This is a genomic window from Oceanobacillus indicireducens, assembly GCF_014647195.1.
GTDB lineage: Bacteria > Bacillota > Bacilli > Bacillales > Amphibacillaceae > Oceanobacillus > Oceanobacillus indicireducens.
This window is the reverse complement of the sequence record NZ_BMOS01000025.1, coordinates 1-49,259: the sequence shown is the minus strand read 5'-3', so window position 1 is coordinate 49,259 and position 49,259 is coordinate 1. Positions and strand designations below refer to the sequence as shown.

Genomic DNA, 49,259 nt, shown 5'->3' with positions numbered 1-49,259 from the left:
TATCTCAAGATATCAGCCTTTTTTCATTTATTGGCTAGTCTACAATCACTCTAAGGCGCAATCATCATATTCTATAGAGAGAAAATGATGTTTGGAGGTTAGTAGCAATAATGGAGCAACTCATTGCTGTAATTGGCGGTGATGCTCGCTACCTGGAATTAATCCGCCAGCTGCAAGCATTACCAAAAGTAACAATTGTTTTAATCGGGTTTGATAAATTGGAACAAAGCTTTACAGGATTAAAACAGAGCGATCTATCGGAGATTCACCCCGCTGATCTGGATGTAATTATTTTACCAATTACCGGAACTGATGAGTTAGGTAATGTAGAAACGGTCTTTTCCGATCAGCCGCTCCAATTGACAGAAGAATGGTTTAAAAATCTAAAGGAATCCGCAATTATGTTTACTGGAATAGCAAATGATTTTCTAAAGGAACAGGCTGAAAATAATAGAATTGAACTTGTACCGCTTCTTAACCGGGATGATGTCGCAATTTATAACTCGATACCTACTGCTGAAGGTACAATTATGATGGCAATTGAGCATACGGATTATACGATTCATTCATCCAATGTCATTGTAACTGGATTTGGCCGTGTTGGTCATACGATTGCTAATAAATTCTCAAGTCTTGGTGCAAAGGTAAGTGTAGCTTCAAGGGATTTAAGTGACCTTGCCCGCATAACAGAGATGAACCTTCAGGCGATTCCCCTTGAGCAACTGCCAGACCATCTTGACCAATGTGATCTTTTAATCAATACGATACCTGCACTTGTTATTAAGCGTGAAGCTATTGAAAAGTTACCTGCCCATACGGTTATTATCGACCTTGCTTCGAAACCGGGTGGAACGGACTTTGAATTTGCTGAGAAGCGCGGAATTAAAGCAATTCTAGCAAAAAGTCTCCCTGGTGTCGTTGCTCCGAAGACTTCTGGCAAAATTTTAGCGAATGTGATTATGCAAGTGATAGAAGGAAGGAGATAAACATGTCACTTTCTGGAAAGAAAATCGGTTTCGGTATTACTGGTTCGCATCATTCCCATGTTTTCGTATTTAAAGAGCTTACTCGGCTAGTTAAAGAAGGGGCAGATGTATATCCATTCATTACAGACGCTGTCAAGCATACCGATACTGTTCACGGTAAAGCAGTGGATAAGATTAAAAAAATCGAGGAAATCACTGGTAAGACAGTTGTTTCAACCATCGTGGAAGCCGAACCATTCGGTCCGAAAATCCCATTAGACTGTATGGTCATTGCACCACTAACAGGAAACTCTTTGAGTAAACTGGCGAATGCGGTTACGGACAACGCGGTCTTGATGGCTGCAAAAGCAACGCTACGTAATGATTCTCCCGTTGTTTTAGGAGTGTCGACAAATGATGCCCTCGGATTAAATGGAGTTAACTTAATGCGCTTAATGGCGACTAAAAATATATTCTTTATTCCCTTTGGCCAGGATGATCCATTTAATAAACCAAATTCCCTCGTTGCCGATTGGCCGTCCCTCCATGAAACGCTCCAATTCGCATTGACTAAAAATCAACTTCAACCAATTCTCATTTCGTATAACTAGAATTATATGATATAATATGACGCTAACAGTACAAATATTTAGAGTAATCGAAGGGAGTAACGAGAAATGGCAGAAAAAAATGCTTACAATATAGCCGTAGTCGGTGCAACAGGGGCTGTAGGGAAGAAAATATTACAAATATTAGAAGAAAAAAATTTTCCGATTAATGAATTAAAAGTATTAGCTTCAAAACGATCTGCGGGTAAAACAATCGAATTTAAAGGAGAAGAGAAGACGATTGAAGAAGCAACTCCGGAAAGTTTTAATGGAGTTGATATTGCCCTCTTCTCCGCAGGTGGATCCGTAACGAAAGCATTAGCAAATGAAGCGGTAGAGCGTGGTGCAGTTGTCATTGACAATACAAGTGCATTTCGGATGACTGAAGGTGTGCCCTTAGTTGTACCGGAAGTGAACAAAGAAGACATTAAGGATCATAAAGGGATTATTGCTAACCCGAATTGTTCGACGATTCAAATGGTTGCTGCATTAAGCCCGATTAAAGAAACGTTTGGTCTTTCAAGAATAATTGTTTCAACTTACCAAGCCGTTTCCGGTGCCGGTGATCATGCTATTAGCGAACTGGAAAAGCAAACAGAACAATATGTAAATGGTAAAGAGATGGAAGCGAACGTACTCCCGGTAGGATCCGAGGAAAAGCACTATCCAATTGCTTTTAACGCATTGCCACAGATTGATGTATTTTCCGATGGAGGATACACACAGGAAGAGTGGAAGATGATTAATGAGTCGAAGAAAATTCTTCATGATCAGGAATTATCAGTCGCGGCAACCTGTGTCCGTCTACCGGTATTCACATCCCATGCGGAAAGTGTATATATTGAAATTGATAAAGATGATGTGACGGTAGAGGATCTTTGGAAAGTACTCGAATCAGCTCCAGGAATTGTCCTGCAGGATGAGCCTTCTAAACAAGTCTATCCGACCCCGTTATCATCAGCTGATAAAGATGAAGTATTTGTAGGTCGTGTACGGAAAGATCCGGATAAGGCAAATGGTTTCCATTTATGGATTGTCTCCGATAATCTAGTAAAAGGCGCGGCTTTAAATACTGTTCAAATCGCTCAATCTGTCGTTGATAATAACTGGTTATAAAGTGAAACTTCATTCAGTGGGGAATTCGTTACCTCCCCACTGAATGTTAGTTGAACCGAATCAGGGATTTACGGACTGTTTATCCCCAACTTCACACTGTTGGGCTTCCCTCATGTTTCAAGGTGGGGATATTACAGACCGTTAATACGTGATAGAAAGAAGTTAAAAAAGAAAAATAAACAAAGCGGCTATTAATTACATCTTTAAACATCTACAGAAGAGTAATAGTAGCTGCTTTTATTTCATTGGAAAGAGAGGTGAAGAAATGCAACTTCTCGTGCAGAAATTTGGCGGCACTTCATTACAGACGGAAAACACCCGAAAACATGTGCTTTACCACGTTAAAAAAGCAATTGATGCGGATTATAAAGTTATCGTTGTCGTTTCCGCCCTCGGGAAAAATCCTGCACCATATGCAACTGATTCTTTGTTGCAATTGGTAAACTATCCCGAAACAAATGCTTCAGATAGGGAGCTTGACCTTTTGTTAGCCTGCGGGGAAATTATTTCAGCAGTCGTAGTCGCAAATGAACTGAAACAGGCTGGGATAAGTGCAACAGCTTTTACGGGAGCACAGGCCGGAATAATGACAACGGAAAACCATACGAATGCAAAAATTCAACATGTTAATCCAAAGCGGCTGTTTCGTGCTTTTGATACTTACGATTGTATTGTAGTGGCTGGCTTCCAAGGGGAGACAAAAAAGGGGGATGTTACAACGATTGGCAGGGGAGGAAGCGATACGACAGCAGCAGCTCTTGCTGTAGCGACGGATGCTGTCCGAGCGGAAATTTTCACAGACGTTGAGGGGATTATGACCGCTGATCCGAAGCTTGTCACATCTGCTCGTGTGCTAAAGAACTGTACGTACACCGAAACATGCAATCTCGCTTACCAAGGAGCTAAAGTCATCCATCCCCAGGCAGTTGAAATTGCAATGCGAGCGAAACTTCCACTCCATGTCCGTTCCACTTATAAACGTTACCATGGCACAATTATCTCAAGCTTAAGAGAAGATAAAAACGGATCAAAAGAAAAGAACAAACTAATAACCGGTATTGCTCATCAAGCTGATATTGCACAAGTGAAAATCAGCCGCAAAGAGAATCCGGATTATTCAATGACAGCTATTTTTAAGGCTATGGCTGCAGCTGGAATTTCTATTGATTTCATTAACATATCTCCAAACCAATTGGCATTTACCCTTCCAAATTCAACCCTTCAACAAGCAAAAGGCATTTTCAAAGAACTAAATCTTCAAGTAACACTGGCCGAACATTGCGCAAAAATCGCCGCTGTCGGCGCAGGAATGAGCGGAATACCTGGGGTAGCATCGCAAATTGTCTCTGCCTTAGTGAAGCATGATATTCAAATTTTACAAGCTGCCGACAGCCACACAACGATTTGGGTGTTGGTGCCCGAAGAGAAATTAAAACGTGCAGTAAATATCCTCCATGAAACCTTCAAATTAGATGAAGCAATCCCGAGTTATTTTTAAGGGCGGAAGACAATTATTGTCTCCGTCCTTTTTAAATGGAGTACTCAATACATGGAACGCTTCACCAATGAACATACTATATGTAATGATAAATTGGTGGAGGTTATCCGTTTATGAACAAAGATTTAAACCCTGATGAGAAACAAAAGAATCCGGCAGATAGTATCGTTGAGAAAATTCAAGCACTGGGCCAAACAAATATTGCTCAAACTGGGGAATCGAATATTCATGTCCTAACAATCATCGGTCAAGTGGAAGGCCATATGCAGCTGCCACCTCAGAATAAAACGACGAAATATGAACATCTACTCCCGCAACTTGTAGCAATTGAACAGAACCCAAAAATTGAGGGGCTCATCGTTTTGTTAAACACCGTCGGCGGCGATGTGGAGGCAGGCCTTGCCTTGGCTGAAATGATTTCATCGTTATCGAAGCCGACTGTTTCTGTTGTGCTCGGTGGTGGGCATTCTATTGGCGTGCCAATTGCCGTCGCAACCGATTATTCTTTTATCGTGCCAACTGCAACGATGACGATCCATCCAGTGCGGTTAACAGGACTTGTTATTGGTGTCCCCCAAACTTTTGAATACTTGGATAAGATGCAGGATCGAGTGATACAATTTGTAATGAATCATTCAAAAATCAAAGAAGATACTTTTAAAGAATTAATGTTTGCTAAAGGGAATTTAACGAGAGATATTGGTACGAATGTGGTTGGTAAAGAGGCAGTAGCCCATGGATTAATTGATGCAGTCGGTGGAATAAAAGAAGCAATGGAAAAAATGAACGAATTTATCGGGGAAAAAGGTGAGGAAGGTGAGATATTACAATGATTTTCTATACACCGTTACAATTAGAAGAGGTATTTGCAAATCCAGAGGAAGCCCAAATGGAACGCTCCTATATTACCCACGCAGGAAAAATGTTCTATGTCGACAAGCTTCCAAGCGGAGAGTATCAGTTATCCCAATTAGTTTCAACAGAGCCGAATGATTATTTGAATGCCAATTACTCACCAGGTGCCCCCTTGCATTAACCGTATGAAATTATAGATGGAAACCTTCCCTGAAATAGGAAATTACGAGATGAAGTATGCTATAATTAAATGAGTTAAACGGACAAACCCTTGCCAACAATCAGGTGAGGGTTTTATAAAACTCAACTAATATAATATGCAGTGGGTTATAAATGTTCGAGTGCGAGGTGAGAAAATGGCGAAAAAGAAACGAAAAAGAAAATCTAAGAAAAAATCAAATCTATTAAAATATGAATTATTAGGCCTATTATTTATCTTTTTAGCCATTTTTGGCAGTGGAGCAAGTGCCATTAGTGACGGAGCTATCCCTGGCTGGTTAGAATATTTCTTTCACTTTTTCCTAGGGATTTGGTATTTTGTTGCGTCCATCTTTTTATTAGTTACGGGAATTGTTTTATTAATTAAACGTAGATACCCTAATTATTTTACAAGAAAAATAGTCGGGTTTTATATTTTATTTGCTGGTGTTCTTTTATTGACACATGTCCAAACCTATGAACCAATTATACAGGGAGGCCAGAATGTTTCCGTGCTTGCTGCTACTTGGGATAATTATATTTCCTATATAAGCGGACAAGTGCCATCGAGCCGTACGGGCGGTGGGATGGTTGGTGCCATTTTATTTGCTTTTACTTATTATTTGTTTTCCTATGCCGGTGCAATTATTGTGTCCGTCTTTTCCATTATTATCGGAGTCTTGTTCATTACCGAAGTTTCACTCGGTGACATTGTAGCTAAGTTTTTCACCTCTCTGAAAAAGCTTGGTAAGAATATGGGCGATAAGCTACAGACGTATAAAGAGAATCGGAAGGAAAAGGATGAACCGGTTTATGCTTCCGAAGCGCAAATAGAGGATGCAACCCCTGCCCAGGAAGAACCTCTTATTAATGACTTTACGGAGATCAGCTACCGGGAAGAGAAGCCTAAAGCTGCATCAGTTACAGCTGTAGACAAGGAGGAAGAGGAGGACGAAGCAGAGGAAGATATTGACGAGCCAGAGCTATCTCAGGCAGAAAGCGAAAATCCTGAATATATTCTTCCGCCGATTGAGCTCTTAAGTGAACCAGTGAAAACGAGTCAACAATATGAAAAATCGCAAGTACAGGCAACGGTAAGGAAATTGGAAAAAACCTTCCAAAGCTTCGGAGTTAAAGCGAAAGTTACCAAAGTAAATGTAGGTCCCGCTGTAACGAAATACGAAATTTCGCCGGAAGCTGGCGTAAAAGTAAGCCGGATTGTTAGCTTACATGATGATATTGCTTTAGCCCTCGCGGCGAAAGATATTCGGATTGAAGCACCGATCCCCGGTAAATCTGCTGTGGGAATTGAGGTTCCTAATAAAGAAATAGCGATGGTTTCTTTACGTGAAGTGATGGACGACACACTTAGTGATAAGTCTTCTAAACTATTAGTTGGCCTTGGAAGAGATATTTCTGGTGAAGCGATTATGACAGAACTTAGTAAAATGCCGCATTTACTGATCGCTGGGGCAACGGGGAGCGGGAAGAGTGTTTGTGTGAATGGAATCATTACAACCCTTCTCATGCGTACGAAACCCCATGAAGTGAAAATGATGATGATTGATCCGAAGAAAGTAGAATTGAATGTTTATAACGGAATACCGCATTTACTTGCGCCGGTTGTAACAGATCCGAAGAAAGCCTCCCGCGCCTTAAAGAAAGTTGTTGCAGAAATGGAGCGGAGATATGATCTGTTTTCCGATTCTGGTACACGTAATATTCAAGGCTATAACGAATATATAAGAAAATATAATCAAACAGCAACGGAGGAAGAAACGGAAGCTGAACTGCCATATATTGTTGTTATTGTCGATGAATTGGCAGATCTGATGATGGTTGCTTCAAATGATGTGGAAGATGCAATTACACGACTTGCCCAAATGGCCCGTGCAGCTGGAATCCATCTCATCATTGCAACACAGCGACCTTCTGTAGACGTTATTACGGGAGTCATTAAAGCAAATATTCCATCCCGAATTGCTTTTAGTGTCTCTTCACAGACGGATTCCCGGACGATCCTCGATTCCGGCGGAGCGGAGAAATTATTAGGCCGCGGGGACATGCTGTTCATGCCAGTTGGCTCATCTAAGCCAGTCCGTGTTCAAGGGGCATTTCTCTCTGATGAAGAAGTAGAGCGTGTCGTTGATCATTGTATTGACCAGCAAAAAGCATCTTATCAAGAGGAAATGATTCCAGAAGAAACGAATGAAGTGGTGGAAGAGGTAGATGATGAGCTCTATGAAGAAGCAGTGGAACTTATCATTGAACTGCAAAGCGCAAGTGTTTCGATGCTCCAGCGCCGCTTCCGCATCGGCTATACACGTGCGGCGAGACTAATCGACGCAATGGAAGCAAGAGGCATCGTTGGACCATATGAAGGCAGCAAACCACGAACTGTCCTCGTTTCCAAAACAGAAACAGAAGAAGAAGCACCATCCGTCTAATCAAAAAACTGACTTGCCACCATACAAGTCAGTTTTTTCTTATGAAATGAAAATTGCTTCATTGGAGGTTCGCAGTCCCGCTACCTCTTGCTTTCCGCGGGCGGCTGGTGAGCCTCGACGCACAGGACGCGCTAATGCAGACGTTGCCACATACGAGAGCGTTCTTAGTCTACCTCGCGGGCAGCTCGCTGCGGAGTCGGAAAGAATTTACTTCTTGCAACATAGAATCAGATTATGTAAAAAGTTTAATATGTTTTAATGGATGAACGTTTGAAAGATGTGTAGAATATTTAATAAGAGTAAAAACACAGAACATAGGAGGCTGTTTCATGAATTTGCTTGTAGAACAGACCGTTAATAAAAATGGCTACAATATTCATTTTATACCTACGAAAAAATTTAAAACATTAACCTTTGTCGTCAAACTTAAAGCACCATTAAAAAGAGAGACGATATCGAAACGAGCATTATTGCAAAACGTGCTGCGGGAAGCGACTAAGAATTATCCGAGTCGGACCGAGCTCCAATTAAAACTTGATGACCTGTATGGCTCCGTTCTCTTTGTTGATGGGGCGAAGCGGGGCGAGGAGCATGTGATGAGTTTCCGCCTTGAAGTGGCAAATGAGCGCTATCTTCCGGACAAGGAAGCTGTAACAGAAGAAGCATTGCAACTGCTCGCCGAAATGATTTATGAACCGTATCTTGAGAACAACAAATTTTCTGAGGCAATCGTTAAACGGGAAAAAGCTACATTAAAACAGAGGATCCAAGCGATTCGCGATGATAAGATCCGTTATGCCAATGGCCGCCTAATTGATGAAATGTGTAAAAATGAAGCTTTTTCTATTCACGTGAATGGGTATGAAGAAGACCTTGATGCAATTACTGCTGAAGGTTTATACAATTACTATCTTGAGATGCTGAAAGAGGATCGATTCGATATTTATGTCGTAGGTGATATGGACACCGAAGCGATGGAAAAAATAATCATTTCAACTTTTAAACAAGAAGAAGGATCAGCAGCCGAAGTAAGTAATCGCCCGGAACCGAAACAAGTAAAGGAACCGAAAGAAATTATAGAAGAAGAGCCGATTCAACAGGCAAAGCTCCATATCGGCTATCGTACGCATACGGTGTATTCTGATGAAGATTATCCTGCTCTACAAGTATTCAATGGCTTATTTGGCGGTTTCCCTAGTTCGAAACTTTTCATGAATGTGCGGGAGAAAAATAGTTTAGCTTATTATGCTTCTTCCCAGGTGGAGAGTCATAAGGGGCTTCTCTTCGTATTAAGCGGAATCGCACCGGAAGATTACGAAAAAGCACGGGATATCATCCGGGAGCAAATGACAGAAATGAAGGCAGGGAATTTTTCAGAACAGGAAATGAACGAAGCGAAGGATATGATTATCCATTCTTTACGGGAAACAATGGATAATCCTCATGGTCTTGTAGAATTATTTTATCAGCAACAACTTGCAGGAACAGACCGATCACTGGAGGAAATTATTGATAATATTTCCGCAGTAACAAAAGAAGATGTGATTCGTGTTGGTGAACGAATCGAGGAAGATACATTATATCTTCTCACTGCACAAGGAGGAGAAGTAAATGAATAAGAAGACATATACAGACATTGATGAAGTTATTTACTCCCAAAAGCTAGATAACGGCTTATCTGTTTTTCTCATGCCACGACCGGAAATGGAGAAAGCTTATGCAATCTTTACAACAAATTATGGCTCCATCGACCTGCGATTTGTTCCGATTGGTGAATCGGAAGCAGTAACTGTACCAGATGGGGTGGCCCATTTCCTTGAACATAAATTATTTGAGAAAGAAGATGGAGATGTATTTGCTGACTTTGGTAAGCTAGGTGCTTCTGCCAACGCATTCACTTCTTTTACGAAGACCGCTTATTTATTCGCTGCAACCAATCATATTGAGAAAAATGTGGAGATATTGCTGGACTTTGTGCAGGACCCTTATTTCACCGAACAAACAGTGGAAAAGGAAAAAGGAATCATCGCACAAGAAATCAATATGTATGATGACCAGCCGGATTGGCAGTCTTTCATGGGTACCATCCAAGCTTTGTTTAAAAATCATCCGGTAAATATTGATATTGCAGGAACGGTTGATTCCATCATGAAGATCACGAAAGATGATTTATATACGTGCTACAACACGTTTTATCATCCTGAAAACATGACCTTGTTCATCATTGGAAATATTAACGCGGAATCATTGTCCCAACTAATTGAAGAAAATCAAGCAGGAAAACGCTTTGCGGATATCGCGGAAATCAAGCGAGAATTTCCAGATGAGCCGGAAGAAGTTGCAGAGAAATACAAGGAAATCAAGATGCCAGTTTCAATTCCAAAGTGTACGGTTGGAATTAAAGAGTCGAGCAGCCATTTAGATAAAGAAGCATTTTTGAAAAAAGAACTGCTTACAACGATGGTCCTAGATCATTACTTTGCAAGAGGTGGCGAGTTTTATCAAGAATTGTATAAAGATGAATTGATTGATGGAAGCTTCTCTTTTGAAACGAATTTAGAAACGAGCTTCGGCTATTCATTAATTGGCGGTAACACGGCAAGACCAGAAGATTTTGCCGCTAAAGTGAAGGAATTACTACTCTCAACAACTCATGCAGAAATAACGGACGAAGCGTTTCGTCGAATGCAGAAAAAGAAAATCGGCCAGATACTTCGCGCCATGAATTCGCTAGAGTATATTGCCAACAATTTTATCGATTATCATCGTCACGGTATTAATTTCTTTGATGTCATCCCACAAATTGAAGCGTTGACTACAGCGGATGTCAATGAGTTTCTAAAGGAATGGATTAAAGAAGACCAGCTTGCAGTTTGTACGATCAAGCAGGCTTAAATCATGCAAAATGTTTTAATCATTGGTGCAAGTGGTGATATCGGAATAGCTATTGCCAAACAGCGCGTGAAAAAAGGGGATCAATTAATTCTTCATTACCATTCCAACATTTCCGTTATTACAAAGTTGGCGGAAGAATTTGCAAGTGATCAGGTTTTGCAGATTATCCAAGCTGATCTCTCAACAGGAGAGGGGATAAATAAGCTGCTTTCGAGTCTTGTTTTTCAGGTCGACAGTATTATTTTTGCAAGCGGGAAAACAGAATTCGGCTTATTCCAGGACGTGGATGAAGATAGCTTTACCGAGATGCTCACTCTCCATGTACATGCACCACTTAAAATAACGCATGAGTTACTACCAAGCATGATTAGGAATCAATTTGGCAGGCTGATCTTTATCACTTCCATCTGGGGAGAAGTAGGAGCGAGCAATGAAGTGCTCTATTCAACCGTAAAAGGGGCACAGAACAGTTTCGTGAAGGCACTTGCTAAAGAGGTAGCGGCAAGTAACGTGACAGTAAATGCAGTTAGTCCAGGATTCATCGATACGAAAATGAACGGATCTTTACTGGCGGAGGAAAGGGCTGAAATTTACGAAGCAATTCCGTTAAAGCGGGCAGGCTCTCCACATGAGGTCGCAGAAGCTGTAAGCTATGTTATGGATTGTCCGACACCATATTTAAACGGCCAGATTCTTCCGGTTACCGGGGGATGGATGATTTAGCCAACTCGTTTCCGGTGCATAAAGCAGAAGTAGATGTTGAATACTATAGGTGCATACGGTTGTAATAAAAAGGAGGCTAAATCAATGTCCATTCTCGATAATTTCGATTCATGGAAAGGATTTCTTGCTAATCGCTTGCAGCAAGCGAAATCTAGTGGGATGAATCATGAAACCATTACGAACTTCGCTCAAGAAGTGGGGGACTATCTTGCATCGAATGTAGATGCAAAGAATAAAGAAGAAGCAGTACTGAAAGAACTGTGGAATGCCGCTTCTGAGGAGGAGCAACAAGCAATTGCAAGCTCCATGGTGAGATTGGTTGAACAACAAGGAAATAATAATGGATAATTCGTTAAAGAAGCTGTATAGTTAATCTATATAGCTTCTTTTTCAATTTGTTCGCTATTTCGCTTTTCACTTTTTAAAAAATCATTTATAGTATAAATAGATTATTCATCATTTCATACAAACGCCATTCCCCGTTTGTAAAGGAGACCGGAAGATGGAAAGAACAGAATGGTATCTTGAATATGAGAATCAGATTAATCGTCCAGGTTTATTAGGGGACATTTCATCCCTGTTAGGTATGCTCTCAATTAACATTATTACGATTAATGGCCTTGAGAACTCCAGAAGATGCCTACTACTGCTTTCTGAACGGGATGAGAATATTAAAAGATTAGCTTCCATTCTGGAAACCGTTGATATTATAAAGGTTCTTAAAATCCGAAAACCAAAATTAAAAGACCGGATGGCTGTGCGTCACGGTAAATATATTCATACGGATAATGACCGAAAAACAGTGCGCTTTGTGAGAAATGAACTCGGTATTCTTGTTGATTTCATGGCAGAATTATTTAAGCAGGATGGCCATAAGCTGATCGGTGTCAGGGGGATGCCGCGGGTAGGTAAAACTGAATCGATTGTTGCAGCAAGTGTCTCTTCCAATAAACGCTGGTTGTTCGTCTCAAGTACCATGATAAAGCAAACGGTAAGAAATAAATTAATTGCCGGAGAGTATGATAAAGACAATATTTTTATTATAGATGGTGTTGTTTCAAAAAAACGGGCAAATGAAGAGCATTGGCGTCTCATTCGAGAAGTGATGCAGCTTCCTGCTGTAAAAGTTGTGGAACATCCTGACATATTTGTTCAGGCCACGGAATATACGTTAGATGATTTTGATTATATTATTGAATTAAGAAGCCACAAAGAAGAAGAAATTACATATGAATCAATTGAAAATCAAACATTTGGTTCAAGTGGTGGCTTTAACATGTTTGATATTTAAGATGGAAGGTGTTAATTATGGATGTGGGTGCTAGGCTGAAGGAAGCGAGAATCGCAAAAGGCCTTTCATTGGAAAGTTTACAGGAAACGACGAAGATACAGAAGAGATATTTAGTTGCAATTGAAGAAGGAAATTTCCATCTGCTCCCTGGAAAGTTTTATGCTCGAGCTTTTATTAAAGAATATGCAACAGCAGTTGGGCTCGATTCCGATGAATTGTTAAAAGAACATAAAGAAGAAATTCCAAAATCTGAAACAGAGAGCGAAATCCAATATACACGAGTTGAACGCTCAAAGGAAAATGCAGCTGAACGATCAGGAGCATTCTTTTCCGTGTTACCTAAAATTATTGTCGTCCTCCTAATTATCGGTATTATTGGGGCGGGGATTTGGTTTTATTACCAATCCTATTCACCTAACGACCCGCAGGAGATTGAAGAATCGGATGAAGTAATTATTAAGGACCCTAGTGAGAATAACCAAGACGCCTCAGGTGCAGAAGGAAACAGCGCAAAAGAAGATGATGCAACGGATGATGCCGAGGAAGAGGAGAAGGAAGAAGATTCTACTGAAGAAGAAACAGAAGAAATAACTTTTGAAGTGGAAGAAGTCGGTACCGGATCTCCGCCTGAATCGACTGTTGCCATTACAAATCCCGGAGATAAGTTAATCTTCCAATTTGAATCCGAGTCAAGTGTTTGGCTTGATGTGAAGAACAGTGCCGGGGAAGTTTTTTACGGAGGCTTTGTTACTTCTGATAATTCACCGGTAGAAGTAGATGTTACTGGCCAAGAATCAATCTTTTTAAATATCGGCAGCACGCCCAACTTGGATATAACAATTAATGATGTACCATTTGAATATCCGGTTGACCCAACTGAAAAGGACCATCAACGCTTATGGTTCAACACTAAGTAATTATGCTTCAACCCTTCCAACCGAATGCGGAAGGGTTTTATCATTTTAATATCAAGAAAACTAAAAAAAGAAAAGCATTAGCATCAAGGAGGAAGGCTCATGAATTTACCTAATAAACTCACCCTATCTCGTATTATTCTCATCCCGATTTTTATTTTATTATTATCGCTCCCTCTCGACTTTGGAGAATGGGATATAGGTAACACTACATTGCCGGTTCACCATTTCATTGCAGCACTTATATTTATTATTGGTTCTGCAACGGACTGGGTCGATGGATATTATGCCCGTAAACATAATCTGATTACAAACCTTGGTAAGTTTCTTGATCCATTAGCTGATAAACTGCTCGTTTCTGCCGCGCTCATTATGCTGGTGGAGATGGATCTTGCAGCTGCATGGATTGTAATTGTCATTATTAGCAGGGAGTTTGCTGTAACCGGGCTGCGTTTAGTAGCTGCAGGAGAAGGTATTGTCCTTGCTGCCGGCAGTATGGGTAAATTGAAGACAGCAACGCAAATGATTGCTATTATTATCCTGCTCCTTCATAATTTTCCTTTTTCTTATTTAAATTTCCCATTGGGAACAATCATGCTTTACTTAGCCTTAATCTTTACTGTGATTTCAGGTGTTGATTACTTTTACAAAAACTGGCATGTAATGAGGGATTCGAAATGAAAAAACAATACAAAGCAGAAATTCTCGCAGTAGGAACAGAGTTGTTATTAGGGCAAATCGCGAACACAAACGCACAATGGATATCCAAGCAGTTAGCTTTATACGGTATAAATGTTTACAACCATGTCGTCGTTGGTGACAATTTGAACCGGGTTGCAAGCACGTTTAAACAGGCTCATGAACGTTCAGATATTATTATTGTCACAGGTGGATTAGGCCCAACGGAAGATGATCTGACCCGTGAAGCTTTCCAAGCTATTTGTAATATTCCAATCGTCGAACATGAGCCTTCAATGAAAAAGATAGAAGATTGGTTTAAGCGAACAGGTTGGCAAATGACGCCGAATAACCGCAGGCAGGCGCGCGTGTTTGAAACAGCTACCGTTTTATTTAATAAGAAAGGGATGGCGCCTGGGATGATTGTCCAGTACGAAGAACGAACATGGATATTTCTGCCAGGGGTTCCGCGTGAAATGAAAGCAATGTTTAAAGAAGATATTTTACCATATCTTTATAAATTGACAGGTAAAGAGCAAATGATTCGTTCGACCATTCTAAAGTTCCTTGGGATTGGTGAATCAGCACTTGAACATGAATTACAGGATCTCATCCGTGAACAAACGAATCCGACCATCGCTCCCCTTGCAACAGATGATGGGATTATCATTCGTTTAACAGCAAAAGCTGACTCGGAAGAAGGGCTAGACGCCTTACTCACTGAAGCGAAATCCGCTGTACTCCTGAAAGTGGGAGATTATTTTGTAGCTGAGAATGATGAAACAATTGAACAAATTATTATTGAACACTTTAAAAAGAAACAACTCTCTATCGCAGCTGCGGAAAGTCTTACCGGCGGGAAATTTACCGATCGGCTCATCTCCGTATCTGGAGCAAGTGAAGTCGTACAAGGCGGTGTAGTTTGCTATAGTGAAGCGGTGAAAACGGGCGTCCTGGAAGTACCAGAGCAAGTAATAGCGGAAAAGGGTACGGTAAGTGAAGCATGCGCTCTATCTTTAGCAAGAAATGTGAGAGAGAAATTACAATCTTCAGTCGGTATCAGCTTTACAGGCGTTGCCGGTCCGAATGAAGTGGAAGGAAAGCAAGTTGGAACCGTTTATATTGGGTTATCCGTTATTGGGGAAGAGGATAAAGCATTCGGATTCCAATTCCAGGGAGACCGGAATACCATCCGAAACCGCACAGTTATGAAAGGTCTTGAATTAATTTTTAACTATGTAAAAGTGTAATTTACGTTCTATTCATGCTTTATATTGAAGAAACGAACCTCCAGCTCTACTTAAAAATTTAAAAATGACGGTGAGGACAGGTGTGATATTTATCGAACGTCTATTCGTTTTTTGCTTGTCAAACGGTGAAAAAAAGCGTATGATAGAGATAGATAATTTGAGGAGGTATTTTCATTGAGTGAGAGAAAACAAGCTTTAGATATGGCTTTAAGACAGATAGAGAAACAATTCGGTAAGGGTTCGATTATGAAACTTGGAGAAGAGCAGAACCAACAGATTGCCACAATCCCAAGTGGTTCCTTAGCCTTGGACGTGGCACTTGGAATTGGTGGGTATCCTAGAGGACGAGTAATTGAAATTTACGGACCTGAATCCTCGGGTAAAACAACATTTGCCCTCCACGCAATTGCTGAAGCTCAGAGGCAAGGTGGACAAGCAGCATTTATCGACGCGGAGCATGCACTTGATCCAACTTACGCACGGGTACTTGGAGTAAATACAGATGAACTGTTGCTCTCGCAGCCTGATACCGGAGAACAAGCACTTGAAATTACAGAAGCACTTGTGCGTAGCGGTGCAGTTGATATTATTGTTGTTGACTCCGTTGCTGCTCTTGTACCAAAAGCGGAAATTGAAGGTGAAATGGGCGACTCTCATATGGGACTTCAGGCAAGATTAATGTCTCAAGCCTTGCGTAAGCTATCAGGTGCAATCAATAAATCAAATGCTACCGCCATCTTCATTAACCAAGTCCGTGAGAAGATTGGAGTTATGTTCGGTAACCCAGAAACAACACCGGGAGGCCGCGCACTTAAATTCTATTCTTCTGTCCGCTTAGAAGTTCGCCGAGCAGAAACGTTGAAACAGGGAAATGAAATGATCGGTAACCGAACGAGGGTAAAAGTTGTGAAAAACAAAGTAGCACCGCCGTTCAAACAAGCTGAAGTAGATATCATGTATGGTGAAGGAATCTCTAAAGAAGGTGAAATCATCGATGTTGGTGCAGATCTTGATATCGTTCAAAAAAGTGGTGCCTGGTATTCTTATAAAGGAGAGCGCTTAGGACAAGGTCGAGAGAACGCAAAAACATTCATGAAAGAAAACCCTGAAATTTTTGAAGAAGTAAATCGTGAAATCCGTAGTCATTATGAACTCGAAGCAAGTGAAAGCACAGACGCGGATACAGAGAATACATCAGCGTCATCTGATGAACAGGAAAGTCTTGACATATAATATGCAGCTGTCTATTCGGTTTTTATCGGAGGACAGCTTTTTTATTGAATTTCTGGTAAGGGGTATGAGAAGATAGAAATTGGAACTTGTACTTGCTTTCTTACAATATGACTTTTACTTGAAATACTTCTGAAATACTTCTGAAGTTTCCTTGACAATAAGTAAATTGACAATTAAAATTAACATTGTATAATTTTATTCAATTATACGGTAATTATTAATCCTTGTATTGATAATGGGTACATGACGAAGATAATGAATTGTACAACAACTTTATAGCAATAGGAGGTGAAAAATATGGACCACCCTTTGATCATCTCCCTTTTGCTAGTATTCATCCTTATCATAGGTCTGTTTGTTGGTTATCTGATTCGAAAATCGATTGCAGAAGCAAAGATTTCAAGTGCAGAAGACTTGGCGAAACAAATCGTCGAAGAAGCACATCGGAATGCGGATGCAGCTAAAAAGGAAGCACTCCTGGAAGCAAAAGATGAGAACCATAAATTACGACAGCAAGCAGAGGATGAGCTGCGTGAACGCCGTGCTGAACTCCAGAAACAAGAAAATCGCTTAACGCAAAAAGAAGATATTCTTGACCAAAAAAGTGTCTCTCTAGATAACCGTGAATTATCACTGGAGAAACGGGAAGAAGCTTTAACGGAGAGACAACAGCAAACTGAAGAAATGGAAAGCAAAGTGCAGGCTATGAAAGAGGAGCAGCAAGCTGAGCTTGAGCGCATTTCAGGTTATACAACGGACCAGGCAAAACAAATTATTTTAGAACGAATTGAAAAAGAAGTGAAGCATGAAGCGGCTATTATGATTAAAGAAACAGAGAATCAGGCGAAAGAAGAAGCTGATAAAAAAGCGAAAAGCATTCTCTCGTTAGCGCTGCAACGCTGTGCTGCAGACCATGTTGCTGAGACAACTGTATCTGTCGTCACCCTGCCAAATGATGAGATGAAAGGTCGAATCATTGGTCGAGAAGGACGTAATATACGAACATTAGAAACGTTGACTGGTATTGATTTAATTATCGATGACACGCCAGAAGCTGTTATATTATCTGGATTTGATCCAATTCGCCGGGAAATTGCTCGTATTGCCTTGGAAAAACTTGTCCAAGATGGAAGAATCCATCCGGCACGAATTGAAGAAATGGTAGATAAAGCAAGACGTGAAGTTGATGAATATATTCGTGAAGTCGGTGAAGAAACGACATTTGAGGTTGGTGTGCATGGACTGCACCCGGATCTTGTGAAAATACTTGGTCGTCTAAAATATCGTACAAGCTATGGTCAAAACGTATTAAAACATTCGGCAGAAGTTGCTTACTTATCTGGTTTGCTTGCTGCAGAACTAGGTGAAGATGTAATATTAGCAAGAAGAGCTGGTTTACTTCATGATATTGGAAAAGCGATTGACCATGAAGTAGAAGGTAGTCACGTAGAAATTGGAAAAGAACTTGCGATGAAATATAAAGAGCATGAGGTTGTTATTAATGCGATTGCTTCCCACCATGGTGATGAAGAACCTACTTCCATCATTTCAGTATTAGTCGCAGCAGCTGATGCCCTATCCGCTGCACGGCCAGGTGCAAGAAGCGAAACGCTCGAGAACTACATTAGACGTCTGGAGAAACTAGAGGAAATCTCCGAATCATTCGAAGGTGTAGAGAAATCCTATGCAATTCAGGCGGGTAGAGAGATTCGTATTATGGTAAAACCTGATGAAATTGATGATCTTGATTCATTGAGAGTTGCAAGGGAGATTCGTAATCGTATCGAAAGCGAGCTCGATTACCCTGGCCATATTAAAGTAACGGTAATCAGGGAAACAAGAGCAGTTGAATATGCCAAATAAAAGCAGTCATCGGACTGCTTTTATTTTTTGCCACCGTTAAAAAAATCTTTACTGGGTAAAATAATAATTCAACCTTCGCCACCCCTAAAATAAGAAAACGATGACACCAAGAAATCGAAATCGTAATTACTTTCATTCAGCGTAAGTGCAACTTTCTTCTGGAGGTTCGCAGTCCAGACACCTCTCGCTTTCCGCAGGCGGCTGGTGAGCCTCCTCGGGCTGCCGCCCTGCGGGGTCTCACCTATGCCTATCCTCCTGCTGGAGTCTCAAGGTGTCTGGACTGCTCCCAGGGAAGACCGAATTTGGAATCCTATTTATTATTTTAGGAATAGAATTCTCATCATGATATGATTGTTTCCAATAATAATAACGCTCTCTTCCAGTTCAGTTGCCCGGTGGACGGTGACTCCTGCGGGAATAGCACGAGTCCGGAGGACCCCGCAGGGCGATAGCCCGAGGAGGCTTCGGCTGTGCCCGCGGAAAGCATCCGTCCACCGGGCAACTGAACGGCGATTAGAGTTCTAAACTATAGGAACGAGCAAAGACACTTACGCTGAATGAAAGGATTCAGTAGTTTCTTTCGGTTACTTCCTAAGAGGGAGTAATTGGGAAAACAGAACAGACTTTTAAAAACTAGGAATTAGGTTAGGATGATGTAAAGATGAAAATTTTATTTATTGGTGATGTTGTTGGTTCACCAGGACGGGAAATGGTTAAGGAATATCTGCCAAGATTAAAAGAAAAATACCGCCCAACCGTCACGATTCTTAACGGCGAAAATGCAGCAGCGGGCAAAGGAATTACAGAAACGATTTACCGCAACTTCCTCGAATGGGGTGCCCAAGCAATTACAATGGGAAACCACACATGGGATAAAAAAGAAATCTTTGACTTCATTGATGAAGCCAAATACCTTATCCGCCCTGCAAACTTTCCGGACAACAACCCAGGAAAAGGAATCATCTATTTAAACGTAAATGATCTTAAAGTAGCTGTCATTAACATGCAAGGGAGAACCTTCCTGCCAGCAATTGAAGACCCATTTACCACGATAGATAACCTGATTCAAGAAGCAAAAAAGCACACGAACATTATTTTCGTCGATTTCCACGGTGAAGCAACAAGTGAAAAGCAAGCATTTGGCTGGTATATTGACGGAAAAGTCAGCGCTGTCGTCGGCACACACACTCACACACAAACTGCAGACGAGCGAATTCTTCCCGACGGTACCGCCTATATCACTGATGTAGGCATGACTGGTCCTTACGATGGAATACTTGGAGTAGAAAGAGAAGCTGTTCTAAAACGCTTTCTAACATCACTGCCTGTACGTTTTGAAATTACAAAAAAGGGTAGAAAACAATTAAATGCAGTGTTAGTTTCCATTGATTCAAAAACAGGGAAAGCAGTAGACATCGAAAGAATATTAATCAATGATGACCACCCCTTCTTTGCCTGACTGTTATTCAGAACATCCCTTTTGCTGAGGCAATACGAGTTGGTTGTTCCTGATGTCTTCTAACAGGTTTAGGGAATAAGCTTACAACTCAAAGAATATAGTAGAAATAGAACTATAAAACTGAGGTAAGGGAGGTACTACTAATGGAAGTATTGAAGGTTTCATCAAAATCTAATCCAAATTCAGTAGCAGGGGCTCTCGCAAATGTGCTTCGCGAAAGAGGAACTGCAGAAATTCAGGCGATTGGTGCAGGAGCATTGAATCAATCAATAAAGGCTGTAGCCATTGCAAGAGGATTCGTTGCTCCAAGTGGAGTAGATCTCATTTGTATACCGGCATTCACCGATATCAAGATTGATGAAGAAGAAAGAACTGCAATCAAATTAATCGTGGAACCAAGATAATTAAAAAGCAATCATACGCCTTCCTTCTAATCAAGGAAGGTTTTTATTTGCAGTTTCGCGGTATATATTGTTAAATTTATTCATAAGCCTTATACTTATTATGTTGTAAACTTATACATAGAAGTACTCATTGAAAGGAGAGCCGAGATGAACGAACAAGAGCGAAAGCAGCAGGCACAAATTAATACAGAAGAGAATTTCGAACGGATTAAACAAACGTCCAGTGAAGATATGATCGCAAAGTATTTCCATACCAATTACACCCCCAAAACCCCTGACATAAAAAAAGCAAGAAAGAGAAGGAAAGAAGAAGTCCAATTTAAATATGATTTTTCTATTCCCGAAGATATGCAAACGGTGGGTGAGGGCCGTAAGTTCTTAATTCGCACCTATGGTTGTCAAATGAATGAACATGATACAGAAGTAATGGCTGGAATATTTATGGAAATGGGTTATACTGCAACAGAAGATGTAAAAGAAGCAGATATCATCTTATTAAATACTTGTGCCATCCGGGAAAATGCGGAAAATAAAGTGTTCGGTGAGATTGGACACTTGAAACCATTAAAGCTTGAAAATCCGGATCTCATTATTGGTGTTTGCGGATGTATGTCCCAAGAAGAATCAGTTGTTGATCGGATATTAAAGAAACATCAACATATTGATCTTATTTTTGGAACACATAATATCCATCGGTTACCCCACCTGATTAAAGAAGCGATGTTTGGAAAAGAAATGGTCGTCGAAGTATGGTCAAAAGAAGGCGATATCATTGAAAACCTTCCGAAAGCTCGTAAAGGAAAAATCAAAGCTTGGGTCAACATCATGTATGGCTGTGATAAGTTCTGTACGTATTGTATCGTCCCAATGACAAGAGGAAAAGAGCGCAGCAGAAGACCGGAGGATATTATTCAAGAAGTAAGACATCTGGTCGCCCAGGGCTATAAAGAAGTCACCTTACTCGGTCAAAATGTGAATGCATATGGTAAAGATTTTGAAGATCTGGATTATACCTTTGGAGATTTAATGAATGACATTCATAAAATCGACATTCCAAGGGTCCGTTTCACGACATCTCATCCAAGAGATTTCGATGATCATTTGATTGACGTATTGGCCCAGGGTGGAAACTTGCTCGATCACATTCATTTACCGGTCCAATCCGGAAGCTCAGAAGTACTGAAGAAAATGAACCGTAAATATACACGGGAAGAATACTTGGAACTTGTCCGTAAAATTAAAAAAGCAATTCCCAATGTCACATTGACGACTGACATCATTGTCGGATTCCCGAACGAAACGGATGAACAGTTTGAAGAGACGATGACACTGATGGAAGAAGTCGGCTTTGAAGCAGCGTACACGTTCATCTACTCTCCGCGTGAAGGAACGCCGGCTGCAAGAAAAAAAGATGATGTACCGGAAGAAGTGAAGAAACAGCGTCTTTATCGTTTAAATGAACTTGTAAACAAACAATCTGCGGAATCAATGAGGAAATATGAAGGAAAAACAGTAAAAGTACTCGTTGAGGGTGAAAGTAAGAAAAATCCTGATATTCTCGCAGGGTATACAGAGAAGAATAAGCTTGTGAACTTCAAAGGACCGAAATCAGCAATTGGTCAGATTGTGGAAGTGGAAATTACCGAAGCAAAAACTTGGTCCTTAGATGGTATCATGGCAGAAAGTAAAATTGAGGTGAAGTAACATGGCACAATATTCAAGGAAAGAAGTACTTGACGCGGCAAAAAATTTGGCAGACATGCTAGCAAATACGGAAGAAATTGACCGCTTTAAAGAACTCGAAGCTAAAATAAATGCGAGTACAAAAATTCAAACACTGATTACAAAGATTAAAGCTTTACAAAAACAAGCAGTAAATTTGCAGGCTTATGATAAGAAAGAAGCATTAGCCCGTGTAGAAGAGCAACTGGATCGTTTACAAAGTGAGTTGGACGGTATCCCTATCGTTTCGGAATTCAAAGAACTTCAAGTGACAGTAAATGATGTCTTACAGCTTGTATCTACTACAATTTCTAGAGAAGTAACAAACCGTATTATTGAAGGGACAGGCGGTAATGTACTAGAAGGCAAAACAGGTACAAAAGTAACGAAATAGCTAAAAAAACCAAGCAATCTATTATGCTTGGTTTTTTTAGCACGTATTAACGGTCTGTAATACCCCCACCCCTAAACATTAGGGAAGCCCAATATGTGAGGGTGGGGGATATACAGTCCGTAAATACCTGATTCTGTTCAACTAACATTCAGTGGGGGAGATAAGGATATCCCCCCCACTGAATGAAGTTTCACTTTAGCTCTCCGCTTGGGAAACTGCTTAATCTTTAGTATGGATGAAATCTGTTTGGACATCTTCTAATTCATCATCCGTCACGGCATGATCCCACACTTCATCATCGTCTTCATCTTCCACCTTATTTGCATCCCAAGTCGGATCCACTTTTACGAGTAATTTTGTTTCGCCAATTACTTGCACGATAAATTCTCTTTCCACCTCAACTTTAATTTTATTTCCTTTTTTCTCAATTTTGCATTCTAGGCAATTTGGCTGCTGTAACACTTTTGCAATCACATCGAAATCATCATTCAGGCAATTTTCATCTTTGATGGATAGGGGCACAATATCACGATATGTTACTTTTTCCGTAACGACCTGCGTCTTTGTATTATCATTAAAGGAATACCAAATATTTACTTCATAGCTACCATTTATTTCTACACTATCCGTAGATTTCATTTTTGCGTGGTATAAATGATTAATCACCCAGCACCCGAGAATGCTCGAGGGACGGTTTGGGGGAGTAACCGTATGAAATTCCTTTGTAAACTTACGTCCCTTCCCAATAACTGCCTTAGTGATGATTTCTCGATAATCTTTTTTTAGAAAAGACATAGCTGTATTTACCTCCTCTTTTTTCATAGTCATTTTATGCATGGCAAACACCTAAAGTGCATACTTCCGAAATCAATAAATAATAACCTAGCTTTCGTGAAAAATAATAGTCAGCGGGTTAGAGTGAAGTTATTAATCTATGCTATAATGGCGGGAGAAGATTTCGGATATGTTGGAGGCTTAATGATGGCAAAGAACACACCAATGATGGAACAATACTTAAGAATAAAAGCCGCTCACCAAGATTCATTTTTATTTTACCGCCTAGGTGATTTCTATGAATTATTTTATGATGATGCAATTAAAGCGGCACAAGAACTTGAAATAACATTAACAAAAAGAGGCGCGCAGCGTGAAAGTGAAGCAATTCCAATGTGCGGAGTTCCTTATCATTCTGCGGAGAACTATATAAAAACACTAATAGATAAAGGCTATAAAGTAGCAATCTGTGAACAAGTAGAAGACCCAAAAACAGCAAAAGGAGTTGTGAAAAGAGAGGTCGTTCAGATTATTACTCCTGGTACGGTTATGTCGCAATCGATGCTTGATGAAGGGGAGAATAATTATCTCTGCAGTCTTTCGCATTTCAATGACGGCTCTTATGTCGTTGTTTATAATGATTTATCGACCGGAGAGAACCGTGTAACTCTCATTGAAGCAGGCTGGGAAGCAGTTCTTCATGAATTATACAATCAGCCGATCAAAGAAATTGTCATATCTTCCACTTTAGAAGAGGATTTGCAAGCGCAATTAAAAGAAAGGTTACAGATTACGTTATCTTATCAAGATGAGATTACATTTAATGGGGAGTACCGTGATTTAGCGGAGAATTTAAATGACGAACGTCTAATGACAGCCTTTAGCAGGTTGCTTAACTATATTCAACAGACCCAGAAACGTTCACTCGACCATTTACAACAGGCAACTGTTATCGAATTAAAGAATTATTTATCACTCGATATGTTTTCAAAACGTAATCTGGAATTAACAGAAACGATTATCAAAAAAGGGAAACATGGCAGTTTATTATGGGTGCTCGATGAAACGATTACAGCAATGGGCTCTCGTACATTGAAAAAGTGGCTCGAGCGACCGCTGTTAACGAAAACAGAAATTGAAAGACGATTGAATATCGTTGAAGTATTTTACAACGGGTTTATGGAAAGGGACATGCTGAGAGAAGCGTTGAAGTCCGTATATGATATGGAAAGATTGGCTGCAAGGATCGCTTACGGGAATGTAAATGCGCGCGATCTCATCCAGTTGAAACAATCCTTACAAAACATCCCTGAAATCAAACAAGTTCTCTATCAATTCCCAAATGAAGAAATGAAAGTATTAGCAGATGAACTTACCTATCCTAAAGAAGTCGTTGCACTGCTTGAGCAAAGTATTACGAATGACCCGCCTGCATCGATCACAGAAGGAGATATCATCAAAGATGGATACAATGCACAACTAGATGAATACCGTGATGCATCGCGAAATGGGAAACAATGGATCGCAGAATTAGAACAAAAAGAAAAAGAACGAACCAACATCAGATCACTAAAAATCGGATATAACCGAGTATTTGGTTATTATATTGAAGTTACGAAAGCGAATTTACATCTTTTACCAGAAGGACGATATGAACGAAAGCAAACGTTAACGAATGCCGAACGGTTCATCACGCCAGAACTAAAAGAAAAAGAGACAATTATTCTTGAAGCAGAAGATAAAAGTATCGAACTGGAGCATGATTTATTCGTTGAAATTAGAGATAAAATGAAAAATCATATTCCACTCTTCCAAGAACTTGCTGAGCATATCAGTCAGATTGATGTGCTTCAGTCCTTTGCTACAGTCAGTGAGGCAAATAATTACACAAGACCGCGCTTTGTGAGAGAGAATTTATCGATTAAAAATGGCCGCCACCCAGTTGTTGAGCAAGTAATGACAGAGGGGACATTTGTGCCGAATGACGTTCAACTGGATAACGAAAATAGTATTCTATTAATTACCGGTCCGAACATGTCAGGTAAGAGCACGTATATGCGGCAACTCGCTCTAACGGTAATTATGGCTCAAATCGGATGTTTTGTACCGTGTGAGGAAGCTGATTTGCTCCTATTCGATCAGATTTTTACGCGGATTGGTGCTGCTGATGATCTTGTTTCTGGTCAAAGTACATTTATGGTGGAGATGCTTGAAGCAAATCATGCTTTGGCAAAAGCGACCGATCGCAGTTTAATCCTACTGGATGAAATAGGCAGAGGAACGAGTACATATGATGGCATGGCACTTGCCCAAGCGATTGTAGAGTACATTCATCATAATATAGAAGCAAAAACATTGTTTTCCACACATTATCATGAATTAACTGCGATGGAAGAGACCCTTCCACGGTTGAAGAATATTCATGTCCGCGCGGAAGAATATGAGGGCAATGTTGTATTTCTTCACCAGATTAAGGAAGGTTCGGCAGACCAAAGTTACGGAATTCAAGTTGCCAAGCTCGCTGGACTTCCAGATGCATTAATTGAACGGGCGACGGCGATTCTTACAGAATTGGAAGAGGGTGCTGAACATGAACCGGTCACAGAAAGAATGGAAGCTGGTCAACTCTCCTTCTTTATTGAAGAAAATTCACCTGAGAAAGAAAATAAGCTCACAAAAAAAGAGCAGCAAGTAATCGATGACTTAGGACAGTTAAACTTATTTGAAATGACGCCAATGGAAGCAATGAATGCATTATATCAACTCCAAAAAAAGCTAAAATAACGGACGGCTTGAAGTTAGAAAGGATGTTTCTATGAAAATAAAACAGATGCCTACCGAACTGGCGAATAAAATTGCAGCAGGAGAAGTTGTCGAACGTCCTGCATCTGTTGTGAAGGAGTTGGTGGAAAATAGTATTGATGCGGGTAGTACCTCGATAAAAATAGAACTTGATGAAGCAGGAATTACCCGAATTAAAGTGACGGACAATGGGGATGGAATGACCGCGGCTGATAGCGAGCGGGCATTTCTCGCCCACGCGACAAGCAAGATCAGTAATGAGACAGACTTATTCCATGTCCGTACCCTCGGATTCCGTGGCGAGGCGCTTGCAAGTATTGCTGCTGTCAGCAAACTAACTCTCAAAACATCTACAGGAGAAGAAGCTGGTACTATTTTATCCATTGAAGGCGGTGAGATTGTAGAAAGAAATAAAAGTGATGCGAGAAAGGGTACAGAGATAACTGTCGAGCAACTATTTTACAATACTCCAGCCCGATTGAAATATATGAAAAGCCTTCATACGGAATTAGGCCATATTACTGATTTATTAAACCGACTCGCTCTATCTTATCCGGAAATTCGCTTTGAGGCGATTCATAATGGAAGAACGTTATTTAAAACTTCTGGAAGCGGTGATTTGTTGCAAGTCATTGCTCAAGTGTATGGCATGTCGGTAGCGCGCAAGATGCTTCCAGTTCACCATGAATCGCTTGATTATGAAATTACAGGGTATATCGCCCGGCCGGAAGTGACTCGTGCTTCACGTAATTTCATATCGACGATTATCAATGGCCGTTATATTAAGAATTATCCATTGGCTAAAGCAGTTATGGATGGGTATCATACAATGCTTACCATTGGAAAGTATCCACTCGTCGTTCTGAAAATAAACATGGATCCAATTTTAGTGGACGTGAACGTTCATCCAACGAAACTGGAGGTACGGTTTAGTAAGGATAAAGAACTTTATGAATCTGTGAAAGAAACAATCCGAACAGCACTTAGACAAGAGACTTTAATACCGGAAATCGAATATAAACAACCGAAAGAAAAACAGCAATCAATCCAAGAACAATTCACCTTTTCGGCACCTATGGAAGAGGAAGTGAACAAGCAATCGGTTAGAGAAGAAACCATTATTAAAGAACCGACAAGAGAAATACAGCCACCGGTCATGAAAGAGTCGATTCAGCAACAGGATGAAACGATCCCGGTGCCAGATCCTGAACCAGAATATTTAGAACCGGTACAGGAAGAGGCAGTAGAGGCACCTAAAGAAGACCGGATTCCATTGATTTATCCGATTGGTCAGCTGCATGGCACGTACATTCTCGCACAGAATGAAGAAGGCTTTTATATGATTGACCAGCATGCTGCCCAGGAGCGAATCAAATATGAGTTTTTTAGGGATAAACTTGGGAAACCGAGTACGGACTCCCAACAACTGCTCCTCCCTTTAACTTTTGAATTTTCGAACCAAGAGGCATTGTTTATCGAAGCATATAAAGAGGACTTGGAAAAGGTCGGGCTCTTTTTTGAACCGTTTGGGGAGAAAACGTATATCATTCGTTCCTGTCCGAGTTGGTTTCCAAAGGGATTTGAGGAAGAAGTCGTTCGTGATATTATCGAGCAGATTATGAAAGATGATAAAATTAATATCGCGCATATCCGTGAGGAAGCGGCAATTATGATGGCCTGTAAACGATCGATTAAAGCAAATCACCATCTGACGATAGATGATATGTTCCAACTAATTGAAGACTTGAGATCGACAACAGATCCGTTCACTTGCCCTCATGGACGACCGATCATTATCCATTTTTCCAGCTATGAGCTTGAGAAGATGTTTAAGCGGAGCATGTAAAGGTATAACCTCAAGCCTTCGCAGCCTAAAAACAGTTTGCTATCCCTTGTTATAATTAGTACTTAGGCCTATGGATACGACTCTAAAAGTTTGTTCCATTTCCCAATAATGCCTTTTTAAAAGTAAACGAAAGACATGACGGATTACCTTAATCAGCGCAAGTGTCTTGAGCATTCTCATTTTTAGCGTCCTAGTTCTACCCGCCGTTCAGCTTCCCGGCGGACCTCCAGATGAAAATTTACACTGAATAAAAGGGATCACCCAAAAAAATTCTTCAAACACAGCGAGTGCTTGATGAGGCTGCTGATTTACTTTCCTGTTTGAGGTGTGAAAGTTTTAGGGTATAACAAATACCTGAATGGAGTAAACTAGTAAGAAAAAATTCATGAGGTGAATAGCTTTGGATAACCAGTCGTTAATAAACTTTTTGAACCAATTACTATCCAATCACTTTATTCTGTATGTGAAGCTCCATCGCTACCATTGGTACGTTAAAGGAAAGAATTTTTTCCAGCTCCATGAACATTTTGAAGGGCTCTATAATCGTTCAGCAGGCCAGCTTGATGAAGTTGCTGAACGAATTATTATGATTGGTGGCCAGCCGCTCGCGACCATGAGTATGTATTTGAAGCAAGGCACGCTTGAAGAAGCGAACGCGGATGATACAGAGGCGGAAATGATTACCCAATTAATTCATGATTTTGAGAAAATCGCTAATGAAATAAGAGAGACCGGTCTTGTATTAACAGCAGAATTCGCGGATGAACCGACGAATGATTTGCTTATTGAACAATTGGCATCATTCGAGAAAGAACTATGGATGCTCAGGAGCTATCAGGAAGAGAAATAACAATCTATAATAATCTAGGGGTAATACGATGAAAAAAACAGTCATAGCCGTTGTAGGTCCAACAGCTGTTGGGAAAACAGCTCTCAGTATTTATCTTGCCAAACAACTGCAAGGTGAAATCATCAGCGGTGACTCGATGCAAGTGTACAAAGGGATGGATATCGGTACGGCTAAAATCCGTAAAGAAGAAATGGCAGGAATCCCCCATCATCTGCTTGATATGTTAGAGCCGACGGAAGAATATTCGGCAGCAGCATACAAAGCTGATGTGGAAAACAGAATCGAAGAAATTACCGCAAGAGGCCGCCTGCCTATAATTGTGGGCGGTAGCGGCCTATACATACAGGCTGCTTTATTTGATTATAATTTCCCTGACATCCCTCGGGATGAATTCAGGACTAAAAAGTTAGAAAATGAAGCAAGAGAAGAAGGGATTAACCAGATTTACCGCCGTCTTGAGGAGGTCGATCCCGATCAGGCAAGAAAAATTCACCCAAACAACCATCGTCGCGTTATTCGTGCGCTGGAAATATATGAAACTACCGGGAAAACCAAAACGGAATGGGAAAGTGAGCAAAAAAAAGAACCGAAGTACAATACATTGTTTATCGGGCTTGAAATGGAAAGAGCAACACTTTATGAACAAATTAATGCCCGCGTGGATATGATGATGGAAGAAGGCCTGCTTGAAGAAGTTACGGCCCTCTATCATGCGGGTTACGCAAATACCCAGGCAATGAAAGCGATTGGCTATAAAGAATTTATTCCGTATTTAGAAGGCAAAGAAGGTCTGGATGAAGCAGTCGAGAAATTGAAACAAAATTCAAGACGCTATGCAAAAAGGCAATTTACCTGGTTTAAAAACCAATTGCCAGTAGAGTGGTTTTCGATCCATCCGGAAGAAAAAGAGGAAAAGTTTACAATGATTTTGCAAAAGATAGCAGGAATATTGAAAATGAAGTAGAATTAAGATTATATAGATAGAAAAAGGGAGGAAGTACCATGGCACAAAATGTCAACATTCAAGAACATTATTTAAATCAATTAAGAAAGAATCACACTTCGGTTACTGTCTTTCTGACAAATGGATTTCAATTACGAGGGATTATCAAAGCGTTTGATAATTTTACGATTTTACTGGAAACCGACGGAAAGCAGCAACTAATTTTCAAACACGCAATTTCAACTTTTGCGCCAGTGAAAAATGTTAACTTAGAAAATGAGTAATAACGACGGATGCTATTATTGGCATCCGTTTTCTAATGAAACTTCTATCCTCCCACTTGCTGAATGAGTTTTACTTTATAGCATTCCTGTAAAAAGGAAGTTCGATTAAGTACTCTCATGTATGGGGCGACATCGAACCCGCGCACTTAGCCTGGATGGACACTACTGTCTTTGAATTTGGGCGTTTGTCACCCTTTTATGATTATCTACGTATACTGGGATGACGAAGGAGTGAGTGTATGGAAACGGAAATGAGAGCGAGCCGGAATGGCCGGATCAATATTGTTTTGCAAGATACTCTATCCCAGACTGAAAGAAAGCGTTCAGCCGGTTTTAATAATCAGTTCAAACAAATAGAGGAAGCTTTTAACTCGTTTGTTGGCGTTAAACAAATTAAAACAACGATAAAACAAATTTATGCGACCGTACTTATTAACGAAAAAAGAAAGGAAGCAGGGCTTTCTTCTAACCAGCAAGTATTGCATATGTTATTTAAGGGCAATCCCGGTACAGGAAAAACAACACTTGCACGCAGACTTGCTAAATTATATGTTGACCTTGGAATCCTTTCGAAGGGACATTTTATTGAAGCGGAACGGGCCGATCTTGTTGGGGAATATATTGGACAGACGGCGCAAAAAACAAGAGCGCTAATTGAAAAAGCAATGGGGGGCATTCTCTTTATCGATGAAGCCTATTCACTTGCCCGCGGTGGAGAAAAGGACTTTGGTAAAGAGGCGATTGATACACTTGTAAAACATATGGAAGACGGTCACAAGGATTTCATTCTTATACTCGCAGGTTATCCCTCTGAAATGGGCCGATTTCTTTCGACCAATCCAGGACTGGAATCGCGGTTTCCGTTTATTCTTGATTTTCCCGATTATAAATTGGAAGAATTAATGGAAATAGCACATCAAATGGTTCGATTAAGGGAATATCAATTAACAATGGAAGCGGACAGAAAGCTAAGGGATTATTTATATCATCAATTAGCAACGAAAGGAAGACATTTCGCCAATGCCCGTTCGGTACGGAACTTGATGGAAAAGGCGATTCGGTTACAGGCATACCGACTCGTCCAGACGGAAAATTACCAACCGGAAAGGCTAATGGAAATTACCGCAGCAGATATTAAATTTGAAAATGAGTAAAAGAGAGGTAACTTATGGCAGAAAAGATTTTAGTTATCGCAGTAAGAAAGCCAGAACAATTACAGGAACGGTTTCAATCGTCACTCGATGAAATAATCTCATTGAGTAATACAGCCGGCGGGAAAGTGGAGGGGGTTTTCACGCAAAATCGCAACCACATCCATCCGGCAACCTACCTCGGTGAAGGGAAATTGAGGGAGATTAAAGATGAGGTTGAAGCAAAGGAAATCGACCTTGTTATTTCCAACGATGAATTGTCTAGCGGCCAATTAAGGAATTTAAATAATTATCTAGGAGTCCGGATTATTGATCGGAGCCAGCTGATCTTAGATATCTTTGCGCAGCGGGCTCAAACGAAAGAAGGTAAGCTGCAAGTGGAGCTTGCCCAATTGGAATATTTATTACCAAGATTACGAGGTCAGGGAATTGAATTATCCCGTCTCGGCGGTGGAATTGGGACAAGAGGTCCGGGAGAAACGCAATTAGAAACAGACCGCCGTCATATCCGGCGCAGAATCGGTGATATTAAAAATCGCCTAAAACTTGTTGTCAACCAGCGTGAGCAATACCGGAAACGCAGAAGGAATAATGCGATTTTCCAGATTGCCATTGTCGGGTATACAAATGCTGGAAAATCAACTTTATTTAATCAATTAACGGATAGTAATACACTTCAGGAAGATAAGCTTTTTGCGACACTGGATCCATTAACGAGGAGGGTCGTACTCCCCTCTGGATTTCAAGCGATAATGACCGATACGGTTGGTTTCCTTCAGGATCTTCCGACATCTCTTATTGCAGCATTCCGTTCAACATTAGAGGAAGTTGCAGAAGCTGATTTTCTTTTACATGTTATCGATGTATCCCATGTGGATTACGAACAACATATTGAAACAGTGGAAGAACTTTTACAGGAATTGGATGCAGATCAATTGCCGATGTTATATATTTATAATAAGAAAGACCTTCTAGAGGAAGATTTCATTGCTCACGAACGCCCGTATTCTCTTGTTTCTGCGTACGAAGAAGAAGATATGCAGCTCATCTTAAGGAAAATAGAAGAGATGTTAAAAGAGGTATGGGTGCCGTTCCATGTCGCGCTGGAAGCAAATGAAGGCAGACTGATGGTCCAATTGGAGCAAGAAGCAATCCTTACAGATAAGTCCTATAATGAAGCGGATAATCGCTATCATATTAAAGGATACATTCGAGAAAATCATGCATTATTAAACAGATTAAAGGAGTAATGAACAAATATGCTTTTGGACTTAATCAACCAGACAGAACAAGATATTAAAACATTGAAAGAACAAGTAAATACCGTAGTGGAGAAAAATCAGCAACGTGTGCTCGATGCTTTTATTGAAAATCGGGTAAGTGACAGCCATTTTAACTCTACAACTGGTTATGGGTATGATGATATGGGCAGGGACGCGCTTGAAGCGGTATATCGTGATGTATTCGGGACAGAAGATGCGCTCGTCCGTCCCCAACTCGTTTCCGGTACACATGCCATCTCGACCGCCTTATTTGGTGTGCTTCGACCAGGAGATGAACTCCTATATATAACAGGAAAGCCGTACGATACGCTCGAAGAAGTAGTTGGTAAAAGAGGAAATTCTCCAGGTTCATTAAAAGAGTATGCAATCGGTTATGGAGAAGTTGATTTGCAGGAGGACGGGGCTGTTGATTTTGCTGCCGTCAGTCAAAGAATCCGAGCAAATACGAAAGTAATCGGCATTCAGCGTTCAAAAGGTTATGATGACCGACCTTCTTTCACAGTGGCAGAAATTAAAGAAATGGTCGATTTTGTAAAAGAAATAAAAGATGACGTTATCGTATTTGTTGATAATTGTTACGGTGAATTTGTGGAAGAGCTGGAACCAACTCATGTAGGTGTTAATCTGATGGCAGGGTCCCTCATTAAAAATCCAGGCGGAGGAATTGTTCGCTCTGGTGGCTATATTGTGGGAGACGAACTTTTGGTCGAACAATGTGCCAACCGTTTAACTGCACCTGGACTAGGGAAAGAAAGCGGAGCGACATTAAACATGCTGCAAGAACTGTTTCAAGGATTTTTCCTCGCTCCTCATGTAGTTGGCGAAGCATTAAAGGGCGCAATATTTACGTCACGATTCCTTGAATTGGCCGGGTTTACAACGACACCAGCTTACCAGAGCAAACGGACCGATTTAATCCAATCTGTCACATTCGATACAGCGGAGCAAATGATTGCATTTTGCCAGGCAATCCAAGAGAATTCCCCTGTAAATGCTTATGTGACACCATTTCCAAGTGAAATGCCAGGCTATGAAGATGAAGTCATTATGGCAGGGGGAACATTCATTCAAGGATCAAGCATTGAATTATCCGCAGATGGACCAATCCGTGCTCCGTACACGGCTTACGTTCAAGGGGGGCTTACGTATTCCCACGTAAAACTTGCTTTAACCCGGGCAGTCACAGCACTTGAGAAAAAAGGTTTTCTCCTCGTTGAATAGGGTATAGTAATATTTGGGTGGAGATTAACATCCAAACTAATAGTTGGAGGAGATTTAGTTGGGAACCGAAATTACAAAGGAAACGATCAAAGAAAAGATTAAAGAGGAAAATGTCCGCTTTATTAGACTGCAATTTACCGATATTCTTGGAACAATTAAAAATGTGGAGATACCACTCAGTCAATTGGATAAAGCGTTAAACAATAAGATGATGTTTGATGGTTCTTCAATCGAAGGGTTCGTGCGTATTGAGGAATCAGACATGTATTTATATCCGGACTTAGATTCCTTTGTTGTATTTCCTTGGACATCTGATAAAGGAAAAGTAGCCCGTTTCATCTGTGATATTTACAATGCGGATGGAACACCGTTTTCGGGATGTCCCCGTTATATTTTAAAAAGAAATTTGAAACGGATGGAAGAGCTCGGATTTGATACATTTAATATCGGTACCGAACCGGAATTCTTTTTATTTAAGCTGAATGAAAAAGGTGAACCAATTCTTGAATTGAATGACCATGGTGGTTATTTCGATCTTGCCCCAACAGATCTTGGGGAAAACTGCAGGCGGGATATTGTTCTGGAACTGGAAGAAATGGGCTTTAAAATTGAAGCATCACACCATGAGGGTGCACCAGGACAACATGAAATTGACTTTGAATACTCGGATGCTGTTCGTCACGCGGACGATATCCAAACGTTTAAGCTTGTCGTTAAAACGGTCGCAAGAAGACATAATCTGCACGCGACATTTATGCCGAAACCACTATTTGGTGTAGACGGATCAGGGATGCATGTCAACATGTCCTTGTTTAAAGACGGTGAAAATATGTTTTTTGATGAAGCAAGTGAACGCCAATTGACGGATATAGCTAGCCAATTTATCGCTGGGCTTCTGGAACATGCAACTAACTTCACTGCAGTGACAAACCCAATTGTAAACTCATATAAACGGCTCGTACCAGGTTACCAAGCACCTTGTTATGTAGCTTGGTCCAGTTCGAACCGGAGTCCGTTATTACGGATACCAAGTTCAAGAGGTGTGAGTACACGTGTTGAAGTAAGAAGTGTGGATCCGGCATCAAATCCATATTTGGCACTTTCTGTCTTGCTTGCTTCAGGCCTAGACGGGATCGAACATAAATTACAACCACCACAAGCAGTTGACCAGAACATTTATGCAATGACGAAAAAAGAAAGAATAGAAAATGGAGTGAAAGATTTACCAGCCACATTGAAAGAAGCGCTTGATGAGATGGAAAAAGACCCTGTCATTATTCAGGCACTAGGAAAACATCTCTATCAAAATTATGTGGAAGCAAAAGAATATGAGTGGCAAATGTTTAATAATACAGTTCATCCTTGGGAGCGCGAACAATATTTAACATCCTATTAATCTTGTAAACAAAACATCTGATCTTTGCACCGAATGCGAAGATCAGATGTTTTTTAATGAATATCTCTGTATAATCCGATTACTTTACCTAAAATACTAACCTTTTCATAAAATAATGGTTCCATTGTAGCGTTTTCTGGTTGCAAGCGAATCATTTTTTCTTCTTTAAAGAAACGCTTCACCGTTGCCTCGTCATCATCTGTCATCGCTACAACGATATCTCCATTATTAGCCGTGTTCTGCTGTTTTACAATGACCATGTCACCTTCAAGAATACCAGCTTCAATCATACTTTCACCTTCAATGACAAGGATAAATAAATTATCATCCGGGCTCGCATGTGAACTCGGCACAGGGACATACTCCTCGATATTTTCAACAGCGGTAATGGGTATTCCAGCAGTAACCTTACCGATTACTGGAGCATAACGAGCTGTATTTTTCGGAATATTCCCTTCACCGTCTTGATCTAATATTTCAATGGCCCTTGGCTTAGTCGGGTCACGACGGATAAACCCTTTTGCTTCTAATCTTTCCAAGTGTCCATGAACGGTTGAACTCGATGCAAGTCCGACAGCCACAGCGATTTCTCGAACGGATGGTGGATAACCTTTTGCATGAACTTCTTTTTTTATAAAATCTAAAATCATCTGTTGTCTTTTAGAAACTTTTGTCATCTATTTATCACCTCTTACATAGGATTTATTATTACTAGTTTACCATCGTAAGAAAGATTATGCAAACGTTCGTTCGAAAAAACTGTTGACAGGACCACTTGTTCGTGCGATAATACGTTCTAGAACAAAAGTTCTAAAAAAGTGGAGGGATTTAACTATGTTCAATAGATTATTTGCGAAGTATTCAAAAGAAGATATATTCTTTACTGTCGGTTTCATCTTAACTTTGGTATTCTTATATTTCTCTCTCATTGCCAATGCTTAATCACCCAAGAAGGAGAAATCGAATCGTGAAAGCAGTCATCTATTGTAGAGTAAGCACAGATAAAAAAGAACAGGAATCATCACTCGCTAGGCAAAAAGAAGAATTGTATGAACTAGCGACCCGACAAGGATTGGATGTCGTTACATGTATTGAAGAGCAGGTGAGTGGTTATGAGATTAATAGGGACGGTATCTTTGAAATGCTTGAACATTTTTCAAATGAGGAAGCGGAATGCCTATTAATTCAAGATGAAACGAGACTAGGTAGAGGGAATACGAAAATAGCCCTGTTTCATCAATTACAAAAGTTAAATATTTCTATATACACAGCGATTCATGATGGAGAGCTGGAATTATCAGAATCAGATTCTATGGTTTTACAGATTGTCGGTATTGTCGAGGAATACCAAAGGAAAATTCATAATTTGAAAATTAAACGTGGAATGCAACGGGCAGTAAAAGATGGATATAATCCGAGAAATAATTTAAAAAATATCGGAAAAGCACCGGGGAGAGAAAGATTGGAAGTGCCGCTTGAGGAAATTGTACGTCTTCGCGATAAAAAACTTACTTTCGGGGAAATCACAAGCACATTAAATGGCTTGGGGTATAATATTTCAAAAGCAACCGTCCACCGTCGTTATCAAGAGTATGAACAAAATAGCGACCTGCAAAATGAAAACCTTAAATGAGACAAGTTGTATTGCTTGTCTTTTTTTGTTTTATGCTTTATAAATAAATGTGAAAAACAATAATAATACTACAAATAATTACGGTTATTATTGTACAAAGTAGGGTATTATTACATGTTAGATACAACCTGCATTAATCCTTCATGGAAACTGTAAGAGGAGGTACATATATGTTATCAAAAGAAAAACTTGCGCGGATTAACGAGCTAGCAAAAAAAGCAAAAAAATCCTCCCTAACCGATGAGGAAAAATCCGAGCAAAAACAACTCCGCGAAGAATATTTACAAAACATCCGCGGTTCATTTACAAACCAACTGAAAACCCTTAAAGTTATTGATCCAGCAGGTAATGACGTCACTCCACTAAAGGTGAAAGATATGCAAAAAAGAAATGAAAAGCACTAATTTGTTTGGGCATTCGACTTAATTCGCTTGTGAAGTTTGCACATTCATTATAGAATAGAAAATAGATACATATTATTGTGGAACTTTGAAAGGAGATAATTATGTCTAATATTGAACAACTATCGATCAATACGATCCGCACACTTTCAATTGATGCGATTGAGAAAGCCAATTCTGGCCACCCGGGTCTACCGATGGGTGCTGCACCTATGGCCTACACGCTATGGACTGATTTTATGAATCATAACCCAAAAAACTCAAAATGGTTTAATCGTGACCGTTTTGTTTTATCTGCAGGACACGGTTCTATGCTGTTATACAGCCTATTACATCTTTCAGGCTATGATGTTACAATTGATGATCTTAAAAACTTCCGTCAATGGAATTCCCGGACACCTGGACATCCGGAGGTTCTCGATACAGACGGTGTAGAAGCAACTACTGGACCACTTGGACAAGGTATTGCAATGTCTGTTGGAATGGCAATGGCAGAAGCACATCTTGCGGCAAGATTTAATAAAGAAGATGCATCCATCATCGATCATTACACATATGCACTGGTGAGTGACGGTGACTTGATGGAAGGTATTTCCCATGAAGCAGCTTCCTTAGCGGGCCACCTTGGCTTAGGTAAGCTAATTGCTCTATATGATTCGAATGATATTTCTCTAGATGGTGAACTTGATCGTTCCTTCTCAGAGGATACAGAAAGTCGTTTCAAAGCATACGGTTGGCAAGTAATTCGTGTGGAAGATGGTAATGATGTAGATGCTCTCCGTGCAGCCATTAAGGAAGCGCAAGCAAACACTGATCAACCAACATTAATCGAAGTAAAAACAATTATCGGATACGGCTCACCAAACAAATCAAACTCAGCAGCTTCCCACGGAGCGCCATTAGGTAAAGATGAAGTAACACTTACAAAAGAATATTACAAATGGGCTCACGAAGAATTCAACGTACCAGAAGAAGTGTACGCTGATTTCAAAGAGAAAATTCAAGATAATGGCAAGAAAGCAGAAGATGCTTGGAATGACCAATTCGCTACTTACAAAGAAAAATATCCGGAAGAAGCAGAACAATTGGAACAAGCTATCAAAGGTGAACTTCCAGTTAATTGGGAAGAAGCGATTCCTGTATTTGAAGAAGGAAGCTCTCTTGCAACTCGTGCATCCTCTGGTGAAGTGTTAAACGCAATCGCTAAAGCAGTACCTACTTTCTTCGGTGGTAGTGCAGACTTGGCAGGTTCGAACAAAACAATGATGAACGATGAAGGTGACTTCACAAAAGCAGATTATGCAGGGCGCAACATCTGGTTTGGTGTTCGTGAACACGCAATGGGTGCTGCCTTAAACGGTATGGCACTTCATGGCGGTTTGAAAGTTTATGGCGGAACGTTCTTTGTGTTCAGTGACTACTTACGCCCATCCATTCGTCTAGCTTCGATCATGAAGACACCGGTAACATATGTGTTTACGCATGACTCGATTGCGGTAGGGGAAGATGGTCCGACTCACGAACCGGTTGAACATCTTGCTGCATTACGTGCAATGCCTGGCCTTTCCTTAATCCGTCCAGCAGATGCGAATGAAACTGCTGCAGCATGGAGACTTGCGTTAGAATCTAAAGATGAGCCGACAGCACTTGTTCTTACTAGACAGAACCTACCGACCCTTCCTGGTACAGTCCAGAAAGCTTATGAAGGCGTGAAGAAGGGTGCATACATTGTAAGTCCAGCTGAGAAAGAAACAGCGGATGCTTTACTGCTAGCAACTGGTTCTGAAGTACAACTCGCTGTAGAAGCACAAAAAGCGCTGAAAGAAAAAGGAATTGACGTCTCCGTAGTAAGCATGCCATCATGGGATCGCTTTAACAAACAAGACGAAGCATATAAGAATAGTGTACTGCCTAAGAATGTTACGAAGCGTCTAGGTATCGAAATGGGTGCATCCTTCGGGTGGGACCGCTACATAGGTACAGAAGGTGACATTCTTGCGATCGATCGCTTTGGTGCATCAGCCCCAGGAGATAAAGTTGTAGCAGAGTTTGGATTCACTGTTGAAAATGTCGTACAACTAACTGAAAAACTTGTTAATAACTAAGATTAGCTAGATTTTCAAAAGAAGAGCAGGCCTCTAAAACGCGAATGTTTTAGAGGCCAATTTTTTAATCGACAAAACTAGTGGGAATTTATAACAGAATATGACAGTAATCGTATCGCGGAATACGTATAATGGAATGAAAAAGGAGTGCTTTCCATGTATACGTATTCTATTTTTTCTGTTAAATCCGAGATAGCCGTACATTATTTCTATAAGACAAGTGTTCTTTTCCGTTTTTTCAAAGAGTTTAAAGAATGCCCAAGGCTTACCTATTTGCAGTTACAATATAATTATGTCATTGAACCACTCCAATTATCACTTGTGGCAGCTTACCTGCGCAGCTTAACCGATGACGTAAACATAGAAAAGAAGGATAAATACATACAGATTTTTTGGGAAGGAAAAAGTTTGACGATCTATGAGGATGGTCATCATATTGAACTAACTTGTTCATCCATTCAAGAAGCAGAGGAATTCTTCTTTCCAATCCTTCGTAATTCACCAGGATTTTATTTTGTCATAAACAATCGTTTGAATGACTATGGCTGGTTATCAGTTAAAAATAACAAATTGATCAATAATCAAATATTTTTTTCCTACCCATAATTATATTTTTTATCTATTGCAAGGTTGAATAGATGTTTATAACCAGATGAACCTCTTTAGTATAAAAGCCGTCTGAAATCGATAAATTAAAATGGATTTCAGACGGTAAATTTTCACGTAAGATTAGAGTTTTCAATGGTTTTCAACGAACAACTGCACGTGTACTTACTCTTTCTCTCCAAACTTCTCGAGAACACGGTATAAATCAGGCGCAGATCGCTCGAGCCGCGTTGGCTTGAAGTCTTGATTAACCCACATATGTTTTGTGATACCTGAAGTAATGAGTTCACCTGTAGGTTCAATAACGATTTGATTATGTGTTGTGGTGAAATTCTCTTCTGATATTTTCCGGGCCTCATAAGCAAATGTGAGTTTGATAGGTGAATAGTCAGTGATTTTTGTGTAAATCGCAATACAGTCATCGAATGTCGCCGATTGTTTATAATCGCATTCGACCCCAAGAACCGGGAGTAAGAAGCCCCTTTCTTCCACATGACTGTAGGCCACACCGTAGTGGCGCATACATTCGGTCCGAGCCATTTCAAACCAGTTGATATAGTTGCCGTGATGGACAACGCCCATTCGGTCTGTGTCTTTATAGGGTACACGATAATTTGTTTGATGCCACTTTGCTGTCAATATAAAAATCTCCTTTCTTTTTTTGATTGATTTTCCACTTTATCTTTTGATTCGCTCTTCAGCGATGTCTTGCAAACGGAACTTTTGCACTTTACCGGTACTCGTCATTGGCCAGTCTGAGGATTCTATAAACCAAACATGACGTGGAACTTTAAATTTGGCTAAGCGCTCGGCACACCAATCGGTGACGTCTTTTCGTTTTAAGGTTTCACCTTCTTTTAATTCAATGAAGGCCGCTCCGATTTCAGTTGTGATTTTATCACTGACACCGACGACCTGTACTGCTTCGACGGCTGGATGATAAGAAATCGCAATCTCTACCTCTCTTGGTGAGACAAGTTCTCCGGACACTTTAAACATTTCCTTACTTCTGCCGAGCATTTGGATATAGCCATTTTCATCAATTCTGCCGACATCGCCTGTTCTGAGCCAACCATCCTTATCAATGACTTTAGCTGTTTCTTCAGGCTTTTTATAATAACCATGCGTAACGGTAGCACCTCTAACAGCAAGCTCACCGATTTCGCCGTCTGGTAAGTCCTCACCTGTGTCGCGGTCAATCGTTTTATATTGAACACTGCTCCCATTAAACTCAGGTAAACCGCTCGCGCCATTCAGTTTAGGACGACCGACTCGGGTAGAGATACGTTCTAAAGGATCGCCTATTTCTGTAGTTACGCCGGATGAAACCACTTCAGTTTGTCCATAACCTGTGATCATTTCAGTGACACCAAGAACGTCAAGCGCTTTTTGCCAAACTGATACGGGTGCCGCGGCCGCTCCACACCACATGGCGAACAAATTCGATAAATCGAATTCCCCGACCCTCGGATGATTTAAAACTGGCATCAACGTGGAAGGGACGCAGAGATAATCATTTGCTTGGTACTTCTCCATCAACTCTAGGGATTTAAGCGGGGAAGCCCCTAATGCGGAAACGACTGAACCTCCGACAAAAGACATGGCACCAATCGCTTCAATAATCGCAAAACAATGATAAAACGGGAGCGGTGCAAATGTCACTCTTCCTTCCTCTATCGCCCGACTTAAGACCGTACCATACGAGCATCTGAGCAGCATATCATCCGTTAACATAACCCCTTTAGGACTTCCGGTAGAACCTGATGTATACATAATAATTGCTACTTCATCTGGGTAGCGGGACAGCTCCCAGCGTGCGTCTAGCTCTGAATCGGAAATCTTCTTTGCTCCGTTTAAAAAGTCTTCCCGGGACAGGAACTGTTCATCAATAGGTTCTGCACCCACTTTTTCAAAACTAATGACTTTCTCAAGGACGCTGTTTTCTTGAAACGTTGGTGTTGACATGAGCTCTTTAACAGCTTTTCCATGCAGTTTATCTTTGACTTTTTCCTGTAAAACTAAGTATTTGGCGTCTGACTGGGTCAAAATATATTCAACTTCCCCTTTGGTCAGCATTGAATTTATTGGAATAAATACCGCTCCGACCATCGACGCAGCAATCATGAGGGAGGGGAAGGATGCATCATTATCCATTAAAATAGCGATATGATCGCGGCGTTTAACACCAAGCTGCATAAAGCCTTTCGCATACTTGATTGCTCGTTCCCAAATATCACCGTAACGATGCTCTTCACCGTTAATATATAGAAAAGGTTTCTCAGCATAAGCTTTTGTCGCTTTTTCAAAATGTCTGGCTAACGTATCACGGGGCCAGACGGGAAAACGATTTTCTAATTTGTTTCTTCTTTCTTCAACACTTGCTAATAAAGCCTTAGACAATGACAATCTCCTCTCAATCAATGATGTATTTATTTCATTTTTTTAAAAACAAGGACGGCATTATGTCCGCCAAAACCAAATCCATTCGATAAAGCAATTTCAATATGTCCCTTGACGGCTTTGTTCGGTACATAATCTAAGTCACAATCTGGATCAGGCTGATGTAAATTCATCGTTGGCGGAAAAATATTTTCGTTCATACTTTTTACTGTAACAATACTTTCTACGCCACCCGCCGCTCCGAACAAGTGGCCCGTCATTGACTTGGTAGAACTAACTTTCAACCTATAAGCATGTTCTCCAAAAACTTCTTTAATAGCAGTTGTTTCGGATACATCACCAGCTGGCGTGCTCGTTCCGTGAGCACTGATGTAATCAACGTCTTCCGGTAAAATACCTGCCCGCTCAATGGCTAGCTGCATTGCCTTCTGTGCCCCGTGGGGTGCGGGATCGGTAATATGATAGGCATCGGTCGTGCTCCCATAACCGATAATTTCACCGAGAATATTAGCGCCACGCTGCTTTGCGTGTTCATATTCTTCAAGCAGCAGTACACCGGCGCCTTCAGACATGACAAAGCCGTCCCGATTGCTGTTAAATGGCTGGGAGGCTTGTTCCGGCGCATCATTTTTTGTGGACATCGCACGCATTTTTGAAAAACCTGCAAAGTAAAACGGATGGATGGTCGCCTCAGCACCGCCTGCAAGCATGACATCGGAATAGCCATGAGCAATGTTATGATAAGCTTCTCCAATCGCATGATTGCTCGTTGCACACGCAGAAGCGGAGGAGAAACTCGGTCCACGAAAACCTGTTTTTATAGCGGTTAAGCCGTTCGCCATATTAGAAATGGAGCCAGGCAGCATAAAGGGAGAGACCCGATTAGATCCTTTTTCAAGCATGGTTTTATAATTATCAAGCAAGGTTGTCAGCCCGCCGGCACCTGAACCAATATAAACGCCTGCCCGGTCTTTGTTTAACTTTTTCAAGTTTATTCCGGATTCTTCAAGCGCCTGGGTAGCGGCCGCATACGCATATTGAGTGAATAAATCATAACGTCGTGCTTCTTTTGGTTCAAGATATGTTTCACTTTGAAAATCCTCGATATAGCCGGCGATTTTTGTCTTGATATCTCGGAATTTTTCAGAATCCAATCGTTTAATCCCTGATTGACCTTGTTTTATATTTTTCCAAAGTGTGTCTGTGTCATTACCAAGTGGAGAAATCACACCTGTACCAGTAATGACTACCCGCCGTTTCATGATGATAACCTCCTTTAAAGCGCAAGTATACTTATTGTACAATGTATTTTACTTTCAGGCATGTTTTTTGAATTGGTATAGTCCAAATCCCCAGAGTATCCAAGCTGGTCATACAATTGAAAAAATTAAAAGAGGATGCGAATCAATGGTTTTAATTCCCACTTGAAATGGAATGAAAGTTCGCATACAATTAAATCGGAATGAGAACAATAGTTCTGATTGAAGGCTAGCAAAAAAGGGTTATTTTAGAGCTTAATCATCCAAATAAAAGATTATTATCTTTTTTATTTGGATGATTACAGTGGTAAAGCTACCGAGCAATATATACGTGTCTGTAGGAATGACAGTCACATCTTGGTTTACCGTTACAACTGCAAAAAGGACCGAACGTCGAAACTTGAATATCTTTTCGTTTGGCCTGGGAAGGAGATAGTGTAATGAAGGATAGAGGAAATATCAAATGGACATCAATCATGCTACCGGAGCACGCAAATTTATTAAAAGAAATGTGGGCTCGTGATGAATGGAATGAGAAACCGATCTTAGATGAACAGCTCGTAATGGAAATTAATTTAAAGCTACAACTAGCATTACATAATGAATTAACTGTTGAAGTGGAGTATTTCAAAAATCATGATTATCACAAAGTTAGAGATAAGTTATTGGCTGTTGATCCGCTCAATAATTATTTAAGATTAGAGGGTATGGAATTGCCGTTGGATGCAATTGTAGGCGTTTGGATTGATTGACAAGAGGCTGGGACATAACTATTCTAATATGAATTAAATCCGAACAAAACTGCTAACTAGCTCTGGGAATATACGGAGACTCCAGAAGGAGGAAAAGCATCGGTGAGACCCCGCAGGGCAGCAGCCCGAGGAGGCTCACCAGCCGCCTGCGGAAAGCGTAGTATATTCCCGGAGCGGTTGTTGATGCTCTTTCTTATCATTTGTTCGGATTTATAACCATACTAAGAAGTTATGTCTCAGCCTCATGTTTTTTATTTGTCCCATATTTTTAAAGTCTACCCACAAAATATCGGTCCCAATCTAGCCCCAAAAGTAGTCTCAAATTGGCTCATTAACTTGCATTATCTTGCTTTTCTATTTTTTATTTTTCTTGTTATTCTATTTAATGTTGTTGTGTTAGGGTTTCAATAGATTGATTCCATTGTTTACAAAATCGATTGTAAAAAAATCAATTACCATGGTCCATTTCATCAAAGGGAAGATAGAGGATTTAACTTTTAAAATAAGCAACAATCTATTCAGTAAAATAGTCTTGAAATAGTTTACAAAATATAAGATAATATGCCTATAACATTACTTTTTTAGGGGGAATAGTGATGAAGAAGGTCTTAATTTTATTTTTGTCATTGATTGTCGCTTTAACTTTAGCGGCGTGTGGTAGCGAGTCGGAGGAAAAGGAAATCGGGGAAGTTGATTCAGAAGGAGAAAAACAATCCGAGCAAGAAGAAGTTGAAGGAAGTTCTGATTCAGAAGAAAGTGAAGCAGCTGAAGAATCTGAAGAAGTTGAGTCAAGCACCTATGATGAGGTACTACTGGATAATGATGATGCAATGGTTTCCTTACAAGGCATCGAGACAATTAGAGATGAAACCTTTGGCGATGAGTATAAGGTTAAATTAACTATAGAAAATAAACTTGATGAAACTATAGAAGTTCAGGCACATGAAGTGTCACTTGATGGTCTTATGGTTGATGACATGGTATTCTTTAGCGAAACTGTAGCTGGAGGAAAAAAATCAAATGCGGAACTTTCAATTATGGCGCTTGATGAGGAACTGCCAGAACTGAACGAAAATCTTGAGTTTAAATTAATGATCTTGGATGAAAATTTTGAAGCACTAAATGATTCAGTAGTGAGTATTGACATAAAATAATTAATTTTACAGGCACTCTTCATTGGGTGTCTTTTTCTATGCTTAAAATTACGGAGGCAGGTGATGTGACATGAGTAAAAGCAAAGGTGTAGAAAAAGTAAGTACCATACACACGTAGAACCGAGACTAATTGAAATGGAAAGATGGGCAAGAGCAATATCTTGACTTAGTGAAAATGAAGCAGTTAAATTCGATCACTGGACAGGTTTCACCGACTTAACTATCTTGCGTTTTTATTTTTCTTGTATTATTCTATTTAATGTTGTTGTGGTAGGGTTTCAATAGATTGATTCCATTGTTTACAAAATCGATTGTATTCTTACCCATAATTATATATACTTGTTGAAGAGAGTAACGAAGGAGGAAGGCAGACATGAGCACAATTTGGGTAGTATTAATTGCTATTGCAGCTTTAATAGCAGGTGTTGCTCTTGGGTTTTTTATTGCAAGAAAATATATGATGAACTACTTGAAAAAGAATCCGCCAATTAATGAGCAAATGCTTCGTACATTAATGATGCAAATGGGTCAAAAGCCATCACAAAAGAAAATTAATCAAATGATGCGCGCAATGAATAACCAGGTAGATAAGTAATAAAACATCATCACACGAATTCAAAACCACTTTTTCTGTTAACTTTAAACAGAAAAGAGTGGTTTTTATGTTTTTATCTATACTATTAATATAGAATAGTTTACAGAAAGGAAATGCCAAATGATAAACGACGAAAATAGTTTTCAAATACTACCTGAAAGTTTCTACAGGCGGCCAACGCTCACGCTTGCAAAAGAACTACTCGGTAAAATCCTTGTCCATGAAACAGAGGAAGGAATAAGTTCCGGAGTGATTGTGGAAACAGAGGCTTATCTCGGTGCTGTAGACCGGGCTGCACATAGTTATGGATACAGGCGAACGAAGCGAACGGAGATTATGTATCATCAGGCGGGGCTAATTTATACCTACCGAATGCATACGCATTGTCTACTTAATATCGTGAGTGGAGAAGTCGGTGAGCCGGAAGCAGTCCTAATCCGCGCTGTAGAACCATACACTGGAATAGACTTGATGAAGCAAAAACGTCCGGTCAATAAAATGCAGAATTTGACAAGCGGGCCTGGAAAGCTGACGAAAGCGCTCGGAATAACGATGCAAGCGTATGGCGAGCGAATATACAAACAACCGTTATATATCGCTGAAGGTATCACGGTTGATGACATTCTGACAGGACCGCGTATAGGAATACCGAATACAGGAGAAGCTCGTGACTTTCCCTACCGTTTTTGGGTTGCTGGTAACTCATTTGTTTCAAGATAAGCGGATGTTTGAAGTGCGAATCAAACGACAAGGTCTCTCAATTCTTATATACTAGGAGTTGGAATACGATGTAAGTGTTGTCTTTTTGTCAAAAACAAGGCCGCTACTCCCAAGACGTTTCTGGTAAAATAGGGGAACATAACAAAAATATAGGGGAGATTATATGTCAGAAATCAATATATTTCTAGCCTTTGGTGCTGGGTTTCTTTCTTTTGTTTCACCCTGTGTCCTACCTGTATATCCTGTATTTTTATCCTATATTACAGGTATGAGCATTAATGAAATTAAAGATGATAATAAAAAAATGAACCGACAAGCATTACTCCATACGATTTTCTTCCTGATCGGTTTTTCGAGTATTTTTATTGCGATTGGTTTCTCTACCTCCGCAATTTCAGCATTTTTATTGACTTATCAAGATATCATTAGACAAGTCGGTGCAATCTTAATTATTTTCTTTGGGTTGGTTATTGTCGGTGTTTTAAACTTTAAATTTCTAATGAAAAACAGACAGATTCAATTTAAAAGCCGTCCAACCGGATACATCGGTACACTATTAATCGGGATTGCGTTTTCCCTCGGCTGGACACCTTGTACGGGACCGATCTTAATGGTTGTGTTCTCCCTTGCAGCATCCAATCCAGAGCTCGGAATGATTATGATGATCGCTTATATTTTAGGATTTGCGATTCCATTCCTCGTTATGGCATTCTTTATCGGAAGGATGAATTGGATCAGGAAACACAGCATGAAAATTGTTAAAATCGGTGGCTATGTGATGGTCTTCTTCGGAGTTGCCCTGTTCTTTGATTGGATGACCGATGTGACGGCACTGCTTGCCAACTGGTTTGGTTTTTACGGTTTTTAATGCAACTATTGATGATATAATGGGGAGTAAGAATTTTTGAGAGAGTGATAAAAACATGTTTTGGGGTATTGCAAGTACGATTGGAGCCACAATGATGGCTGTCATCATGATTTTTGTTCGTTTGAAAATGGGGAAGAAGCCTGCATCCGTGAAGAAGATTATCCTACCGCCGCTATTTATGAGTACTGGCGCTCTCATGTATATCTTTCCCATATTCCAGATTAGCTGGTTCCAAGTTATCGAATCCTTTGCACTTGGAATGGTGTTCTCTATTATTCTAATTAAGTATTCGAAGTTTAAGATTCACGATGGCGAAATTTACCTCAATCCGTCAAAAGCGTTTCCGTTTATATTATTTGGACTTCTCGTCGTCCGCTTAGCATTGAAGGTATTAATCAGTGGATACATTTCACTTGGAGAGACCGGCGGAATCTTCTTCATGCTCGCATTCGGCATGATCCTTACATGGCGGATTGCTATGTTATATCAGTACCTGCAACTTAGAAAGTCAATAGCAGAGCAAAAGCACCTTGCATAGAAGCGAGGTGCTTTTTGTCTTATTTCTTATAGCTCTCTTGCCAGTTTGTGCGATAGTCATTTTTGGAGAGTTGGAATAAATGTTCATACGGTTCCACTGGGATTCCTTTCTCCTTAAGTTTTTTACGCAAGAATTTATGGTCACGTTTTGGTGTAGCAATGATATAACCTTCAATTAATGTATCTTGCGTAATCACTTCTTCCTTTTTCTTTAAGGCGACTTCACCAATTTTACTTGCAATCGTTTGGCGGGCGACATCACGGAATAGCTCGGGAACAGGGGAGACGAGTTCGTCTAGTAAAGCTTTCTCCTCATCCCTCCACATCTCTTTAGTCAAATCGACATAATGCTCTTGCCAGTCCAGAACAGATTTCCCGTCTTCCTTAGGCAAGCTTTTCAGGAACTTACGGAACATGAAGAACCCGCCAATTCCCATAAGCGAAATTAGGAGAAAACCCCATAATACAAGAATAATACTCAATAATATTCACCTATTTCTTTACTTTATGACAAAATTATTAATAATGGGATTATAAACAATTGAATAATTTATTTTTAGAATATTTTATAGTAAGATAGAAATATACTTAACATCATTATAAGAAGAAACTGTTCAAGTAACAAGTATAACAGTCGATAGATTCATCACATTTCAATCTATCAGAATAAAAATGATAGCGAATCATATAGATAATATTACATATAAATATATTATGTTTTAATTTAGGGGGAAGGGTTTTATTGTTTCATTAAAAAGAAAGGGGACAATTGAATGAAGATAGGAGAGATTTATTCATTAGAATTCGAGCAGCAGCTATTATTTTCCAATTTTCCCAAATTGCCAATAAACATACTGGAGTGGATGGGGAATCACTTAAATGATGCATTTATTGTCTGGGATGATAAAGATCGAATCTGTTTTGTTAGTCAGTCCGTGAAAAACTTACTGGGTTATAGGCAGGAAGAGCTTATCGGAAACCCATGGTATGAGCGAATTCAACCACTCGAACCAAAGAGAGTCGAGCAGTACTTAGACATGGAAAAAGAAGAAGGCATGCATGTTGAACTTCTTCATAAAAATAAACAAGCTGTCTATGTGGAAGTGTGCTTAGCTCGGATTCATGTAAAGCTCCACATTGTTCCATCTAAAACACTTGCTAATTGT

The 49,259-nt window shown here is 40.2% G+C and carries 47 protein-coding genes; 41 read left to right on the top strand and 6 right to left on the bottom strand.

What is annotated here, in order from left to right; translation table 11 throughout:
* The first annotated feature begins 110 nt into the window (after positions 1–110).
* The 21 genes from dpaA (at position 111) to IEX94_RS14620 (ending at position 22,513) form a co-directional block, all read left to right on the top strand.
* A complete protein-coding gene (dpaA, locus tag IEX94_RS14720) occupies positions 111–986 on the top strand; it encodes a dipicolinic acid synthetase subunit A (RefSeq protein WP_156856434.1) in 876 nt (291 codons plus the stop codon).
* Between the two features lie 2 nt (positions 987–988).
* On the top strand, positions 989–1,576 hold the full coding sequence (locus IEX94_RS14715; protein WP_156856435.1) for a dipicolinate synthase subunit B: 588 nt from the start codon (positions 989–991) through the stop codon (positions 1,574–1,576).
* Positions 1,577–1,642: 66 nt separating this feature from the next.
* Positions 1,643–2,689 (top strand): aspartate-semialdehyde dehydrogenase, encoded by a 1,047-nt coding sequence (locus tag IEX94_RS14710; protein ID WP_188858519.1) that lies wholly within the window; start codon positions 1,643–1,645, stop codon positions 2,687–2,689.
* A gap of 265 nt (positions 2,690–2,954) precedes the next feature.
* Positions 2,955–4,187, top strand: coding sequence for an aspartate kinase (dapG, locus tag IEX94_RS14705; RefSeq protein WP_156856437.1), 1,233 nt, complete (start codon positions 2,955–2,957; stop codon positions 4,185–4,187).
* Positions 4,188–4,300: 113 nt separating this feature from the next.
* A complete protein-coding gene (locus IEX94_RS14700; protein ID WP_188858518.1) occupies positions 4,301–5,020 on the top strand; it encodes a ClpP family protease in 720 nt (239 codons plus the stop codon).
* Positions 5,017–5,223, top strand: a complete 207-nt coding sequence (locus IEX94_RS14695) for a YlzJ-like family protein (protein WP_156856439.1) — start codon at positions 5,017–5,019, stop codon at positions 5,221–5,223. Before IEX94_RS14700 ends, IEX94_RS14695 begins: the two co-directional genes overlap by 4 nt.
* Before the next feature lie 175 nt (positions 5,224–5,398).
* The gene (locus IEX94_RS14690; RefSeq protein ID WP_188858523.1) at positions 5,399–7,687 is read left to right on the top strand and encodes a DNA translocase FtsK; all 2,289 of its coding nucleotides are present in this window, start codon (positions 5,399–5,401) and stop codon (positions 7,685–7,687) included.
* 329 nt (positions 7,688–8,016) lie between these two features.
* Positions 8,017–9,306: an EF-P 5-aminopentanol modification-associated protein YfmF gene (yfmF, locus tag IEX94_RS14685; protein ID WP_188858517.1), complete on the top strand. Its 1,290-nt coding sequence runs from the start codon at positions 8,017–8,019 to the stop codon at positions 9,304–9,306.
* Positions 9,299–10,582 carry an EF-P 5-aminopentanol modification-associated protein YfmH gene (gene yfmH / locus IEX94_RS14680; RefSeq protein WP_188858516.1) on the top strand — a complete coding sequence of 428 codons (1,284 nt, stop codon included), beginning with the start codon at positions 9,299–9,301 and terminating at the stop codon, positions 10,580–10,582. Before yfmF ends, yfmH begins: the two co-directional genes overlap by 8 nt.
* A 3-nt stretch (positions 10,583–10,585) precedes the next feature.
* Positions 10,586–11,305: an elongation factor P 5-aminopentanone reductase gene (ymfI, locus tag IEX94_RS14675; RefSeq protein WP_308425610.1), complete on the top strand. Its 720-nt coding sequence runs from the start codon at positions 10,586–10,588 to the stop codon at positions 11,303–11,305.
* An 84-nt stretch (positions 11,306–11,389) separates the two neighbouring features.
* The gene (locus IEX94_RS14670; protein ID WP_188858515.1) at positions 11,390–11,653 is read left to right on the top strand and encodes a DUF3243 domain-containing protein; all 264 of its coding nucleotides are present in this window, start codon (positions 11,390–11,392) and stop codon (positions 11,651–11,653) included.
* Positions 11,654–11,807: 154 nt separating this feature from the next.
* Positions 11,808–12,596, top strand: a complete 789-nt coding sequence (locus IEX94_RS14665; RefSeq protein ID WP_188858514.1) for a DUF3388 domain-containing protein — start codon at positions 11,808–11,810, stop codon at positions 12,594–12,596.
* Between the two features lie 17 nt (positions 12,597–12,613).
* Positions 12,614–13,513, top strand: coding sequence for a helix-turn-helix domain-containing protein (locus IEX94_RS14660; RefSeq protein WP_188858513.1), 900 nt, complete (start codon positions 12,614–12,616; stop codon positions 13,511–13,513).
* Positions 13,514–13,612: 99 nt separating this feature from the next.
* The gene (gene pgsA / locus IEX94_RS14655) at positions 13,613–14,191 is read left to right on the top strand and encodes a CDP-diacylglycerol--glycerol-3-phosphate 3-phosphatidyltransferase (protein WP_156856447.1); all 579 of its coding nucleotides are present in this window, start codon (positions 13,613–13,615) and stop codon (positions 14,189–14,191) included.
* The gene (locus tag IEX94_RS14650) at positions 14,188–15,438 is read left to right on the top strand and encodes a competence/damage-inducible protein A (RefSeq protein ID WP_188858511.1); all 1,251 of its coding nucleotides are present in this window, start codon (positions 14,188–14,190) and stop codon (positions 15,436–15,438) included. Before pgsA ends, IEX94_RS14650 begins: the two co-directional genes overlap by 4 nt.
* A 174-nt stretch (positions 15,439–15,612) precedes the next feature.
* Entirely contained in the window at positions 15,613–16,671 is a 1,059-nt protein-coding gene (recA, locus tag IEX94_RS14645) for a recombinase RecA (protein WP_188858509.1), read from the top strand.
* A 297-nt stretch (positions 16,672–16,968) separates the two neighbouring features.
* The gene (rny, locus tag IEX94_RS14640; RefSeq protein ID WP_188858507.1) at positions 16,969–18,534 is read left to right on the top strand and encodes a ribonuclease Y; all 1,566 of its coding nucleotides are present in this window, start codon (positions 16,969–16,971) and stop codon (positions 18,532–18,534) included.
* A 661-nt stretch (positions 18,535–19,195) separates the two neighbouring features.
* Complete coding sequence (locus IEX94_RS14635) at positions 19,196–19,993, top strand: TIGR00282 family metallophosphoesterase (protein ID WP_188858505.1); 798 nt, start codon at positions 19,196–19,198, stop codon at positions 19,991–19,993.
* Positions 19,994–20,136: 143 nt separating this feature from the next.
* A complete protein-coding gene (locus tag IEX94_RS14630; protein WP_156856452.1) occupies positions 20,137–20,397 on the top strand; it encodes a stage V sporulation protein S in 261 nt (86 codons plus the stop codon).
* A gap of 147 nt (positions 20,398–20,544) precedes the next feature.
* Positions 20,545–22,101: a tRNA (N6-isopentenyl adenosine(37)-C2)-methylthiotransferase MiaB gene (gene miaB / locus IEX94_RS14625; protein WP_188858503.1), complete on the top strand. Its 1,557-nt coding sequence runs from the start codon at positions 20,545–20,547 to the stop codon at positions 22,099–22,101.
* A gap of 1 nt (position 22,102) precedes the next feature.
* A complete protein-coding gene (locus IEX94_RS14620; RefSeq protein WP_188858501.1) occupies positions 22,103–22,513 on the top strand; it encodes a YlbF/YmcA family competence regulator in 411 nt (136 codons plus the stop codon).
* A 219-nt stretch (positions 22,514–22,732) separates the two neighbouring features.
* Here IEX94_RS14620 and cotE read toward each other — a convergent pair whose 3' ends face one another.
* Positions 22,733–23,308, bottom strand: coding sequence for an outer spore coat protein CotE (gene cotE, locus IEX94_RS14615; protein ID WP_188858499.1), 576 nt, complete (start codon positions 23,306–23,308; stop codon positions 22,733–22,735).
* Positions 23,309–23,494: 186 nt separating this feature from the next.
* On the opposite strand from cotE, the gene mutS reads away from it, so the two are divergent.
* The 9 genes from mutS to glnA all read left to right on the top strand — a co-directional run bounded on the left by mutS (position 23,495) and on the right by glnA (position 35,063).
* Complete coding sequence (gene mutS, locus IEX94_RS14610; protein WP_188858497.1) at positions 23,495–26,071, top strand: DNA mismatch repair protein MutS; 2,577 nt, start codon at positions 23,495–23,497, stop codon at positions 26,069–26,071.
* 31 nt (positions 26,072–26,102) lie between these two features.
* Complete coding sequence (mutL, locus tag IEX94_RS14605; RefSeq protein WP_188858494.1) at positions 26,103–27,935, top strand: DNA mismatch repair endonuclease MutL; 1,833 nt, start codon at positions 26,103–26,105, stop codon at positions 27,933–27,935.
* A gap of 400 nt (positions 27,936–28,335) precedes the next feature.
* Positions 28,336–28,785 carry a Dps family protein gene (locus IEX94_RS14600; protein WP_188858492.1) on the top strand — a complete coding sequence of 150 codons (450 nt, stop codon included), beginning with the start codon at positions 28,336–28,338 and terminating at the stop codon, positions 28,783–28,785.
* 28 nt (positions 28,786–28,813) lie between these two features.
* Positions 28,814–29,749 (top strand): tRNA (adenosine(37)-N6)-dimethylallyltransferase MiaA, encoded by a 936-nt coding sequence (miaA, locus tag IEX94_RS14595; RefSeq protein WP_188858490.1) that lies wholly within the window; start codon positions 28,814–28,816, stop codon positions 29,747–29,749.
* Between the two features lie 38 nt (positions 29,750–29,787).
* Positions 29,788–30,012, top strand: a complete 225-nt coding sequence (hfq, locus tag IEX94_RS14590) for an RNA chaperone Hfq (RefSeq protein ID WP_156856460.1) — start codon at positions 29,788–29,790, stop codon at positions 30,010–30,012.
* 239 nt (positions 30,013–30,251) lie between these two features.
* Complete coding sequence (locus IEX94_RS14585) at positions 30,252–31,166, top strand: AAA family ATPase (RefSeq protein ID WP_156856461.1); 915 nt, start codon at positions 30,252–30,254, stop codon at positions 31,164–31,166.
* Between the two features lie 14 nt (positions 31,167–31,180).
* Complete coding sequence (gene hflX, locus IEX94_RS14580) at positions 31,181–32,413, top strand: GTPase HflX (protein WP_156856462.1); 1,233 nt, start codon at positions 31,181–31,183, stop codon at positions 32,411–32,413.
* 9 nt (positions 32,414–32,422) lie between these two features.
* Positions 32,423–33,667: a methionine gamma-lyase family protein gene (locus IEX94_RS14575; protein ID WP_156856463.1), complete on the top strand. Its 1,245-nt coding sequence runs from the start codon at positions 32,423–32,425 to the stop codon at positions 33,665–33,667.
* 58 nt (positions 33,668–33,725) lie between these two features.
* Positions 33,726–35,063: a type I glutamate--ammonia ligase gene (gene glnA / locus IEX94_RS14570; RefSeq protein ID WP_156856464.1), complete on the top strand. Its 1,338-nt coding sequence runs from the start codon at positions 33,726–33,728 to the stop codon at positions 35,061–35,063.
* A gap of 53 nt (positions 35,064–35,116) precedes the next feature.
* Here the strand turns inward: glnA and lexA are convergent, their stop codons facing one another.
* Positions 35,117–35,740, bottom strand: coding sequence for a transcriptional repressor LexA (gene lexA / locus IEX94_RS14565; protein WP_188858488.1), 624 nt, complete (start codon positions 35,738–35,740; stop codon positions 35,117–35,119).
* A 290-nt stretch (positions 35,741–36,030) separates the two neighbouring features.
* Between lexA and IEX94_RS14560 the strand changes: the two genes are divergently transcribed.
* From IEX94_RS14560 to sirA, 4 genes are all read left to right on the top strand, one after another.
* Entirely contained in the window at positions 36,031–36,696 is a 666-nt protein-coding gene (locus IEX94_RS14560; RefSeq protein WP_156856466.1) for a YneB family resolvase-like protein, read from the top strand.
* A gap of 170 nt (positions 36,697–36,866) precedes the next feature.
* Positions 36,867–37,100, top strand: coding sequence for a DUF896 domain-containing protein (locus tag IEX94_RS14555; protein WP_156856467.1), 234 nt, complete (start codon positions 36,867–36,869; stop codon positions 37,098–37,100).
* Positions 37,101–37,201: 101 nt separating this feature from the next.
* Positions 37,202–39,202, top strand: coding sequence for a transketolase (gene tkt / locus IEX94_RS14550; RefSeq protein WP_370459759.1), 2,001 nt, complete (start codon positions 37,202–37,204; stop codon positions 39,200–39,202).
* A gap of 156 nt (positions 39,203–39,358) precedes the next feature.
* Positions 39,359–39,808 (top strand): sporulation inhibitor of replication protein SirA, encoded by a 450-nt coding sequence (gene sirA / locus IEX94_RS14545; RefSeq protein ID WP_156856469.1) that lies wholly within the window; start codon positions 39,359–39,361, stop codon positions 39,806–39,808.
* A gap of 165 nt (positions 39,809–39,973) precedes the next feature.
* On the opposite strand, the gene IEX94_RS14540 is transcribed toward sirA, so the two are convergent.
* The 3 genes from IEX94_RS14540 to fabF are packed head-to-tail and all read right to left on the bottom strand — an operon-like array spanning position 39,974 to position 43,470.
* Complete coding sequence (locus IEX94_RS14540) at positions 39,974–40,447, bottom strand: acyl-CoA thioesterase (protein ID WP_156856470.1); 474 nt, start codon at positions 40,445–40,447, stop codon at positions 39,974–39,976.
* Between the two features lie 39 nt (positions 40,448–40,486).
* Positions 40,487–42,208, bottom strand: coding sequence for a class I adenylate-forming enzyme family protein (locus IEX94_RS14535; RefSeq protein WP_188858486.1), 1,722 nt, complete (start codon positions 42,206–42,208; stop codon positions 40,487–40,489).
* A gap of 29 nt (positions 42,209–42,237) precedes the next feature.
* Complete coding sequence (fabF, locus tag IEX94_RS14530; RefSeq protein WP_188858484.1) at positions 42,238–43,470, bottom strand: beta-ketoacyl-ACP synthase II; 1,233 nt, start codon at positions 43,468–43,470, stop codon at positions 42,238–42,240.
* Between the two features lie 437 nt (positions 43,471–43,907).
* Between fabF and IEX94_RS14525 the strand changes: the two genes are divergently transcribed.
* From IEX94_RS14525 to IEX94_RS14500, 6 genes are all read left to right on the top strand, one after another.
* On the top strand, positions 43,908–44,219 hold the full coding sequence (locus tag IEX94_RS14525) for a YolD-like family protein (protein WP_156856473.1): 312 nt from the start codon (positions 43,908–43,910) through the stop codon (positions 44,217–44,219).
* Positions 44,220–44,815: 596 nt separating this feature from the next.
* Positions 44,816–45,373, top strand: coding sequence for a hypothetical protein (locus IEX94_RS14520; protein WP_156856474.1), 558 nt, complete (start codon positions 44,816–44,818; stop codon positions 45,371–45,373).
* 373 nt (positions 45,374–45,746) lie between these two features.
* Positions 45,747–45,968, top strand: coding sequence for a YneF family protein (locus IEX94_RS14515; RefSeq protein WP_156856475.1), 222 nt, complete (start codon positions 45,747–45,749; stop codon positions 45,966–45,968).
* 120 nt (positions 45,969–46,088) lie between these two features.
* A complete protein-coding gene (locus IEX94_RS14510) occupies positions 46,089–46,688 on the top strand; it encodes a DNA-3-methyladenine glycosylase (protein WP_156856476.1) in 600 nt (199 codons plus the stop codon).
* 163 nt (positions 46,689–46,851) lie between these two features.
* Entirely contained in the window at positions 46,852–47,556 is a 705-nt protein-coding gene (locus IEX94_RS14505; RefSeq protein WP_156856477.1) for a cytochrome c biogenesis CcdA family protein, read from the top strand.
* Positions 47,557–47,611: 55 nt separating this feature from the next.
* On the top strand, positions 47,612–48,094 hold the full coding sequence (locus IEX94_RS14500; RefSeq protein WP_156856478.1) for a CcdC family protein: 483 nt from the start codon (positions 47,612–47,614) through the stop codon (positions 48,092–48,094).
* Between the two features lie 19 nt (positions 48,095–48,113).
* Here the strand turns inward: IEX94_RS14500 and IEX94_RS14495 are convergent, their stop codons facing one another.
* Positions 48,114–48,575, bottom strand: coding sequence for a DUF2621 family protein (locus IEX94_RS14495; protein ID WP_156856479.1), 462 nt, complete (start codon positions 48,573–48,575; stop codon positions 48,114–48,116).
* 291 nt (positions 48,576–48,866) lie between these two features.
* Here IEX94_RS14495 and IEX94_RS14490 point away from each other — a divergent pair.
* The coding region (locus IEX94_RS14490; RefSeq protein ID WP_188858482.1) for a PAS domain-containing protein at positions 48,867–49,259 on the top strand (393 nt) is incomplete at its 3' end.

What these genes read in the sequence shown, in the direction of transcription:
- mutS (WP_188858497.1), top strand. Translation starts at nt 23,495, where the DNA reads ATGGCAAAGAACACACCAATGATGGAACAATACTTAAGAATAAAAGCC.
- IEX94_RS14520 (WP_156856474.1), top strand. Translation starts at nt 44,816, where the DNA reads ATGAAGAAGGTCTTAATTTTATTTTTGTCATTGATTGTCGCTTTAACT.
- miaA (WP_188858490.1), top strand. Translation starts at nt 28,814, where the DNA reads ATGAAAAAAACAGTCATAGCCGTTGTAGGTCCAACAGCTGTTGGGAAA.
- tkt (WP_370459759.1), top strand. Translation starts at nt 37,202, where the DNA reads ATGTCTAATATTGAACAACTATCGATCAATACGATCCGCACACTTTCA.
- IEX94_RS14505 (WP_156856477.1), top strand. Translation starts at nt 46,852, where the DNA reads ATGTCAGAAATCAATATATTTCTAGCCTTTGGTGCTGGGTTTCTTTCT.
- IEX94_RS14555 (WP_156856467.1), top strand. Translation starts at nt 36,867, where the DNA reads ATGTTATCAAAAGAAAAACTTGCGCGGATTAACGAGCTAGCAAAAAAA.
- IEX94_RS14620 (WP_188858501.1), top strand. Translation starts at nt 22,103, where the DNA reads ATGGCACAATATTCAAGGAAAGAAGTACTTGACGCGGCAAAAAATTTG.
- IEX94_RS14700 (WP_188858518.1), top strand. Translation starts at nt 4,301, where the DNA reads ATGAACAAAGATTTAAACCCTGATGAGAAACAAAAGAATCCGGCAGAT.
- IEX94_RS14715 (WP_156856435.1), top strand. Translation starts at nt 989, where the DNA reads ATGTCACTTTCTGGAAAGAAAATCGGTTTCGGTATTACTGGTTCGCAT.
- IEX94_RS14660 (WP_188858513.1), top strand. Translation starts at nt 12,614, where the DNA reads ATGGATGTGGGTGCTAGGCTGAAGGAAGCGAGAATCGCAAAAGGCCTT.
- IEX94_RS14575 (WP_156856463.1), top strand. Translation starts at nt 32,423, where the DNA reads ATGCTTTTGGACTTAATCAACCAGACAGAACAAGATATTAAAACATTG.
- IEX94_RS14710 (WP_188858519.1), top strand. Translation starts at nt 1,643, where the DNA reads ATGGCAGAAAAAAATGCTTACAATATAGCCGTAGTCGGTGCAACAGGG.
- yfmH (WP_188858516.1), top strand. Translation starts at nt 9,299, where the DNA reads ATGAATAAGAAGACATATACAGACATTGATGAAGTTATTTACTCCCAA.
- IEX94_RS14500 (WP_156856478.1), top strand. Translation starts at nt 47,612, where the DNA reads ATGTTTTGGGGTATTGCAAGTACGATTGGAGCCACAATGATGGCTGTC.
- mutL (WP_188858494.1), top strand. Translation starts at nt 26,103, where the DNA reads ATGAAAATAAAACAGATGCCTACCGAACTGGCGAATAAAATTGCAGCA.
- rny (WP_188858507.1), top strand. Translation starts at nt 16,969, where the DNA reads ATGGACCACCCTTTGATCATCTCCCTTTTGCTAGTATTCATCCTTATC.
- IEX94_RS14515 (WP_156856475.1), top strand. Translation starts at nt 45,747, where the DNA reads ATGAGCACAATTTGGGTAGTATTAATTGCTATTGCAGCTTTAATAGCA.
- hflX (WP_156856462.1), top strand. Translation starts at nt 31,181, where the DNA reads ATGGCAGAAAAGATTTTAGTTATCGCAGTAAGAAAGCCAGAACAATTA.
- IEX94_RS14670 (WP_188858515.1), top strand. Translation starts at nt 11,390, where the DNA reads ATGTCCATTCTCGATAATTTCGATTCATGGAAAGGATTTCTTGCTAAT.
- IEX94_RS14585 (WP_156856461.1), top strand. Translation starts at nt 30,252, where the DNA reads ATGGAAACGGAAATGAGAGCGAGCCGGAATGGCCGGATCAATATTGTT.
- IEX94_RS14665 (WP_188858514.1), top strand. Translation starts at nt 11,808, where the DNA reads ATGGAAAGAACAGAATGGTATCTTGAATATGAGAATCAGATTAATCGT.
- hfq (WP_156856460.1), top strand. Translation starts at nt 29,788, where the DNA reads ATGGCACAAAATGTCAACATTCAAGAACATTATTTAAATCAATTAAGA.
- ymfI (WP_308425610.1), top strand. Translation starts at nt 10,586, where the DNA reads ATGCAAAATGTTTTAATCATTGGTGCAAGTGGTGATATCGGAATAGCT.
- yfmF (WP_188858517.1), top strand. Translation starts at nt 8,017, where the DNA reads ATGAATTTGCTTGTAGAACAGACCGTTAATAAAAATGGCTACAATATT.
- IEX94_RS14510 (WP_156856476.1), top strand. Translation starts at nt 46,089, where the DNA reads ATGATAAACGACGAAAATAGTTTTCAAATACTACCTGAAAGTTTCTAC.
- IEX94_RS14650 (WP_188858511.1), top strand. Translation starts at nt 14,188, where the DNA reads ATGAAAAAACAATACAAAGCAGAAATTCTCGCAGTAGGAACAGAGTTG.
- IEX94_RS14690 (WP_188858523.1), top strand. Translation starts at nt 5,399, where the DNA reads ATGGCGAAAAAGAAACGAAAAAGAAAATCTAAGAAAAAATCAAATCTA.
- dapG (WP_156856437.1), top strand. Translation starts at nt 2,955, where the DNA reads ATGCAACTTCTCGTGCAGAAATTTGGCGGCACTTCATTACAGACGGAA.
- cotE (WP_188858499.1), bottom strand. Translation starts at nt 23,308, where the DNA reads ATGTCTTTTCTAAAAAAAGATTATCGAGAAATCATCACTAAGGCAGTT.
- fabF (WP_188858484.1), bottom strand. Translation starts at nt 43,470, where the DNA reads ATGAAACGGCGGGTAGTCATTACTGGTACAGGTGTGATTTCTCCACTT.
- IEX94_RS14630 (WP_156856452.1), top strand. Translation starts at nt 20,137, where the DNA reads ATGGAAGTATTGAAGGTTTCATCAAAATCTAATCCAAATTCAGTAGCA.
- sirA (WP_156856469.1), top strand. Translation starts at nt 39,359, where the DNA reads ATGTATACGTATTCTATTTTTTCTGTTAAATCCGAGATAGCCGTACAT.
- miaB (WP_188858503.1), top strand. Translation starts at nt 20,545, where the DNA reads ATGAACGAACAAGAGCGAAAGCAGCAGGCACAAATTAATACAGAAGAG.
- pgsA (WP_156856447.1), top strand. Translation starts at nt 13,613, where the DNA reads ATGAATTTACCTAATAAACTCACCCTATCTCGTATTATTCTCATCCCG.
- IEX94_RS14695 (WP_156856439.1), top strand. Translation starts at nt 5,017, where the DNA reads ATGATTTTCTATACACCGTTACAATTAGAAGAGGTATTTGCAAATCCA.
- lexA (WP_188858488.1), bottom strand. Translation starts at nt 35,740, where the DNA reads ATGACAAAAGTTTCTAAAAGACAACAGATGATTTTAGATTTTATAAAA.
- IEX94_RS14525 (WP_156856473.1), top strand. Translation starts at nt 43,908, where the DNA reads ATGAAGGATAGAGGAAATATCAAATGGACATCAATCATGCTACCGGAG.
- dpaA (WP_156856434.1), top strand. Translation starts at nt 111, where the DNA reads ATGGAGCAACTCATTGCTGTAATTGGCGGTGATGCTCGCTACCTGGAA.
- IEX94_RS14635 (WP_188858505.1), top strand. Translation starts at nt 19,196, where the DNA reads ATGAAAATTTTATTTATTGGTGATGTTGTTGGTTCACCAGGACGGGAA.